The 56,753-nt window shown below is 64.2% G+C and carries 56 protein-coding genes and 1 tRNA gene (2 of these 57 running past the window's edge); 28 read left to right on the forward strand and 29 right to left on the reverse strand.

Going from position 1 to position 56,753, the window contains the following annotated elements:
• Together cimA and QX124_RS15660 are read left to right on the forward strand one after the other, a co-directional pair.
• On the forward strand, positions 1–1,000 hold the 3' portion of the coding sequence (gene cimA / locus QX124_RS15655) for a citramalate synthase (RefSeq protein ID WP_315739656.1). It extends 614 nt beyond the left edge of the window; the window shows 1,000 of its 1,614 coding nt (coding positions 615–1,614); its start codon lies beyond the left edge, outside the window; the stop codon is at positions 998–1,000.
• 115 nt (positions 1,001–1,115) lie between these two features.
• Positions 1,116–1,493, forward strand: a complete 378-nt coding sequence (locus QX124_RS15660) for a VOC family protein (protein WP_315797636.1) — start codon at positions 1,116–1,118, stop codon at positions 1,491–1,493.
• Between the two features lie 3 nt (positions 1,494–1,496).
• On the opposite strand, the gene QX124_RS15665 is transcribed toward QX124_RS15660, so the two are convergent.
• Positions 1,497–2,099 carry a TIGR00730 family Rossman fold protein gene (locus QX124_RS15665; protein WP_315739659.1) on the reverse strand — a complete coding sequence of 201 codons (603 nt, stop codon included), beginning with the start codon at positions 2,097–2,099 and terminating at the stop codon, positions 1,497–1,499.
• 242 nt (positions 2,100–2,341) lie between these two features.
• Between QX124_RS15665 and QX124_RS15670 the strand changes: the two genes are divergently transcribed.
• The 13 genes from QX124_RS15670 to QX124_RS15730 all read left to right on the forward strand — a co-directional run bounded on the left by QX124_RS15670 (position 2,342) and on the right by QX124_RS15730 (position 18,583).
• Positions 2,342–4,312: an ABC transporter ATP-binding protein/permease gene (locus QX124_RS15670; protein ID WP_315797637.1), complete on the forward strand. Its 1,971-nt coding sequence runs from the start codon at positions 2,342–2,344 to the stop codon at positions 4,310–4,312.
• Between the two features lie 93 nt (positions 4,313–4,405).
• The gene (locus QX124_RS15675; RefSeq protein WP_315739724.1) at positions 4,406–5,140 is read left to right on the forward strand and encodes a phosphatidylserine decarboxylase; all 735 of its coding nucleotides are present in this window, start codon (positions 4,406–4,408) and stop codon (positions 5,138–5,140) included.
• Positions 5,141–5,226: 86 nt separating this feature from the next.
• Positions 5,227–6,117: a phosphatidylcholine/phosphatidylserine synthase gene (locus QX124_RS15680; protein WP_315739662.1), complete on the forward strand. Its 891-nt coding sequence runs from the start codon at positions 5,227–5,229 to the stop codon at positions 6,115–6,117.
• 110 nt (positions 6,118–6,227) lie between these two features.
• Positions 6,228–6,947 (forward strand): RraA family protein, encoded by a 720-nt coding sequence (locus QX124_RS15685; RefSeq protein ID WP_315739663.1) that lies wholly within the window; start codon positions 6,228–6,230, stop codon positions 6,945–6,947.
• Positions 6,948–7,246: 299 nt separating this feature from the next.
• A complete protein-coding gene (locus tag QX124_RS15690; protein ID WP_315797638.1) occupies positions 7,247–9,436 on the forward strand; it encodes a hybrid sensor histidine kinase/response regulator in 2,190 nt (729 codons plus the stop codon).
• Entirely contained in the window at positions 9,433–9,795 is a 363-nt protein-coding gene (locus tag QX124_RS15695) for an Hpt domain-containing protein (RefSeq protein WP_315770895.1), read from the forward strand. Before QX124_RS15690 ends, QX124_RS15695 begins: the two co-directional genes overlap by 4 nt.
• Before the next feature lie 165 nt (positions 9,796–9,960).
• Complete coding sequence (locus QX124_RS15700; RefSeq protein WP_315714499.1) at positions 9,961–10,734, forward strand: motility protein A; 774 nt, start codon at positions 9,961–9,963, stop codon at positions 10,732–10,734.
• A 36-nt stretch (positions 10,735–10,770) separates the two neighbouring features.
• Positions 10,771–11,601: a flagellar motor protein MotB gene (locus QX124_RS15705; RefSeq protein ID WP_315739667.1), complete on the forward strand. Its 831-nt coding sequence runs from the start codon at positions 10,771–10,773 to the stop codon at positions 11,599–11,601.
• Between the two features lie 279 nt (positions 11,602–11,880).
• A complete protein-coding gene (locus tag QX124_RS15710) occupies positions 11,881–13,779 on the forward strand; it encodes a potassium transporter Kup (RefSeq protein WP_315770897.1) in 1,899 nt (632 codons plus the stop codon).
• A 151-nt stretch (positions 13,780–13,930) separates the two neighbouring features.
• Positions 13,931–15,853 carry a potassium transporter Kup gene (locus tag QX124_RS15715; RefSeq protein WP_315770898.1) on the forward strand — a complete coding sequence of 641 codons (1,923 nt, stop codon included), beginning with the start codon at positions 13,931–13,933 and terminating at the stop codon, positions 15,851–15,853.
• Between the two features lie 108 nt (positions 15,854–15,961).
• Positions 15,962–16,291, forward strand: a complete 330-nt coding sequence (locus QX124_RS15720) for a rhodanese-like domain-containing protein (protein WP_315739670.1) — start codon at positions 15,962–15,964, stop codon at positions 16,289–16,291.
• Positions 16,292–16,300: 9 nt separating this feature from the next.
• Positions 16,301–17,464, forward strand: a complete 1,164-nt coding sequence (locus QX124_RS15725) for an aminotransferase (protein ID WP_315797639.1) — start codon at positions 16,301–16,303, stop codon at positions 17,462–17,464.
• 12 nt (positions 17,465–17,476) lie between these two features.
• Entirely contained in the window at positions 17,477–18,583 is a 1,107-nt protein-coding gene (locus tag QX124_RS15730; RefSeq protein WP_315797640.1) for a polyamine ABC transporter substrate-binding protein, read from the forward strand.
• Between the two features lie 148 nt (positions 18,584–18,731).
• Here QX124_RS15730 and fabF read toward each other — a convergent pair whose 3' ends face one another.
• The 9 genes from fabF to QX124_RS15775 all read right to left on the reverse strand — a co-directional run bounded on the left by fabF (position 18,732) and on the right by QX124_RS15775 (position 26,338).
• Positions 18,732–19,994 carry a beta-ketoacyl-ACP synthase II gene (gene fabF, locus QX124_RS15735; RefSeq protein WP_315797641.1) on the reverse strand — a complete coding sequence of 421 codons (1,263 nt, stop codon included), beginning with the start codon at positions 19,992–19,994 and terminating at the stop codon, positions 18,732–18,734.
• A gap of 13 nt (positions 19,995–20,007) precedes the next feature.
• On the reverse strand, positions 20,008–20,523 hold the full coding sequence (locus tag QX124_RS15740) for a helix-turn-helix domain-containing protein (RefSeq protein WP_315739674.1): 516 nt from the start codon (positions 20,521–20,523) through the stop codon (positions 20,008–20,010).
• A gap of 485 nt (positions 20,524–21,008) precedes the next feature.
• Positions 21,009–21,386: a VOC family protein gene (locus tag QX124_RS15745; RefSeq protein WP_315797642.1), complete on the reverse strand. Its 378-nt coding sequence runs from the start codon at positions 21,384–21,386 to the stop codon at positions 21,009–21,011.
• 159 nt (positions 21,387–21,545) lie between these two features.
• Complete coding sequence (locus QX124_RS15750; protein ID WP_315797643.1) at positions 21,546–22,478, reverse strand: lipid A biosynthesis lauroyl acyltransferase; 933 nt, start codon at positions 22,476–22,478, stop codon at positions 21,546–21,548.
• A gap of 16 nt (positions 22,479–22,494) precedes the next feature.
• Positions 22,495–23,769, reverse strand: a complete 1,275-nt coding sequence (locus tag QX124_RS15755; RefSeq protein WP_409997704.1) for a beta-ketoacyl-ACP synthase — start codon at positions 23,767–23,769, stop codon at positions 22,495–22,497.
• A 37-nt stretch (positions 23,770–23,806) separates the two neighbouring features.
• Positions 23,807–25,012: a beta-ketoacyl-ACP synthase gene (locus QX124_RS15760; RefSeq protein ID WP_315797644.1), complete on the reverse strand. Its 1,206-nt coding sequence runs from the start codon at positions 25,010–25,012 to the stop codon at positions 23,807–23,809.
• Positions 25,009–25,479 (reverse strand): 3-hydroxyacyl-ACP dehydratase FabZ family protein, encoded by a 471-nt coding sequence (locus tag QX124_RS15765; protein WP_315739678.1) that lies wholly within the window; start codon positions 25,477–25,479, stop codon positions 25,009–25,011. Before QX124_RS15765 ends, QX124_RS15760 begins: the two co-directional genes overlap by 4 nt.
• A 9-nt stretch (positions 25,480–25,488) precedes the next feature.
• On the reverse strand, positions 25,489–25,770 hold the full coding sequence (locus QX124_RS15770) for an acyl carrier protein (protein ID WP_006609130.1): 282 nt from the start codon (positions 25,768–25,770) through the stop codon (positions 25,489–25,491).
• 217 nt (positions 25,771–25,987) lie between these two features.
• Complete coding sequence (locus QX124_RS15775; RefSeq protein ID WP_315739679.1) at positions 25,988–26,338, reverse strand: hypothetical protein; 351 nt, start codon at positions 26,336–26,338, stop codon at positions 25,988–25,990.
• 239 nt (positions 26,339–26,577) lie between these two features.
• On the opposite strand from QX124_RS15775, the gene QX124_RS15780 reads away from it, so the two are divergent.
• Positions 26,578–27,204, forward strand: a complete 627-nt coding sequence (locus tag QX124_RS15780; protein WP_315739680.1) for a ParB-like protein — start codon at positions 26,578–26,580, stop codon at positions 27,202–27,204.
• 5 nt (positions 27,205–27,209) lie between these two features.
• On the opposite strand, the gene QX124_RS15785 is transcribed toward QX124_RS15780, so the two are convergent.
• Both QX124_RS15785 and QX124_RS15790 read right to left on the reverse strand, forming a co-directional pair.
• Positions 27,210–27,794: a peroxidase-related enzyme gene (locus QX124_RS15785; protein WP_315797645.1), complete on the reverse strand. Its 585-nt coding sequence runs from the start codon at positions 27,792–27,794 to the stop codon at positions 27,210–27,212.
• Between the two features lie 161 nt (positions 27,795–27,955).
• Complete coding sequence (locus QX124_RS15790; RefSeq protein WP_315739682.1) at positions 27,956–29,710, reverse strand: ATP-binding protein; 1,755 nt, start codon at positions 29,708–29,710, stop codon at positions 27,956–27,958.
• Between the two features lie 505 nt (positions 29,711–30,215).
• Between QX124_RS15790 and QX124_RS15795 the strand changes: the two genes are divergently transcribed.
• Both QX124_RS15795 and hpaD read left to right on the forward strand, forming a co-directional pair.
• Positions 30,216–30,734 (forward strand): Hsp20/alpha crystallin family protein, encoded by a 519-nt coding sequence (locus QX124_RS15795; RefSeq protein WP_315797646.1) that lies wholly within the window; start codon positions 30,216–30,218, stop codon positions 30,732–30,734.
• Positions 30,735–30,917: 183 nt separating this feature from the next.
• Positions 30,918–31,835 (forward strand): 3,4-dihydroxyphenylacetate 2,3-dioxygenase, encoded by a 918-nt coding sequence (gene hpaD / locus QX124_RS15800; RefSeq protein ID WP_315797647.1) that lies wholly within the window; start codon positions 30,918–30,920, stop codon positions 31,833–31,835.
• Positions 31,836–31,846: 11 nt separating this feature from the next.
• Here the strand turns inward: hpaD and QX124_RS15805 are convergent, their stop codons facing one another.
• Positions 31,847–32,296, reverse strand: a complete 450-nt coding sequence (locus tag QX124_RS15805; RefSeq protein WP_315797648.1) for an NUDIX hydrolase — start codon at positions 32,294–32,296, stop codon at positions 31,847–31,849.
• A gap of 209 nt (positions 32,297–32,505) precedes the next feature.
• Here QX124_RS15805 and QX124_RS15810 point away from each other — a divergent pair, with 209 nt between their 5' ends.
• Complete coding sequence (locus tag QX124_RS15810) at positions 32,506–33,027, forward strand: hypothetical protein (RefSeq protein WP_315797649.1); 522 nt, start codon at positions 32,506–32,508, stop codon at positions 33,025–33,027.
• A 39-nt stretch (positions 33,028–33,066) separates the two neighbouring features.
• Here QX124_RS15810 and QX124_RS15815 read toward each other — a convergent pair whose 3' ends face one another.
• From QX124_RS15815 to QX124_RS15870, 12 genes are all read right to left on the reverse strand, one after another.
• Positions 33,067–33,225, reverse strand: coding sequence for a hypothetical protein (locus QX124_RS15815; protein WP_315781062.1), 159 nt, complete (start codon positions 33,223–33,225; stop codon positions 33,067–33,069).
• Positions 33,226–33,455: 230 nt separating this feature from the next.
• On the reverse strand, positions 33,456–35,684 hold the full coding sequence (locus QX124_RS15820) for a tetratricopeptide repeat protein (RefSeq protein WP_315797650.1): 2,229 nt from the start codon (positions 35,682–35,684) through the stop codon (positions 33,456–33,458).
• Positions 35,685–35,993: 309 nt separating this feature from the next.
• Positions 35,994–36,067 (reverse strand) — tRNA-Gln (locus QX124_RS15825).
• A 171-nt stretch (positions 36,068–36,238) separates the two neighbouring features.
• A complete protein-coding gene (locus QX124_RS15830; protein ID WP_315797651.1) occupies positions 36,239–36,505 on the reverse strand; it encodes a hypothetical protein in 267 nt (88 codons plus the stop codon).
• Positions 36,506–36,527: 22 nt separating this feature from the next.
• Positions 36,528–37,700, reverse strand: coding sequence for a hypothetical protein (locus QX124_RS15835; protein WP_315797652.1), 1,173 nt, complete (start codon positions 37,698–37,700; stop codon positions 36,528–36,530).
• Positions 37,687–37,977 (reverse strand): hypothetical protein, encoded by a 291-nt coding sequence (locus QX124_RS15840; RefSeq protein ID WP_315797653.1) that lies wholly within the window; start codon positions 37,975–37,977, stop codon positions 37,687–37,689. The genes QX124_RS15835 and QX124_RS15840 overlap by 14 nt, the downstream gene beginning before the upstream one ends.
• A gap of 109 nt (positions 37,978–38,086) precedes the next feature.
• Entirely contained in the window at positions 38,087–39,319 is a 1,233-nt protein-coding gene (locus tag QX124_RS15845) for an AAA family ATPase (RefSeq protein WP_315797654.1), read from the reverse strand.
• Positions 39,316–40,086, reverse strand: coding sequence for a bifunctional DNA primase/polymerase (locus QX124_RS15850; protein WP_315797655.1), 771 nt, complete (start codon positions 40,084–40,086; stop codon positions 39,316–39,318). The genes QX124_RS15845 and QX124_RS15850 overlap by 4 nt, the downstream gene beginning before the upstream one ends.
• Entirely contained in the window at positions 40,083–41,174 is a 1,092-nt protein-coding gene (locus QX124_RS15855; protein ID WP_315797656.1) for a hypothetical protein, read from the reverse strand. Before QX124_RS15855 ends, QX124_RS15850 begins: the two co-directional genes overlap by 4 nt.
• Positions 41,171–41,386, reverse strand: coding sequence for a hypothetical protein (locus QX124_RS15860; protein ID WP_315797657.1), 216 nt, complete (start codon positions 41,384–41,386; stop codon positions 41,171–41,173). The genes QX124_RS15855 and QX124_RS15860 overlap by 4 nt, the downstream gene beginning before the upstream one ends.
• An 80-nt stretch (positions 41,387–41,466) precedes the next feature.
• Positions 41,467–41,655 (reverse strand): hypothetical protein, encoded by a 189-nt coding sequence (locus QX124_RS15865; protein ID WP_315797658.1) that lies wholly within the window; start codon positions 41,653–41,655, stop codon positions 41,467–41,469.
• Positions 41,656–41,732: 77 nt separating this feature from the next.
• Positions 41,733–42,200, reverse strand: a complete 468-nt coding sequence (locus QX124_RS15870) for a hypothetical protein (protein ID WP_315797659.1) — start codon at positions 42,198–42,200, stop codon at positions 41,733–41,735.
• Between the two features lie 309 nt (positions 42,201–42,509).
• On the opposite strand from QX124_RS15870, the gene QX124_RS15875 reads away from it, so the two are divergent.
• The 5 genes from QX124_RS15875 to QX124_RS15895 all read left to right on the forward strand — a co-directional run bounded on the left by QX124_RS15875 (position 42,510) and on the right by QX124_RS15895 (position 47,109).
• Positions 42,510–43,070 carry a hypothetical protein gene (locus QX124_RS15875; RefSeq protein ID WP_315797660.1) on the forward strand — a complete coding sequence of 187 codons (561 nt, stop codon included), beginning with the start codon at positions 42,510–42,512 and terminating at the stop codon, positions 43,068–43,070.
• A gap of 157 nt (positions 43,071–43,227) precedes the next feature.
• Positions 43,228–43,902 carry a recombinase family protein gene (locus tag QX124_RS15880; RefSeq protein ID WP_315797661.1) on the forward strand — a complete coding sequence of 225 codons (675 nt, stop codon included), beginning with the start codon at positions 43,228–43,230 and terminating at the stop codon, positions 43,900–43,902.
• A gap of 834 nt (positions 43,903–44,736) precedes the next feature.
• Positions 44,737–45,249, forward strand: coding sequence for a hypothetical protein (locus QX124_RS15885; protein WP_315797662.1), 513 nt, complete (start codon positions 44,737–44,739; stop codon positions 45,247–45,249).
• On the forward strand, positions 45,246–46,145 hold the full coding sequence (locus QX124_RS15890; protein ID WP_315797663.1) for a hypothetical protein: 900 nt from the start codon (positions 45,246–45,248) through the stop codon (positions 46,143–46,145). The genes QX124_RS15885 and QX124_RS15890 overlap by 4 nt, the downstream gene beginning before the upstream one ends.
• A 175-nt stretch (positions 46,146–46,320) precedes the next feature.
• On the forward strand, positions 46,321–47,109 hold the full coding sequence (locus tag QX124_RS15895; protein WP_315797664.1) for a hypothetical protein: 789 nt from the start codon (positions 46,321–46,323) through the stop codon (positions 47,107–47,109).
• Positions 47,110–47,205: 96 nt separating this feature from the next.
• Here the strand turns inward: QX124_RS15895 and QX124_RS15900 are convergent, their stop codons facing one another.
• Complete coding sequence (locus QX124_RS15900) at positions 47,206–47,685, reverse strand: hypothetical protein (RefSeq protein WP_315797665.1); 480 nt, start codon at positions 47,683–47,685, stop codon at positions 47,206–47,208.
• A gap of 833 nt (positions 47,686–48,518) precedes the next feature.
• On the opposite strand from QX124_RS15900, the gene QX124_RS15905 reads away from it, so the two are divergent.
• Entirely contained in the window at positions 48,519–49,439 is a 921-nt protein-coding gene (locus tag QX124_RS15905) for a hypothetical protein (RefSeq protein WP_315797666.1), read from the forward strand.
• Here the strand turns inward: QX124_RS15905 and QX124_RS15910 are convergent.
• From QX124_RS15910 to QX124_RS15920, 3 genes are all read right to left on the reverse strand, one after another.
• Entirely contained in the window at positions 49,436–49,783 is a 348-nt protein-coding gene (locus tag QX124_RS15910) for a hypothetical protein (protein ID WP_315797667.1), read from the reverse strand. The genes QX124_RS15905 and QX124_RS15910 overlap by 4 nt on opposite strands.
• A 585-nt stretch (positions 49,784–50,368) precedes the next feature.
• Positions 50,369–53,515 carry a multidrug efflux RND transporter permease subunit gene (locus tag QX124_RS15915; RefSeq protein ID WP_315781059.1) on the reverse strand — a complete coding sequence of 1,049 codons (3,147 nt, stop codon included), beginning with the start codon at positions 53,513–53,515 and terminating at the stop codon, positions 50,369–50,371.
• On the reverse strand, positions 53,512–54,681 hold the full coding sequence (locus QX124_RS15920; RefSeq protein ID WP_315739691.1) for an efflux RND transporter periplasmic adaptor subunit: 1,170 nt from the start codon (positions 54,679–54,681) through the stop codon (positions 53,512–53,514). The genes QX124_RS15915 and QX124_RS15920 overlap by 4 nt, the downstream gene beginning before the upstream one ends.
• 158 nt (positions 54,682–54,839) lie before the next feature.
• Between QX124_RS15920 and QX124_RS15925 the strand changes: the two genes are divergently transcribed.
• The 3 genes from QX124_RS15925 to QX124_RS15935 form a co-directional block, all read left to right on the forward strand.
• Positions 54,840–55,301, forward strand: coding sequence for a MarR family transcriptional regulator (locus QX124_RS15925; protein WP_315739692.1), 462 nt, complete (start codon positions 54,840–54,842; stop codon positions 55,299–55,301).
• A gap of 378 nt (positions 55,302–55,679) precedes the next feature.
• Entirely contained in the window at positions 55,680–55,940 is a 261-nt protein-coding gene (locus QX124_RS15930; RefSeq protein ID WP_315739693.1) for a hypothetical protein, read from the forward strand.
• 239 nt (positions 55,941–56,179) lie between these two features.
• Positions 56,180–56,753, forward strand: the 5' end (the start) of a protein-coding gene (locus QX124_RS15935; RefSeq protein ID WP_315776875.1) for a TonB-dependent receptor. Its footprint extends 1,847 nt past the window's final position; 574 of the gene's 2,421 nt are visible here — the first part of the coding sequence; it begins with the start codon at positions 56,180–56,182; the stop codon falls past the right edge of the window.

Consider the following 56,753-nt stretch of genomic DNA (forward strand, 5'->3'; position numbering starts at 1 on the left):
CGATCACCTCGGCATCCACGCCCACAACGACACCGAACAGGCGGTGGCGAATTCGCTGGCTGCGGTGCGTGCCGGCGTGCGCCAGATCCAGGGCACGCTGAACGGGCTCGGCGAGCGCTGCGGCAACGCCAATCTGTGCTCGCTGATCCCGACCTTGAAGCTGAAGACGGAGTTCTCGGATCGCTTCGAGATTGGCGTCTCCGACCGGCAGCTCGCCGGGCTGATGAAGGTCTCGCGGACGCTCGACGACATGCTGAACCGCGCGCCGAACCGCCACGCGCCCTATGTGGGCGAGAGCGCCTTCGTGACCAAGACCGGCATTCATGCCTCGGCCGTGCTCAAGGATCCACAAACCTATGAGCACATTCTGCCCGAGAGCGTCGGCAATCGTCGCAAGGTGCTGGTATCGGACCAGGCGGGCCGTTCCAACGTGATCGCGGCGCTGGAGCGTGGTGGCATTCCCTTCACCAAGAGCGATCCGAAGCTGACGCGGCTGGTCGAGGAGCTGAAGGAGCGCGAGGCCGCGGGCTATGCCTACGAGTCCGCCAACGCCTCGTTCGAGCTGTTGGCGCGGCGCACGCTGGGCTCGGTGCCCGAGTACTTCCGGGTCGAGCAGTTCGACGTCAATGTCGAGCAGCGCTACAACGCGCTCGGCGAGCGCGTCACGGTGGCGCTGGCCGTGGTCAAGGTCGACGTCGCCGGCGAGCGGCTGATCTCGGCGGCCGAGGGCAACGGTCCGGTCAATGCGCTCGACGTCGCGCTGCGCAAGGATCTCGGCAAGTACCAGGGCTATATCGATGGTCTGAAGCTGATCGACTATCGCGTCCGCATCCTCAATGGCGGCACCGAGGCGGTCACGCGCGTGCTGATCGAGAGCGAGGACGAAAAGGGCGAGCGCTGGACCACGGTCGGCGTGTCGCCGAACATCATCGATGCCTCGTTCCAGGCGCTGATGGATTCGGTATTCTACAAGCTGGTGAAATCCGGCGCGCCGGGGTGAGATGGTGTATCCGTCATTGCGAGCGAAGCGAAGCAATCCAGGGCTGAATGCGCGATTCTGGATTGCTTCGTCGCTTCGCTCCTCGCAATGACGTGGAGAGGCCAGGAGCAAACGCATGATCGACCACATCTCAGTCGGCGTCAGCGATCTCGCCCGCAGTGCGCAGTTCTATGAACGCGCGCTGGCGCCGCTCGGTTTGACGCGCCTGGTCGAACGTCCCAGCACGGTCGGCTACGGCAAGACGTATCCGGAATTCTGGATCAATCTGCGCCCCGCGATGGCGCGGGTGCCGGCCGACACCGGCTCGCATCTGTGCTTCCGTGCCAGGAGCACCGCCGAGGTCGATGCATTCCATGCGGCGGCGCTGGAGGCGGGCGGTGTTTCAGACGGCTTGCCCGGGCTGCGACCGCATGATCGCGTACGCTACTACGCCGCCTTCGTGCTCGATCCCGACGGCAACCGGATCGAAGCCGTCACATTTCCCGCGGAGTAGGGATCAGAGCCGCTTGGCGATCTCCGGCGCCATTTCGGTCTCTTCCCTGGCGATGCCGGCGGCAGCCGCGCGCAGGCGCGGCAGGATGTCCTCGACGCGCTCGGCCTTCAAGAGCTCGATCGAGAAGCCGGGGCGGATGAACTCGGTCTCGCGCATATGGGCGAGCAGCGAGAACAGCGGCTCCCAGAAGCCGTCGATGTTGGCCATCAGCACCGGCTTGGCGTGGCGTCCGAGCTGTTTCCAGGTCAACTGCTCGACCAGCTCCTCGAGCGTGCCGATGCCGCCGGGCAGCGCCACGAACGCATCGGAATGCTCGAACATCAGCCGCTTGCGTTCATGCATGTCGGGCGTGACGATGAGATCCTTCAGCGGCATCATGACTTCCTTCTTCACAAGGAAGTCCGGAATGATGCCGGTGACGTCGCCGCCATGGTCGAGCACCGCCTTGGCAACCGCGCCCATCATGCCGATGGAGCCGCCGCCATAGACGAGCCTGACGCCGTTCTCGGCGAGCGCCTTGCCGAGCGCTTTCGCTGATTCGATGAAGCTGGGATTGGTCCCGGGGCCGGAGCCGCAATAGACACAGACGGTGCGGATTTCAGTCATTGGACGGATGTGACACTGCAGTTGAAAGGCGTCAAGACGAGGGCGGAGGGCGTGGATTCGCGGGCTTTCACGGAATGATGCGGACTGGATGGATCCATTTGCCTGGGAATGGAGTATGCAAATACTGCGCCGCGGCAACGGAATCCGCCGACGCACGGGTGCATCCGGCGCCCGGACACTCTATATGACCAGCAACGCCGGCATCACAACATGCCGAGACACTCGCTGTTCCAGAACATTCGATGCCGCCCGATTCCTCCTCCGAACCAGCCGCCAGCCAGCCATCGTCCCTCGAGCAGGGAACGCTGGCCGGCACGCTGCGCCATTTGTGGCCCTTCATCTGGCCGAGCGATCGCGCCGACCTGAAGATGCGCGTGCTATGGTCGGTGGTGCTGCTGATTGTGGCGAAGGTCGCGACGCTGGTCCTGCCCTTCACCTTCAAATGGGCGACCGACGCGCTGACCGGCGCCAACACCGCGCCGATTGCGCCCGCCAACTGGGCGTTCTGGCTGGTGGCCTCGCCGCTCGTCATGACGGCAAGCTACGGCGGGATGCGCGTCCTGATGGCGGTGCTGACGCAGTGGCGAGATGGTATTTTTGCCCGCGTCGCCATGCATGCGGTGCGCAAGCTCGCGACCATCACCTTCGTCCACATGCACGAATTGTCGCTGCGTTTTCACCTGGAGCGCAAGACCGGCGGCCTGACCCGCGTGCTCGAGCGCGGCCGCAACGCGATCGAGACCATCGTGCGCATGGTGATCCTGCAGCTGATCCCGACCATCGTCGAGGTCTCGCTGCTGACGGCGGTGCTGCTCTGGCAGTTCGACTGGCGCTACGTGCTGGTCACGCTCACCATGGTCGCAGCCTATCTCTATTACACCTACATCGCGACCGAATGGCGCATCGAGATCCGGCGCCGTATGAACGACTCGGACACCGACGCCAACACCAAGGCGATCGACTCGCTGCTCAACTACGAGACAGTGAAGTATTTCGGCGCCGAGGCACGCGAGGCCGAGCGCTATGACCGTTCCATGGAGCGCTACGAGCGCGCCAGCGTGAAGACCTATACCTCGCTCGCAGTGCTCAACGCCGGGCAGGCCGTGATTTTCACGATCGGGCTGACGGTGGCGATGCTGATGTGCGCCCAGGGCGTGCGCCAGGGCCGCAACACGGTCGGCGACTTCGTCATGATCAACAGCATGATGATCCAGCTCTACCAGCCGCTGAACTTCATGGGCATGGTCTACCGCGAGATCAAGCAGGCGATCATCGACATCGAGAAGATGTTCGGCGTGCTCACGCGCGATGCCGAGGTGAAGGATTCACCCGGGGCGACGCCTTTGGTGGTGACCTCCGGCCATGTCCGCTTCGAGGACGTCCGCTTCGCCTATGAGCCGGAGCGGCCGATCCTGCAGGGCCTGAGCTTCGAGGTGCCGGCCGGCAAGACGGTCGCGATCGTGGGTCCGTCAGGTGCCGGCAAGTCGACCATCTCGCGGCTGCTGTTTCGCCTCTACGACGTCTCCGGCGGCCGCATCCTGATCGATGGGCAGGATATCCGCGACGTCACCCAGGTGTCGCTGCGCGCCCAGATCGGCATGGTGCCGCAGGACACCGTGCTGTTCAACGACACCATCCGCTACAACATCCGCTACGGACGCTGGGATGCCGACGACGCCGCGGTCGAGGAGGCGGCCCGCCTCGCGCAGATCGACGGTCTGATCCGGATGGCGCCGAAGGGGTACGAGACGCAGGTGGGCGAGCGCGGCCTCAAGCTCTCCGGTGGGGAGAAGCAGCGCGTTGCGATTGCCCGCACCATCCTGAAGGGGCCGCCGATCCTCGTGCTGGACGAGGCGACCTCGGCGCTGGACAGCCATACCGAGCACGAGATCCAGGAGGCGCTCGATGGCGTGTCGCGCAATCGCACCTCGCTCGTGATCGCGCATCGGCTTTCGACCATCGTGGCGGCCGACGAGATCATCGTGCTCGACCGGGGGCGAATTGCCGAGCGTGGCACCCATGCCGAGCTGCTGGGCAAAGGCGGGCTGTATGCCGGCATGTGGAACCGGCAGCGCGAGGCCGAGGAGGCGCGCGAAAAACTGGCGCAGATCGGCGACGATGCGGCGGCGCCGAACCGCAATCCGCCGGATCGGAGCGAGCCGGACGCGGTCGGGCCCGAACGGACCGGCCAGGTGGCGAGTGCCGCCGAATGATGCCGCGGACCGCCCTGATCTGAACTCAAGAATGCATTAAGGATTCATTTTGACCTTCGCCGGCCATCGACCTAGTCAAGGCGGCGGTCCGCTCTGAGGTCAGAGCGACAACACTCAACGAAGCAGGCCATGTCGATCAGCAATTCCATCCGCGCTCAGATCCCGCCGATCCACCCGGAAGGCTATCCCTTCATCGGGGGATTTGCCCTCGTCAGCCTGATCCTGTTCTGGATATTCACCCCGCTCGGCTGGATCGGCACGCTGCTCACCGTCTGGTGTGCGCTGTTCTTTCGCGACCCGATCCGGGTCACGCCGCAGCGGGAAGGGCTGGTGGTGGCGCCGGCCGACGGGCGCATCTCCATGATCACGCGCGCCCTGCCGCCGGCCGAGCTCGGCCTCGGCGACCGGCCGCTGCTGCGGGTCTCGATCTTCATGAGCGTGTTCAACGTGCATGTGAACCGCAGCCCGGTGGCCGGCCGGATCGAGAAGATCTCCTACCGTCCGGGGGCCTTCATCAACGCCGAGCTCGACAAGGCGAGCGAGGACAACGAGCGCAACTCGCTCGCGATCTCGACGCCGCATGGCCGCATCGGCGTGGTCCAGATCGCCGGCCTCGTGGCGCGCCGGATCGTGTCGTTCGTGCGCGAGGGGCAGACCATCGGGGCTGGCGAGCGCTTCGGCCTGATCCGCTTCGGCTCGCGGCTCGACGTCTATCTGCCTGACGGCACGGAAGTTCTGGTCTCGGAGGGGCAGACGGCCATTGCCGGCGAGACGATCCTGGCCGATTTCGACGTGCCCGTGCCTGGCCTGACCTTCCGGAGCCAGTGAACCGTCGTCGGCCGATGATGACTCATTAAAGGTCCTTGAGGCACCTTCCGACACAAGGTTTCGACCAACCCACACGTGGTGTGATCATGAGCTTCGATCCGAACTCTCCCGAACTGCGCCGGCGCCGTTTCCGCCCGATCCCGGTGCGGCTGCTGGTGCCGAACATGATCACCCTGTTGGCGATCTGCGCCGGCCTGACCGCAATCCGGCTGTCGACCGAGGGGCGGATGGAGCTCGCCGTCGGCGCCATCGTCTTCGCTGCCTTCCTGGACGGCATCGACGGCCGCATCGCCCGCATGATCAAGGGCCAGTCGAAGTTCGGCGCCGAGCTCGACAGCCTGGCCGATTTCGTCAATTTCGGCGTGGCGCCGGGCCTGATCCTGTATTTCTGGCAGCTCCATGAGCTGCGCGACGGCGGCTGGATCGCCGCCATGATGTACGCCATCAGCGGCGGCCTGCGGCTGGCGCGCTTCAATGCCAGCATTGACGATCCCAATAAGCCGCCCTTCGCCGCCAATTTCTTCACCGGCGTGCCGGCCCCGCTTGGCGCCATCACGGTGCTGCTGCCGGTCTATCTGGCGTTCCTGGATCTGCCGAGACCGCCGGCGCTGGTGACGGCTTTCTACACGCTGCTGATCGCCTTCCTGATGGTGTCGCGGCTGCCGGTGTTCTCCGGCAAGACCACGCGGATGCGCGTCTCGCCCGAACTCGTGCTGCCAGTGTTCGCCTCGGTGGTGTTCTTCGTGGCGCTGCTGGTGGTCTATCCCTGGCACATCCTGTCGGCAGGATCGATCCTCTACATCCTGAGCCTTCCGTTCGGCTGGCGGCTGTATCGGCAGCAGGCGGCGCGGCACTCTGCGGTCCTTGGTGCCGCGGCTGCAGCGCCGCACGCTTCTTCTTCGTCCGCGACGGCTTTTGCGCCGACCGGCGCGCCAGCGGCGGAGCAGGGGCAGCGGCCGCCGGAACGGCTGCACTGAGCGCAGGGCCCCAAGACCCAGCGCGCGCTTTGCCGGCTTCGGCGCCTCAGTTATACCGGATGGCCAAGGACGGCCGCGAATGCCGTCCGCATCATCCGGAGAAATCGCCCGTGACAAGCACTGCCGCCGCGCCCCTCGCTGCTTCCGTTCTCGAGGCGCTCGCGCGCTACGATACGCCGACCATCTGCAACGCGATGGAGATCGTGGCGCCCGAACGCCGCCTGGTCGGCTACACGACCAAGCCGCTGGTGTGTCCGTTCCCCGATCTGCCGCCCATGGTCGGCTACGCGCGGACGGCGACGATCCGGTCCGTCGTCAAATCGGGATTGCCGGCGGACGAGCAGGCGAGGCGGCGCACAGACTACTACGAATATGTCGGCACCGGTCATGGTCCCCGCATCGTCGTGATCCAGGACATCGATGGTCCCGACATCGGCTACGGCGCGTTCTGGGGCGAGGTGCAGAGCAATGTCCACAAGGCGCTCGGCTGCCTCGGCGTGATCACGGATGGATCGATCCGCGACATTCCGCAATGGGCTGCCGGCTTCCAGGCTCTGGCGGGCTCGATCGGTCCGTCGCATGCATGGGTGCATGCCGAGAGCTTCGGCGGCGAGGTCCGCGTCGCCGGGATGACCGTGCGCTCGGACGATCTGATCCACTCCGATCGCCATGGTGCGATCGTCATCCCGGCCGACATCGCGGCGAAGCTTCCCGAGGCGGCCGAGCTGTGCGCGCGCCGCGAAACGCCGATCCTGGAGATCGCGCGGTCAGCGGATTTCTCGCTCGAGAAGCTCAAGGCCGCCTTGAAGCGGTCGGCGGAGATTCATTGAGCTTCGCTTCGCTCCGGTCCCAATGAGCGAGAGCCGTACCGCTCGGCGGTGTGGCCCGGCCGGTTCGGGCCTTGCGCAGGGCCGCTCGCCGAACTGCGACGCTGCAACCGCATCCGGATGACTACGGGGTGACGGCCGAGCTTCCGCCGAAAGTATCGAACGTGGTGGCGAATGACCCGCAAACAGGCCGGGATTCGCCGAAGGTTAAGCGGCCGTCGCTCGTTGAGAAGATTTTATCCATCAAGCTTTACCTGATGGCCAGCCTGTCCCGATAGGCATGTCGCCCGAGGGCGAAGGACATGCGCAGGCTGATATCGAAATCGAGGCCGTTGTTCGGGCGGCTCGACCGGACCGTCGACAAGATGGTTCGGCTGATCGGACATTTCGGCAGCGCCGCGATCGGCCTCTCGGCGATCGCCCTGGTGTGGGCCGGCATCTTCTACACGATCTCCGAAGAGTATACTCGCACCGAGCAGTCGGCGCTGAAGAACGGCGCCAACCTGGCCCGCGCGTTCGAGGAGCAGATCATCCGCTCGATCCGCGCGGCGGATCAGACCTTGCTCTACGTCCGCGACTCCTATGCCAGGGATCCGCACAACTTCGACATGTCGCTATGGTCGAAGAACAGCCAGTTCCTGTCCGACTTCTCGTTTCAGGTCGTCGTGATCGGAAAGGACGGCATCATGCTGTCCAGCAACATCGATCCAAAGATGCGCGGCCTCGACCTGCGCGACCGCGAGCACTTCCGCGTCCATGCCGACGGCAAGGATGATCTTATCTTCATCAGCAAGCCGATCTTCGGCCGCGTCTCCAACAAATGGTCGATCCAGCTGACCCGCCGCATCATCATGCCGGACGGTTCGTTCGGCGGCGTCGTCGTGGTCTCGCTCGATCCCGAATATCTGTCGAGCTTCTATAATTCGGTCGATCTCGGCAAGAAGGGCAATGTCACGCTCCTCGGTCTCGACGGCATCGTGCGCGCACGGGCCTCGGCCGGCCCGGGGGGCGTGGGATCCTCGCTCGCCGGCAGCCCGGTGATGAGCGCCATTCAGCACAGAAGCAGCGGCTTCTACACCTTCAAGAGTCTGATCGACGGCGTCACGCGCATCTACTCGTTCCAGCGCATCAAGGATCTGCCGCTGGTGGTCATCGTCGGTCAGGCCTCCGAGGAGATCTTCAGCGCCTTCAAGCTCAACCGCGATCGTGATCTGCTGGTCGGGGCGTTGCTGACGGTGGTCATCGGCATCATCACGATCCTGATTGCGCGCTATCAGGCGGGGCTTGCCGCCTCACGCGACGCCGCCGAAGCCGGCACGCGGGCGCGCTCCGAATTCCTGGCGATGATGAGCCATGAGATCCGCACGCCGATGAACGGCGTCATCGGCCTTGCCGATCTCTTGCTGTCGGCGGACCTCGGGCCGGAGCAGCGCAAGATCGCGACGACCTTGCGCGAGTCGGCCGACTACCTGCTGCAGCTGCTCAACGACGTCCTCGACTTCTCCAAGCTCGATGCCGATCGTCTGGAGATCGAGCACATCGAGTTCGACCTGCACCGGTCGGTGACGGCGACCGCCGAACTGCTGGTGTCCCGCGCCAAGGAAAAGGGTCTGCAGCTGACCACCTCGATCGCACCGGAAGTGCCGAGCTACGTGGTCGGCGATCCCGCGCGATTGCGCCAGGTGCTGTTCAACCTGGTCGGCAATGCGCTCAAATTCACCGAATCGGGCGGCGTCCATGTCGATGTCCGTGCCGAGAACCTTGCCGGGCCGAACCTGACGCTGGTGTTCTCGGTGGCCGATACCGGCGTCGGCATTCCCGCAGACGCCGTCAGCCGGCTGTTCAAGCAGTTCTCGCAGGTCGACAATTCCATCTCGCGCCGCTTCGGCGGCACCGGTCTGGGGCTCGCGATCTGCAAGCGCCTCGTCACCTGCATGGGCGGCGACATCAAGGTGCAGAGCAAGGTGGGCGTGGGCAGCACCTTCACCTTCTCGATCCAGGTCCAGCCGCAGCCGGACGTCGAGCAGGTGAGCGCGCCCGAAGCGACCATCGCGCCGGTCGGCGAGGTGATCGCCGAGGAACGTCCGGCCAGCGTCGAGCCACTGAAGATTCTCGTTGCCGAGGACAATCTGACCAATCAGTTCGTCGTCAAGAAGCTCCTGGACAAGCTCGGTCACCGCTACGACATCGTCGAGAACGGAACGCAGGCGATCGCGGCCGTGCAGAGGCAGAGCTACGATCTCGTGCTGATGGACATGATGATGCCCGAGATGGACGGGCTCACGGCGACGCGGATGATCCGCTCGCTGCCGCCGCCCGCCCAGGACATCTACGTTATTGCCCTGACGGCCAACGCCACCAACCAGGATCATCTGGCGTGCACGGAGGCCGGCATGAACGACTTCGTGACCAAGCCGGTCACGCGCGATCGACTGAATGCCGCTCTGCTTCGCGCGGTCGCTGCTACACACAAGGAAAGGCTCTTCGCATGACCGACTTGGTGCAATTCGACGAATCCGTCTATCAGACCCTGGTCTCCGAGCTCGGCGAGGAGGATGCGCTGGAAGTCCTGCGCACGTTCCTCGACGATACCTCGGGAAAGTTCGGCACGCTTGCCGCCAAGTTCGAGGATCGCCTCGAACTGAGGCGCGAGGCGCATTCGATCAAGAGTTCGTCGGCGACGTTCGGTTTTTCGGCGCTGTCGCGCCTGTCGCGCGAACTCGAGGTCGGATCGTCGACGATGGAGCCGGCGCAGATGCTGGAGATGATCCACAAGATGCAGCGATCATTCGATCAGTCAGCCGTCTTCGCCGCGGCTAACCTGCTCAAGTCCGGAGCGTCAGCCGCTTGAGCGAGGTCGGCGTGGTCTGCGGCGCTGCTGTTTACCTTTCATTATGCCTACCGAATTCAGTAACTCGTCCTTAATGGCGGACATTTAGGGTCGTGACACGCGGTCCAGAAGCACCGCGTCGGTCCGGCAGGGTCCGTGGTTTGCGTACGCGGGTGGAGTTGACTCATGGATATTATGACGAGTGCGGGGCTCGTGGCTGGCGTGATCGTCATCGCGACGATGATGCTGCTGGGCGGCGATCTCGAGATGTTCGTCAGCGAGCACGCCGCAATCATCATCTTCGGCGGTTCGATCGCAGCCACCATGATTCGCTTCCCGCTGGGCGTCATGCTGCACGGCGTTCCGCTTGGAATGAAGTACGCTTTCACCATGAGCCGCCTGTCGGCCCGCGAGCTCGTCGACGAGCTCGCCCGCATTGCCGAGATCGCGCGCAAGCAGGGCCCGGTCGGCCTGGAAAAGGTCGAGACCGACGAGCCGTTCCTCGCCAAGGGAATCCGCTACGTGGCCGACGGCTACGATCTCGAATTCATCCGCGACAATCTCGAGCGCGACCGCGACAATTTCCTGATGCACCTGGACGAAGGCAGCAAGATCTATCGCGCCATCGGCGACTGCGCCCCGGCGTTCGGCATGGTCGGCACGCTGATCGGCATGGTGCAGATGTTCGCCAACATGACCGACCCCTCGAAGCTCGGCCCGTTCATGGCGACCGCGCTGCTCGCGACCCTGTACGGCGCGTTGGTGTCGAACCTGATCTGTCTGCCGATCGCCGACAAGCTGCATGGCAAGCTGCTGGACGAGGAAACCAACCGGACGCTGATCATCGACGGAATCCTGATGATCCGTGACTCCAAGAGCCCGGCCCTGGTCCGCGAAATGCTCCTGGCCTATCTGCCCGAGAAGCATCGCCACGCCGAAGGCGAGCCCGTGCCGGCCTGATCGGCTGCGGCGGGGCGATCCGGGGTGGGGTAGGCAATGGCAAAGAAGAAGAGGGGCGATGCGCATGGCGGCGGTCACGGCTGGTTCGTGACCTTTGCCGACCTGATGGGACTTCTGGTCAGCTTCTTCGTGATGCTGGTCGCGTTCTCCACCATGGACAACAACAAGCTGAAAGTCGTCGCAGGCTCGATGCGCGACGCCTTCGGCGTGCAGTCCGAGTCGCGCTATTCGGGCATCGTGGAATCCGACGGCCTGCCGACCCGGCCGAAGCTCAAGAACGCCGCCCACATCTCGCCGGAGGAGACCGCGCGCGAGCCGAGCCCCGAGCAGGAGGAGCGCCAGCATACCAATGGCGCCAAGCTGAAGATCGATCGCCAGTTCGCGCTGGCGTCCGCCTCGCTGCGTCAGGCGCTGCAGGACATGCCGGAGATGACCGAGATCTCCAAGCACATCATGTTCGAAGAGACCAAGCAGGGGCTCAACTTGGAGATCGTCGACCAGGACGGGCGTTCGATGTTCGCGGATGGCTCGAAGGTGCCCTTCGACCGCACGCGACGACTGATCGAGAAGCTGGCCGCGCCGCTGAAGGCGACGCCGCTTCGGGTCCAGATCACCGGGCACACGGCCGCCGGCTTCGTTCCCGCCCGCAGCGATTATGGCGGTTTCGACCTGTCGGCGGATCGCGCCAACGCGGTGCGGCAGATCCTGGAGCGGGAAGGGCTGCCGGCGAGCCACATCTACGCGGTCTCCGGCAAGGCGGACACCCAGCCGCTGTTCCCGGACGACCCCTCGCTGGCCGCCAACCGCCGCGTGACGATCACCTTGATGCGGGAAGACCCGCCATTGCCGCCCGATCTGAAGCCCTAGCCGGGACGCTTCGCTTCCCGCATCATATTGCCGCATGGCGGCTTGCGAACGGCAACGAAGAGCATCGGCAGGCACTTGATTCGCCCGAGGCAGATCCGACATCTGCCTCAGGATGCTTGGGCTAAAGGCGCCTGCCGCGATGCGGCATGCGACATCGGCGTCAGCCGTGCCGTTTGGTTGCGGCCTGGGAACATCGGTCTGTTTACGGTAGAGGCTTGACCTGCGAACGGTCTGCGTTCACACGCGCCGGGCCAGACAGGAAGATGCGTTCCAAGCAACATGACGGCCAGCGCGACATCGACCGAAGGACAGGACACCGCGAGCACGTCGGGGTTCTGGGGACTGACGCTTGGCAGCATCGGCGTGGTGTTCGGCGACATCGGCACCTCGCCCCTCTACGCCTTTCGCGAGGCTGCGCACGGCGCTGCTCAGGGACAGCCGGTGTCGCGGATCATCGTGCTCGGCGTGCTTTCCCTGATCCTCTGGTCGCTGTTCATCGTGGTGACGGCCAAATACGTGCTGCTGCTGCTCCGTGCCGATAACAATGGCGAGGGCGGAACGCTGTCGCTGATGGCGCTGGGACAGCGCGCCCTGGGCCGGCGCAGCCTGTTCCTGATGTCACTGGGCGTGATTGGCGCGTCGATGTTCATCGGCGATTCGATGATCACGCCGGCGATCTCGGTGTTGTCCGCGGTCGAGGGCCTCAAGCTCGCGGCGCCCGCGCTCGAGCACTACGTCGTGCCGCTGACCGTGTTCATCCTGGTCGTGCTGTTCGCGGTCCAGAGCAAGGGGACGGCGCGCGTCGCCTCCGCCTTCGGCCCGGTCATGATCACATGGTTCACCAGCCTCGCCGTGATGGGAATCGTCCACATCAGCGACGACCCCTCCGTGCTTGCGGCCATCAATCCCTATTACGCGGTGCAGTTCCTGCTCTCGCATGGCACGATCGGCCTGATCACCCTGGGCGCGGTGTTCCTCGCGGTCACCGGCGGCGAGGCGCTCTATGCGGATCTCGGTCATTTCGGCCGCAGGCCGATCCAGTCGGCTTGGCTGTTCTTCGTGCTACCGGCGCTGCTGATCAACTATTTCGGGCAGGGCGCCCTGGTGCTGTCCGATCCCGCCGCGATCGAGAATTCGTTCTACCGGATGGTGCCTGAACTGTTGCTGCTGCCGCTGGTGGTGCTGGCGACCGCCGCGACCGTCATCGCGAGCCAGGCCGTGATCACCGGTGCCTATTCGCTGGTCGGCCAGGCGGTCCAGCTCGGCCTGCTGCCGCGTTTCGAGGTCCGCTATACGTCCGAGAGCCATGCCGGCCAGATCTATCTGCCGCGCGTCAACCGGTTGCTGCTGATCGGCGTGCTGCTACTGGTTCTGCTGTTCCGGACCTCGAGCAATCTGGCCTCCGCCTACGGCATCGCGGTGTCCACCACCATGGTGGCCGACGGCATCATGGGCTTCGTGGTGATCTGGAAGCTGTGGAACTTGCGTGCGGCCGTGGCGGCGGCCGTGATCGCTCCCTTCGTCATCGTCGACATGACCTTCTTCAGCGCCAATCTGCTGAAGCTCCTCGAAGGAGCCTGGGTTCCGCTGCTGTTCGGTGCGGCGATGGTCGTGACGATCTGGACTTGGCGGCGTGGCTCGGCGATTTTGGTGCTCAAGACGCGCAAGATCGAGGTTCCGCTGGACGACCTGATCACCAGCCTGGAGAAGAGGCCTCCTCACATCGTCAAGGGCACGGCGGTGTTTCTCACCAGCGATCCGACCTCCGTGCCGACGGCCCTGTTGCACAATCTCAAGCACAACAAGGTGCTGCACGAGCACAATGTGATCCTGACCATCGAGACCGCGCAGACGCCGCGGGTCGATGTGTCGGAGCGCGTGCGCATGGAGAAGATCAGCGAGAAGTTTTCCAAGGTGCGGCTGCGCTTCGGGTTCATGGAATCCCCGAACGTGCCGCGCGCGCTGGCGGTGGCGCGCAAGCTCGGCTGGCAGTTCGACATCATGTCGACGTCGTTCTTCGTCTCGCGCCGCTCGTTGAAGCCATCGTCCCAATCGGGCATGCCGACCTGGCAGGACCATCTCTTCATTGGCCTGAGCCGGTCGGCCAATGACGCTACGGACTACTTCCAGATTCCGACGGGCCGGGTCGTCGAGGTGGGTACCCAGGTAACGATTTAATCGATTGATCTTCCCTGGCGGCTCATGCATGCTTAATTGCATGGCTGAAGCGCATTCTCTTCAGGTCCATAGCAGCGCTCTGCCGCTATAAGCCGCGCGCTCTGCCGCGTTGTGCAGTGAAGCATTAACGAGTCCTCGAGGGGGCTACCCCATGACAGTCGACGTCGCAGCTACGCCCGCGGAAGCGCCGGCGACCAACGGGCATGGCAACGCCCATTCCACGGCCAGCTTCGCGGCGCTGACACTGGGAAGCATCGGTGTCGTCTATGGCGACATCGGCACCAGCCCGCTCTACGCGCTGCGTGAAGCGGTCATGGCTGCGAGCAGCGGCGGCGAACCTGCGCCTCACGCCGTGATGGGGGTGATCTCGCTCATCCTGTGGGCTCTCATCGTCGTCGTAACCCTCAAATACGTCGTGATCCTGCTGCGCGCCGACAACCACGGCGAGGGCGGAACGCTGGCGCTGATGGCGCTCGCCCAGCGCGCGGTCACGCGCGGCGCCAGCGTCATCGTTCTGCTCGGCATCATCTCGGGCGCGCTGTTCTATGGCGATGCGGTGATCACGCCGGCCCTGTCCGTGCTGTCGGCGATCGAGGGCATCAAGCTGGTGACGGCGGCGTTCGATCCCTACGTCGTGCCGCTCACGGTCATCATCCTGGTCATGCTGTTCGCGGTCCAGGTGCGCGGCACGGCCAAGGTGGCAGCGTTCTTCGGCCCGATCATGCTGATCTGGTTCGTGGTGATCGGGATCGCGGCGCTGCCGCCGATCCTGCACCATCCGGAGGTGCTGTGGGCGATCAATCCGCTGTATGCCGTGTCGTTCATGCTGCATCACGGCATCATTGGCTTCATCACGCTCGGCGCCGTCTTCCTGGCCGTGACCGGCGCCGAGGCGCTGTATGCCGACCTCGGCCATTTCGGCAAACGTCCGATCCAGACCGCCTGGCTGTTCATCGTGCTGCCGTCGCTGGCGCTCAATTATCTGGGGCAGGGGGCGCTGGTGATCGCCGATGCCAAGGCGATCGAGAATCCGTTCTTCCTGATGTTTCCGGACTGGGCGCTGATCCCGATGGTCGGGCTGGCCACCGCCGCGACCGTGATCGCGAGCCAAGCCGTCATCACCGGCGCCTATTCGCTGACGCGGCAGGCGATCCAGCTCGGCCTGCTGCCGCGCTTCGAGATCCGCCACACCTCCGAGGCGCATTCGGGTCAGATCTACATTCCGCGCATCAACAAGCTGCTGCTGATCTCGGTCATGCTGCTGGTGCTGATGTTCAAGTCGTCCAGCGCACTCGCCTCAGCCTACGGCATCTCGGTCACCGGCACCATGGTCGTCACCGCGATGATGGGCTTCGTCGTGATCTGGAAGGTCTGGCGCTGGTCGCCGTTCGCGGCGGCCGCGCTGATCGCGCCGTTCCTGTTCCTGGACCTGACCTTCCTGGCGGCGAACCTCCTGAAGGTGCTTGAAGGCGGCTGGGTGCCGCTGGCGCTGGGCGGCTTCGTGATGACGCTGATGTACACGTGGCGGCGCGGCAGCCGGCTCTTGTTCGACAAGTCGCGCAAGCTCGAATTCCCGCTCGCCGATCTCGTTGCGATGCTCGAGAAACGTCCGCCGCAGCGGGTGGCGGGAACGGCCGTGTTCCTGACCAGCGATCCCTTGAGCGCGCCGACCGCGCTGATGCACAGCCTCAAGCACTACAAGGTGCTGCACGAGAAGAACGTGATCCTGACCATCGAGACCGCGCCGACGCCGCGCATCGATCCGTCCGAACGTGTTCGCCTCGAGCAGATCAGTCCGACTTTCTCCAAGGTGACGTTGCGCTTCGGCTTCATGGAATCGCCCAACGTGCCCCGCGCGCTGGCGATCGCGCGCAAGCTCGGCTGGCAGTTCGACATCATGTCGACCTCGTTCTTCCTGTCGCGCCGTGCGCTGAAGCCGGCTGCGCATTCGGGCATGCCGCGCTGGCAGGATCACCTGTTCATCTCGATGAGCCGCTCCGCCAATGACGCGACCGACTATTTTCAGATCCCGAGCGGACGGGTGGTGGAGGTCGGCACCCAGGTCACGATCTGAGCTCTGGACCCGCCGCGCCAGTGTGCCGAAGCGCTTGATTTTCGTAGCGTCTAGGGTGAGTTTGGCGGCCGGATCAGGGTCGGTACGGCCCTGCTGAAGGCTTGGAGGATGGGCGTGGCTGTTGTGCACGATTTGACCCCGCAGGACGTGGCCCAGGGGATCGCGGAAGGGCGAATTCTTCTGGTTGACGTGCGAGAGCCGAACGAAGTTGCTGCGGAAGCCTATCCCCACGGCGTCGTCGTTCCGCTGTCGGGCTTCGACCCGAAGCTGATCCCGGATCCCCAAGGCAAGGATGTCGTGTTCGCCTGCCGCTCCGGCAAGCGCTCGGTGACGGCCTCGCTGGCGGCGCAGGCCGCCGGTCTGCCCTACGACAAGCATCTCCAGGGGGGCATGCTCGGCTGGAAGGCGGCCGGCCTGCCGACCAGGACCGGCGGCTGACAGGCGATCATGATCTCGCAGAACAAGGTCTTCGCCGACCTGCCCGTCACCATTTTCGAGCAGATGTCGCAGCTCGCGCGCGACAACAACGCGATCAATCTGGGGCAGGGCTTTCCCGACGATCCGGGCCCGGAGGATATCCGCCGCGCGGCGGCCGACGCCGTCCTCCACGGCTACAACCAGTATCCGTCGATGATGGGCCTGCCCGAGTTGCGCCAGGCCATCGCGGCCCACTACCGGCACTGGCACAAGCTCGATCTCGACCCGATGAGCGAGGTCATGGTCACCTCCGGCGGCACCGAGGCGCTGACGTCGGCGATCCTGTCGGTGGTGGAGCCGGGCGACGAGGTGATCTGCTTCCAGCCGGTCTATGATTCATACTTGCCGATCATCCGCCAGGCCGGCGGCATTCCGCGCCTCGTCCGGCTCGAGCCGCCGCATTGGCGGCTGTCGGAGGAGATGCTGCGGCAGGCGTTCTCGCCAAAGACCAAGGCGGTGCTGTTCAACAACCCGCTCAACCCGGCCGCCGTGGTCTATCCGCGCGAGGACCTCGAGCTGTTGGCGCGCTTCTGCCAGGAGTTCGATGCGGTCGCGATCTGCGACGAGGTCTGGGAGCACGTGGTGTTCGACGGCCGCGCGCACATTCCGCTGATCACCATTCCCGGCATGCGCGACCGCACCATCAAGGTCGGCTCGGCAGGAAAGATCTTCTCGTTGACGGGCTGGAAGATCGGATTCGTCTGCGCCGCGCCGCATCTGTTGCGCGTCGCCGCCAAGGTGCATCAATTCCTGACCTTCACGACCGCGCCGAACCTGCAGGTCGCGGTCGCCTACGGGCTCGGCAAGTCGGACGACTATTTCGTCAATATGCGCAGCGAGCTCGCGCGCAGCCGCGACCGGCTCACGGCCGGTCTCGAAAGCCTGGGCTTTCCCGTGCTGAAGGCGCAGGGGACCTACTTCCTGACCGTCGACCTTTCGCCGCTCGGCCTCAACGAGACCGACGAGCAGTTCTGCCGGCGCATCGTCCACGACTACAAGGTGGCGGCCATCCCGGTGTCGGCGTTCTACGAGACGGATGCCGTGACGTCCGTCGTGCGGTTCTGCTTCGCCAAGAAGGACGCAACCTTGGATACGGCGCTGGAGCGCCTTTCGGACGCCATCCACCGGCGCTAGGAGACAAGAGGGATGACGCGCGGCTGTATGGGTTCAGCTCTGGCGCTGGCTGTCGCGGCGCTGACGCTCACGGTGCCGGCGGGGCGCGCCGAGGAGCGCGTCGTCAACTTCTACAACTGGTCGAACTACATGGCGCCAGGTGTCCTTGACGACTTCACCAAGGAGACCGGCATCAAGGTCGTCTACGACACGTTCGACGCCAACGAGACCCTGGAGACGCGGCTGCTCGCCGGCAAATCCGGCTACGACGTCGTGGTTCCGACCGCGTATTTCCTGCAGCGCCAGATCAAGGCAAAGATCTTCCAGCCGCTCGATAAGTCGAAGCTGCCGAATCTCGCCAACGCGTGGCCTGTCGTGACCGAGCGTCTCGCCACCTACGACCCCGGCAATCAGTTCGCCGCCAACTACATGTGGGGCACGACCGGGATCGGCTACAACGTCAAGGCGGTCGAGAAGATCCTGGGTCCCGGCGCGCGGATCGACAGCTGGGACATGGTGTTCAAGCCGGAGAACCTCGCCAAGTTCAAGGATTGCGGCGTCCACATGCTGGATTCCGCCGACGACATCTTTCCGGCGGCGCTCAACTTCCTCGGTCTCGATCCGAACTCGACCAAGCAGGCCGACCTGGAGAAGGCGGGCGACGTGGTCGGCAAGGTTGCGTCGTCTGTCCGCAAGTTTCATTCGTCGGAGTATCTGAGCGCGCTCGCCACCGGCGAGATCTGCCTGGTGGTCGGCTGGTCCGGCGACATCATGCAGGCGCGCAGCCGCGCCGAGGAGGCCAAGAACGGCATCGAGATCGGCTACGCCATCCCGACGGAGGGCGCGCAGATGTTCTTCGACAATTTTGCGATTCCCGCCGACGCCCCGCACGTGGCTGAGGCGTATGCGCTGATCAACTACCTCTACCGCCCTGAGATCGCCGCCAAGAACTCGGACTTCCTGTCCTATGCCAATGGCAACCTGGCCAGCCAGAAGCTGATCGACCCGAAGATCCTCGGCGACAAGAACATCTATCCGGACGAGGCGATGCTGAAGAAGCTGTTCGTCATCACCGCCCGCGATCCGGCCACGCAGCGGACCATCAACCGGTTGTGGACCAAGGTGAAGACGGGGCGGTGACGCGACACCTGGTGTCCGAGACGATTGTCTCTGGATGACAACATCGCGCAACAGTCAGTAGCATGGCGAAGCGTAAAGGATGGCTCGAGCCCGTAGGCGCGTGGGCGCGTACGGGCTCGTCGATGCGGTTGAACCTGACTCGAAAGGGTCACGACCAGCGCTGGAAAACGATGCTGGCGTTGACTCCGCCGAAGCCAAAGCCGTTCGAGATCGCACGGTCCATTCTCATTGATCTCGGTTCACCGCGGACCAGGTCCACACTGTCGGCCGCGGCGTCGGGCGTGGTGATATTGCGGGTCGGCGGCGCGATCTGATCGCGCAGAGCCAGAACGGTGAAGATCGATTCAAGCCCACCGGCTGCTCCGAGCAGATGGCCGGTCGATGATTTTGTCGCGCTCACGGCAATGCGCCTGTCGCACCCGAACACCGCCTTGATCGCTTCGAGCTCGCTGCGATCGCCCGATGGCGTGGAGGTCGAGTGAGCGTTCAGATGCTGCACGTCGCCCGGTTCGAGCCCGGCCTGTCGCAGCGCAGCCTCCATTGCGCGACGCGCGCCTTCGCCGTCCTCGGGCCCGGACGTGATGTGAAAGGCGTCGCTGGTTGTGCCATAGCCAACGATCTCGGCAATTGGCGACGCCCCGCGTGCAAGCGCATGCTCCAACTCCTCGATCACCAGGACGCCGGCGCCTTCCCCCATGACGAAGCCGTCGCGGTCTCGATCGAACGGCCGGGACGCGCGGTCCGGCGTGTCATTGAAGCGGGTCGATAGCGCCCGAGCCGCGGCGAAACCTCCCAAGCTGACGAGGTCGATGCAGGCCTCCGTGCCGCCACACACCGCAATGTCAGCTTCGCCCGATCGGATCAGGCGTGCTCCATCGCCGATCGCCTGTACGCCCGCTGCGCATGCGGTAACCGGCGTTCCTACGGGCCCCTTGAAGCCAAACCGGATGCTGACATGACCCGCTGCGAGATTGGGCAGGAATGATGGTACTGTGAAAGGCGACAGCCGTTGCACGCCTCGCTGCTCGGTGGTCCTGACCGCCTCGACGATAGCCGGAAAACCGCCGATGCCGGACGCGATGATCGTGGCGGTTCGTCCGGCCGCGTGTGCATCAGCGGGCGCCCATCCGGCCTGGGCGATCGCCTCGGCGGCAGCCGCCAAGGCGAAAATGATGAACCGGTCCATCCTGCGCTGGTCCTTTGGCGATGCGGCAAGGTCGGCATCGAAGCCACCCTCGGCATCCTCGCTCTTGCTGGGCACGATCCCGGCGACTTTGGCCGGCAAGGCTGCAGCCCATTCGGGTAGCGCGCGGAGTCCCGACCGGCCGGACAGCAGACGCGCCCACGCAAGTTCAACGCCGCATCCCAAAGGGGACACGACACCCAATCCCGTCACGACAATCCGACGCATGCTGCTCTCCTAGCTAGTCTGGCGAGGAAGACGTCTCCGGGCGCATTGCTCGGATCGAGGCGAGACGCTTGCGCATGCCTGCGCTTGCTCGCGGACCAGGGAGAAGCACCGCGTTCGTCGGCGTGATCGGCGTCTTGCTGCAGGCATCCACCACGACCGGATCGAACGTGCGTGCGCTGTTGCGATCAGCCATGACAATCGATTTGCCCTCGGGGGCGAGGTGCCTGTTTCCCCACGCGAACATCGCCACCACGACCGGGAAGAAGTCTTGGCCCTTGGGGGTGAGAACATATTCGTATCGGGGCGGGTGTTCGTTATAGAGCCGCCGTTCGAACATGCCCGTATCGGTGAGATGCGCGAGGCGACGCGACAGGATGTTGGACGCGATACCCAGGCTGTCCTGAAATTCGTCGAAGCGAGTGAGTCCCTGGAACGCGTCGCGCAAGATCAGAATGCTCCACCACTCGCCGACGCACTCGACCGCCCGTGCGGCGGGACATTCCGCAGATTTGAATTTCTTCGGCTGCATACCGCCACCATGCCCGAGTAACTTGCTAATTGCAAGTCACAGGCCAGAGCCGTGCCCGCACGCTGGTGCCGGGCGCTTCACACGCGCGACCATGACGGTCGGACAGCGCGGCTGGTCGCTCCCGGCGACTGAGGGGGTCGTCTGCAGGAGGGGTGGACGGCACTTCAGCGAGCTGGCGGCGTCTCGCGCGAGTGATGCGCCGCTTTGATGGCGTCGGCGCGGCCAGACGACCGCGTAGCCGTCACCGGCCGCGCCGAGATCCATTTAGATCAGCGTTTGGAATGACGGGGGTCGTCGAGCTTGATCGAGGTTTGGACGAAAGCCCTCTTGGCGGTCCGCTGTCGCGCGGCGTCCATCTTTTGCGCTGACTGGTGCGCGACCTGACCAGGCCCAACGGGCGTGTCCCAGTCGATCGTCAGCTCCGCGCCTTCATCGACCGGGATCGCCCGGCAATGGGCGATCCCCGCCGTTGGCAACCTCTCGGATCACCCCAACCGATGCATGGCGCAGAGCTTGTTGCCGTCGAGGTCGCGCAAGTAGGCGAGGTAAAGCTTGCCCGTCGAACCTTCGCGGATGCCGGGCGGATTTTCGCAGGTGGTGCCGCCGGCTTCCAGGCCCGCTGCATGCCACGCGTCAGCCTGTTCGGGCGAGCTGCAGGCAAAGCCGATGGTGCCGCCATTGGCAGGGGTCGCGGGCTGGCCGTTGATCGGCTTTGACACCGAGAAGATGCCGGTCGGTGTGATGTAGAAGATGCGGTGGCCGTCGACCTTGGCGGGGCGCACGCCCAGCGTCCCCAGCAGCTTGTCGTAGAAGGCCTTGGCCTTGTCGAGGTCGTTGGTGCCGATCATCACATGCGAAAACATTCGCGCTTATCCTCCCTGGAGCTTCCGAACAGCTGTCGGATAGGTGGCCAAGGTAGCGGCCGTTGGTGCAAGAGGTAAGGGTTTTGTTCGGATGAGCCGATCGACGGAATGGGATGCTGCGGACCGGCTTCCTCGTGGTGGAATTTGGTGCGGCGCCGACTACCGCCAGCGCCGGTGCAACCAAAGCCACTGCTCCGGATATTCGCGGATCCAGCCCTCGACGACGTCGGTGACCGCCTGCGTCGTGCCCTGGATGTCGATCTGACCGTCGGCCGTCCGCACCGGCTTCACTTCCTCCGACACTTCGGCGCGGAAGCGATTGCCGGGAAGGCGGATGATGCGGACGCCGTGCACGGGGCATTCGACCTGGCGTAACAGGCGAGCCAGCATCGGATTGGCGCGGGTCTTGCGGCCGAAGAAGGTGACCTCGACGCCACCGGTCAGATACTGATCGACCAGCATGGCAACGTGCTGGCCGTTCTTGAGCGCCTGTGCCAGCCGCAGCGGCGCGTCGCGGCCGGCCGGGACCAGTGTGCCCATCTTGACCTGCCGAATCTCCTGGATGATGCGGTCGGCGGCGGCGATGTTGGGTCGGCGATATAGGATCGCCGTATCGAGCTTATGGGCGACCGCCGCCAGCGCCGGCATCTCCCAATTGGCGAGATGGCTGGCAAAGATCAGGGCCGGCTTGCCGTCGAGACGGAGCTGATGAAACAGCTCATGGGTGCGCGGCGACAGCTCGATCCGGCTGAGCTCGGGATGCGCCTCGTCGTAATCCCAGATCTTGTCGAGATGGGCGAACTCGGCGCCGACGCGGCCGAGATTGTCCCACACGCCGGCGAGGATCTTCTCGATCTCCGCGGGCGATTTCTCCGGGAAGGCCGCGGTGAGATTGTCGCGACCGATGCGCTGCTCGCGCAGGCGTGGCCCGATCATCTGCGCGAGGCGCGCGAAGCGGTCGGCCGTCTTCTGCGGGTCGAAATAGCGCGTGGTCCTGAGCATGCCGACCGTCAGCGCGCCGACGGCGGAAGCCCCGGCCGACTTCACGGCTCGGCGGATCACGAGCTTGGTCCGGAGTGGCAGGAGACTCATCGATAGCAGCGGCGGATCAGGCCGGTTCGCGCGTCAGGATCAGCGAGGCGTTCTGGCCGCCGAAGCCGAACGAATTCGACATCACGGTGGTGACCCGCGCGTCGCGGGCCTTGTTGCCGACCACGTCGAACAGGATCGCGGGATCCGGAATGTCGTAGTTGATGGTCGGCGGAATCCGCTGATGCTCGAGCGTCTGCAGCGAGAAGATCGCCTCGACCGCGCCGGCTGCCGAGATCGTATGCCCGACCATCGACTTGTTCGACGACACCGGGATCTTGCCGGTGTGCTCGCCGAACACGGCGGAGACGCCGACATATTCCATCTTGTCGTTCTCGGGCGTGGCGGTGCCGTGGGCGTTGATGTGGTCGATCTGCTCCGGCGCCATGCCGGCGTCGGCCAGCGCCTTGCGGATGCAGCCGATGATCGGCTTGCCGTCCGGCGAGGAGCGGGTGCGGTGGAAGGAGTCGGTCAGCTCGCCGCAGCCGGCGACGACGCCGAGGATCTTGGCGCCGCGCGCGACCGCCGCATCATAGCTCTCCAGCACCAGCGCCCCGGCGCCCTCGGCCATCACGAAGCCGTCGCGGTTCTTCGAGAACGGCTTCGAGGCGCCTTGCGGTGGGTCGTTCTGGGTCGACAGCGCCGACAGCAGCGAGAAGCGCACGAGCCCTTCCGGATTGACCGAGCCTTCGGTGGCGGCGCATAGCGCGACGTCGGTCTCACCGCGCCGGATCGCCTCGACGCCGAGCTGGATCGCGGTCGCGCCGGAGGCGCAGGCGGTCGACAGCGAGATCGGCGAGCCCTTGGTGCCGAATGTGTCGGACAGCGAATCCGCCACCGAGCCGAACAGGAAGCGGTGGTGATAGTTGACGAACTTGCCGCCGCCGCAGACCTTCAGTAGGTCGTCATAGGTGAACTGGGTGCCGCCGACCTCGTGCGCGAGCTCGAGCCGCTGCGGCCATTCGATCTCGACCGGGGCGACGGCGAGAAACAGCGGCCCCGGGAAGTCGCCCTTGGAGCCGATCCCGGCCTGCGCGATGGCTTCCTCAACGGCCATGTGGCCCAGCCGTTCGGACAGACCCGTCGACGTGAACGGGGCCACGGGAACGAAGTCGACCGTGCCGGCCATCGTCGTCTTCAGGCCGTCGATCGGGAAGCGCGTGATGGTGCGGATGCCGGACTCGCCCGCAACGAGCTTGTTCCAATTGTCCGACTTGCCGGCCCCGAGCGAGGTGACGATCCCCATCCCGGTCACGACCACGATGGGACGTCCAAACTTGTCGCGTACACTCATGATGTCCCCCGTCGTGAATCGATCGGCCGAGCCGCGTTCACTTGACTGCTTCGACCAAGGCCATGCCTTCGCCGCGGTAATGGCCGGCGCCGACCACTACGATCTGGGTCGGAGCCTCCTTCATGTCCGCCTCGACGCCCGAGGAGTCGCCCGGTGCGAACAGGGCACCGCGCGAGATCGACAGCGCCGCCAGCGCGAGATCGAGCGCGAAATGCGCCTCCATCGTGTGGCCGAAGCGGGTGCCGCTCGAGCGCACGGCGTAGGATTTGTGATGGTCGAGGAACGCGCGTTCCTCCGACGTCACGGGCTCGGCACCGGTCGCGCCGGTGATGATCGCGCCCGGCGCGTCATGCACGTCCAGCGCCGACCAAAGACGGTCGAGCGTCCCGGTGACGGCACCTGCCTCCTTGCGGCGGGCGCGGTCGGCGACGACCTTGCTGAGCCGCGCCAGCGGCTTGGCGCCGCGGGCCTCGGCATGCGGCTTGGATTCCAGCACCAGGAACGCGCCGGCCGATCCGAGCGCGAAGCCCGGATGGTCCTTGCGGGACCAGACCGGCTTGAACTCGTTCTTCAGATTGTAGTCGCCGAACTCGTACAGCACGAGCAGATCCTTGCGCTCGCCATTGTGCGAGCCGCCGACCAGCGCGATGTCGCTCTGGCCGCCGGCGATGCGGGCCAGCGCGATCTTGAAGGCGTCGACGCCCGCAACCTCCTCGCCCATGAAGGTGCGCGAGGTGCCGCAGACGCCGTGCGAGATCGCGATGTTGCCGGCGAGCAGGTTGGACAACTGCGCCAGGAACAGGGTCGGGCGCAGGTCGTTCATCAGCCGGTCGTTCAGGAAGCCGGGCGTGCAATTGCCCTGGGCTTCCGCGTTGAGGATCGCGATGTCGACGGAGATGTCGCGCTCGCCGCCGCCCGCGGCCACGATCATGTCCATCCGGGACAGGATGTCCTTGTTGCCCTTGAGGCCGGCGGAATCCAGCGCCAGCCCGGCGGCATAGGTGCCGATGCGCTGCCACGCCTCCATCTGGCGCTGCTCCTTCTTGGGGATCTGCGCTTCCAGATTCACCTTGGCCCAGGGATGCACGATGTAGGGCGCGAAACCCCGCTCGTCGATATTGATCTGGCCGGAGTTGAGGGCGTCCCAGTTCGCATCGAGTCCCTCGCCAAGCGAGGTCGCAAGACCGATACCGGTGATCCAGACTTCGACGGGATTGGAGGTCACGGCTGTCGTCTCACTCATCGCTGCAGGACCTGTTGCGGAAAGCCGACGCGCTCGGCGACGGCGTCCATGTGTCCGCGCAGCTCCGGATTGGGGAAGGGGACGTGGCTGAAAGTGATCGTCGCGTTCGAGCGCAGCTTGCCGCCGACCTTCACGCGCGCTTCGGTCACGGCGTAGCCGGAGCCCTCGTGCAGCACGTTGGCCTCGACGGTCAGCACCTCGCCCGGCGACACGAAGCCGCGCATCTTGGCTTCCTTCACGGCGGCGAGGAACGGCATCCGCTCGAACTTCATCAGCGCGAGCAGCAGCCAGCCGGACGTCTGGGCCATGGACTCGATCAAGAGAACACCGGGCATGATCGGATAGCCCGGAAAGTGTCCTTCGAAGATCGTGCTCTCGGTGGGAACCTTGGCTTCGACAGTGATGGCCTTCTCGTCCAGTCGGAGGTCAAGAATGCGGTCGATGAGCAGGAAATATTCGATTTGCATGGCGGGCGCTCAGGCGCCCTTGGCGGCGACCAGCTCGTCGATGCGGGCGCACAGGTTCTTCAGCACGAAATACTGCTCGGTGCTGGCTTTGCCGTCGTTGACTTCCTGCGTCCACTTCTCGAGCGGCAGCTTGATCCCGAAGGCCTTGTCGATCGCAAACGCGATGTCGAGGAAATCGAGGCTGTCGATGCCCAGATCGTCGATGGCGTGGCTATCCGGCGTGATCGTGTCGCGCGGGATGTCGCAGGTTTCAGCGATGATCGTGGCGACCTGATCGAATGTTGAGGACATCACTAAGCCTTTGATATTTTGGAGCTAATCCGGTAGGTGGCGACGGGAGGACACCGCGCCCCCGGGGCCGTCTGATGCGAGCCCTTCTACCCCCGCCGCCCGGGAGTCGTGTGCCCGTATATCGGAGCGACGCGGTGAGTTCAATGGAGCCGGACACGGCGGTTGTGGCGGGATTGTGATGCTCCGCCGCTGGCGGCCGAGCGGCGTCCAGCAGGGATCAGGGCGTGTAGGTCTCGGTGATGATGCGGGCGCAGTCGCGCCGTCCGGTCAGCAGGCAGTCCTGGGTCTTGCGCAGGTCGGCGATGCTCATCGCCAGCCAGATGCCGATCGCGGTCAACGCGACCGTAAAGGCGATCGCCGCGATGTTGGCCAGGATGCGGTGACGGAAATCGTCGGGCTCTTCGCGCGGCTGCTCATACCGGGAGAGATCGAGTGTCGGGCGCTCGCGCCGATGCAGCTGAATCGGCGGGCTGCCGCCCTCGGTCACGCGCCGCACCGGACTGCTGCGCGGCCGGAACGGCACCACGCGATGCTCTTCCTCCGCTGCAATGGGGCGCTGGGACTTCATGCCTCGACTCCGATGGTCCTTTTTAGCACGCGGGCCCAACCTCTCACAAAGAAACTTTGCCACAATTGAGCTGCATCAGCAAAACATCTCCCTCCTCGGATCCATCCAATCGGCGCCCGCTCCGCGGGTGATTGGAACCTGCCGCGGCCGGTCCGAACGGCGTCGCAGCTACGGGCAGATGCACTGGAACGGCTCGGCAGGCGTGGCATAATGCTGATCATCCCCCGGGAGCCCAGGCCATGGCCAATACCCGCGAGCCGCTGCTTCATCCCGTGCCGATCCTGTCGCTGCGCCCGACGCAGATGACCGTCGGCATGCGCGAAGTGAAGGAGAAGCGCGAGCGCTGGCGCGAGCACAAGTCGAAGAAGAAGCAGGCCGAGCTGCTCGGCAAGCACATGATCCCGGTGGTGCTCGGTCCCGACCAGCGGCACTACGTCGTCGACCACCATCACCTCGCCCGCGCGCTCCATGACGAGGGCGTCAAGGACGTGCTGGTCACGGTGATCGGCGATCTGTCGATGGTCGATCGCGAGGCGTTCTGGGGCGTGATGGACAACAAGCGTTGGGCCTATCCTTACGACGCCAAGGGCGAGCGGCGGCATTTCAAGGACCTGCCGAAGACCGTCGCGGATATGAAGGACGATCCGTTCCGCAGCCTGGCCGGCGAGTTGCGCCGCGCCGGCGGCTTTGCCAAGGACACGACGCCGTTCAGCGAGTTCCTATGGGCCGACTTCCTGCGCCGCAAGGTCAAGCGCAAGACGGTCGAGACCCATTTCGCCGCCGCCATGGAGCACGCGCTGGCGGCCGCAAAGAGCCACGACGCCGTCTATCTGCCCGGCTGGTGCGGACCCGCGTCGGACGACTGACTGGCTCACTTCGCCTTGGGCAGCCGCCCCATCAGATAGAACTCGTCGTTGGGCCGCATGCCCGTGACATTTGCCATCCGGTTCGACAACGCGAAGAACGCCGCGATTGCGGCGATGTCCCAGATGTCGTCGTCGCTGAAACCGTGGCCGGCCAGCGCCTTGAAATCGGCGTCCCCGACCGTCTGCGCCTCCAGCGCCACCTTCATTGCGAAATCGAGCATCGCCCGCTGCCGCGGCGTGATGTCCGCTTTCCGGTAGTTGATCGCGATCTGGTCGGCGAGCAGGGGATTCTTGGCGCGGATGCGCAGGATCGCGCCGTGCGCGATCACGCAATACTGGCACTGGTTGGCGCTCGACGTCGCGACAACGATCATCTCGCGCTCGGCTTTGGTCAGCCCGCCGTCCTTCTCCATCAGCGCGTCGTGATACGCAAAGAACGCGCGGAACTCGTCCGGCCGGTGCGCGAGCGTCAGGAACACGTTGGGCACGAAGCCGCTCTTCTCCTGCACGCCGAGCAGCCGGGTGCGGATGTCGTCCGGCAGGGCGTCGATTGCGGGAACGGGAAAGCGGCTGATGGCGGGCTGGGTCATGGCAACGGGTCCGGCATGTGTGGCAGGGGGCGAACCTTAGTGGATCGCGGCGCAGGCGCAACGGTCCAGCTCAGCCCATCACCTCGCCCCGTGGCGGAATGCCCGCAACGCCTTCTCGAAGGCGTCGTCGATCGAGATTTGGGAGGGGGGCGCCGCCGTATTTAGCGCAGCGGCTTCTTCAGCAGCGAGAAGCGGTCCGGATCGAGGCCCATCGAGGGCTGCAGCATCGGCGCGTCCAGCGAGGCCGACAGATTGCCGCGATCTCCGAGGCTGCCGGCGCCGCTGTCGCCGCTCGCAGCGTCGCGGCTCGAGGTCGCTCCGCGCCAGCGCTCCAGCACGGCACTGACGAAATGCATGTCGTGTCCGGCATTGACCGAGCGGACAGTCGCGATCGTCGCTTCGCTGCGCGGCAACTGATGCAGCGGCACCTCCTTGAAGCGCAGCCGGGTCGGCAGCGCGACGCCTTCGCCGAACGCCAGCACCTCGCGGGTGCCGAGCGACGGGACGAAGGAGAGCAGGTTGGCGGCGGCGTCCGACACCGCGGAGCGCAGCAGCGACTGGTCGCGCTCGTTGGCGAGGCGCATCGTGAACAGCGTGTTGCACTGGGAGATGATGGTGGCGTCGAGCTCGGCCGGCCGCTGGGTGATGAGGCCGAGATAGACGCCGTATTTGCGGCCTTCCTTGGCGATGCGCGAGATCGCCTTGCGGGTCGGACCGAAGCCGATCGAACGGTCTGCGGAGGCGTAGCGGTGCGCTTCCTCGCAGACGAACAACAGCGGCGAGACGCCGTCGCTCCACAGGCCGAAATCGAACGCCATGCGGCACACGACCGAGACGACGGAATCGACGACCTCGGCCGGGAAGCCGGCGAGCTGCATCACCGTCATCGGGCGGCCGTTGGCCGGCAGGCGGAACAGATGGCTGATGACCTCGGCCATGGTGTCGCCGCCGACATTGGCGTTGTCGAACATGAAGGCGTAGCGCGGGTCGTTGCGCACGGTCTCGATGCGCGAGATCAGCTTGTGATAGATGATGCGCGAGGAGCGGTTCTCCAGCTTGCCCATGCGCTCGTCGATCAGGTTGATCAGGTCGACAAGGCGGTAGGGCACCGGCGTATCGACGGTGTAGCCGACCATCTTGGGATCGACGCGCTTGAGCCCGATGCGGTCCGTATTCTGGTATTGGGTGTAGATGCCCTTCGCCAGCGGGATCACCTCGGCGAGGATGTCGAGCTCCTCCGGCACGCCGGGCCGGCCGCCGAACAGGACGTCGACGATCTCCTCGAAATTGAACAGCCAGAACGGCAGCTTCAGATTGCGCGGGTTCAGCACCAGCGCGCGCTCGCCGAAGCAGCGGCCATATTCGTTGTGGACGTCGAGCAGGAAGATGCGCAGGTTCGGCCGCGCCTTGAGGATCTCGTTGAGCAAGAGCGACACGCCCGTCGATTTGCCGACGCCGGTCGAACCGAGCACGGCGAAGTGTTTCGACAGCATTTCCTCGACATTGACACAGGCGCGCACGGAGGTGTCCTGCTGCAGCGCGCCGATGTCGATGTGGTCGCCGGCGGTCGGCGTGTAGATCGTGCGCAGCTCCTCGCTCGTGATCATGTCGACGGCGTCGCCGATGGTCGGGTAGTGGGTGACGCCGCGCTGGAACTTGGGCCGTTCGGCCGGTCCGAGGATCTCGCCCAGCAGGTCCACCGACGCCGTCGCGACGTATTCGCTGGCATGCGACAGGTCTTCGCTGGTCACCTCGGTGATGATCGCAATGATCGTGGCGCTCGGGCAGCGAATGCTGATGAAACGGCCGACTGTGGCGCGGATATCGGAAACGGTCATCTGCTGGGTCGACAGAATGCCGACGCGGGCCTGGGAGCCCCGCACCGAGATCACGCGTCCGAAGGATGTCACGGTCATGAAACCTGTGGTGAATTGTTGAGCTGACACCTTCTCTGCTGGGACTGGAAAATTTGTTAAGCGGGCAATGTTTGTGAACGTGCTGCCGCCCAGCCCGGCGGTCGGAGGGGCGCGCGGAGCGTTGCGAATGCACCTTCTCAATGGCGCCTAACACCTTGCGGCATAAGGCTTTCTGCATCCTTCCCTAAAGCGTCGCTCGAGCCGCTCGGATTAACGTCCGGTTCACCATCTCCAAGGCTCTTCCTGGAGGCTCTTCCTGTAAGGCTCTTCAGCTCTGGGCGCGCGGTGCCGAAAGATTGCCGAAAGCCAAGTGGATGGTCCCACGCCGATCCGAACCCGTCCAGCCGCTCAGCGATTTGATCGCAGCAATCTGGAACCCGGGCGTGCCTGCTATATTTTGCCCGTCAAGCGCGAGGGAGCGGATGCCGCCGATCTCGTCGAACGAAATCGGTCGCGCCCATGCCGTTGCGGACCTGATCCTCGCGTGAAGCAGGAGGATGATGTCATGGCTGAACCTACCAAGCTGCCCGTCAACACCGAGAAGGCAGGTGCGCCATCCATGCAGGGATGGCGGCCGTTCGAGAACCTGCGCCGCGAGATCGATCGCGTGTTCGAGGACTTCCATGGCGGGATCTGGCGCACGCCGTCGCTGTTCGACCAACTGCCGGATCTGGCCCGCGCACGGTCCTTTGCCGTGGCGCCGGCGGTCGACGTCGCCGAGCACGACAATGCCTATGAGGTCACGGCTGAGCTGCCGGGCCTCGACGAGAAGAACGTCGAGGTGAAAGTTGCGAGCGGCGTGCTCTCGATCAAGGGCGAGAAGCAGGAGGAAAAGGAGGAGAAGAAGGACTATTACGTCCGTGAGCGCAGCTTCGGATCCTTCGAACGTTCCTTCCAGATCCCTGACGGCGTCGACACCGACAAGATCGAGGCCGTGTTCAAGCAGGGCGTGCTCAAGGTCACCCTGCCGAAGAAGCCCGAGGTGCAGAAGGCCGCCAAGACCATCGACATCAAGGCTGCCTGACCGGGCGCGGAGTCGCGCAAGCGCGCCGCGCTGTCCCATGATCATGGGACAGACGATGGATTGGACGCCGAGGAAGGGCCGCGCGCGCGGCCCTTTTTTTCGCGGAGCTGCAGGGGTAATCTGCCTCCCAAGCAAACGGTCGGCGATGCCGGACCGGGGAACGACCGGAAGGGAGACGAGAGGATGGGCAAGCTCGCACTGGCGGCCAAGATCACGCATGTGCCGTCGATGTATCTCAGCGAGCTGGATGGTCCGGCCAAGGGCAAGCGACAGTCGGCGATCGACGGTCATATCGAGATCGGCCGGCGCTGCCGCGAGGCCGGCGTCGACACCATCGTCGTGTTCGACACCCATTGGCTGGTCAATGCCGGCTATCACATCAATTGCGCGCCGCATTTCGAGGGGCTCTACACCTCCAACGAGCTGCCGCACTTCATCGCCAACATGACGTATGAATACGACGGCAATCCAGAGCTCGGCCACATCCTGGCCGAGGGCGCCAACGCCCATGGCGTTGCCACCATGGCCCACGATGCGACGTCGCTGGCGCTGGAATACGGCACCTTGGTGCCGATGCGCTACATGAACCCCGACCGCCACTTCAAGGTCGTATCCGTCTCGGCGCTGTGCACCTCGCATTATCTCGCCGACAGCGCCAAGCTCGGCTGGGCGTTCCGCCGCGCGGTCGAGGATCATTACGACGGCACGGTGGCCTTCTTCGCCTCGGGCTCGCTGAGCCATCGCTTTGCCCAGAACGGCACCGCCGACGAGTATCGCGACCGCATGTTCAGCCCGTTCCTGGAGCGGCTCGACCACGAGGTGATCCAGATGTGGGAGCACGGCGAGTGGCCGGATTTCTGCGACATGCTGCCGGAATATGCCAGCAAGGGCCATGGCGAGGGCTTCATGCACGATACAGCCATGCTGCTCGGCGCGCTCGGCTGGAACCACTACGACCGCGGCGTCGAGGTCGTGACCCCGTTCTTCCCGTCGTCGGGGACGGGCCAGATCAACGCGGTCTTCCCGGTGACCCCGATGCCGCATGTGCTCGACGACATCGGCCGTCCGCGCGCTGCGGCGCTTGCGGGCGGACGGCTGTAGCAGGCGAGCCGTCACCACACGCGTGCACGCGTCAATATGTCGATGATGTCCTCGGGGTGGACGGTGTCGGCCGCTTCCGCGAGCTCGGCCTGCCGCCACCAGTGCTGTCCTGCGATGGCGGCGCGCTCGAGTTCGGTCCAGTGCATCGACGACAGGTCGGCGCGCGCAACTCTGACGAGGAAATAGCGCTCGTCCGAGCTGACCTCCTCGCCATCGACCATCGTGAAGGTGACCAAGCGCTGCGCGATCTGCGGCCCAGGGTCGTCGATGCAAATGCCTGTCTCCTCGAACATCTCGCGGCAGGCTGCGGCCTCGTAGCTCTCGCCTGGATGGACGCCGCCGCCCGGCGTGGCCCAGAACTGCGTCCCAGTCAGCGCGCCGGCAAGGTGGACGAACTTGAACAGCAGAAGCCTGTCGTGGGGATCGAGCACCAGCAGGCGGGCGGAGGGGCGTTCACCCATCTGACGACTTTTTTCGGGTCAGCTTCGTGCAAGCATAACACCTTCTCGAATGAAGCAGGCAGTCTTGCGTGAGGGCCGCACCCATGGCCCGGCTCCATCAAGGCAGCCGATGCGCATGGCGGGCCCGGCGCAGTCGCCTATCGCGCGGCGTTGAACTGCGGCGCTCGCGGCACGACCAATCCGTGAGGAATCCGAGGCCGGTTGACCGCATGACGCTGACGAAAATTCTGTTGCTGACGGCGCTGCTCGCGGCGCCGAGCGTGGCCGCTGCGCAGGCGCCTCATCGCGAAGCCTGCAACGTCGAGGTCGACATCGCCGACCGCGATCCGAACGGCGCCAATGTCCGCGCGGAGCCGGGCGGCAGCATCATCAAGGGGCTGAAGAATCCGACCAGCGACGGCTGGATCGTCGTGCATCTCACCGCGCAGCAGGGCGACTGGTTCGAGATCGACCGGGCCGTGCTGAACGACGTCGATCAGGGCAAGGAGAGCGTGATCTTTCAGGGCAGGGGCTTCGTGCATCGGAGCGTGGTGGGCGTCGGCGGCCTGCAGAACGGTGCGGTGATCTATCGCGACCATGCCGCCTCGAGCCCGAAGCTCGATCCGCATGCGAACGGCGACCAGGCTGTCGAACTGCTCGGCTGCTTCGGCGATTTCGCCAAGATCCGCATGAAGAAAGGCATCGGCTGGACCCGGCAGCTCTGCACCAACATGGTGACGACCTGCTCGTGAGTGGCCGCGTCCGCCGCCGACGAAAGCGGATCAAACCCCTCAGGCCGCGTGCTGCCGGTGCTGCGACAGCCGCTCGCGCTCGCGCCGGCACTTGGCCGCGAATTGGCGCAGCCGCTCGATCGTCAGCGTGTCCGTGATGCTCCGCTCGAGCCGCTCGGCCCGCTCAATCTGGTCGTCGAGGTCCGTCAGCTTGGTCATGTCACGTCTCCCTGGCCAGACAATTTGAAGCAAATTGCATCGTTCCGGCTGGATGAGGATCGTGGTGAATGACGGGTTAATTCCGTGATCGGGCGCACGCTGGCAGGATCGTGCCGGCGAGCCGACGATGATCGGCGGGACTGCGTCGTCGATGCACCGCAAGCGTCGGCATGGGTCGAACGGCGCACGGGCGCGACGCTGTGCCGGCCGGACCAGATCTGATTCAAGCGCTAGCCGGTCGTCGCTCGTGCGCAATAGTCACGCCAGAACGTCCGGTATCCCTGTTCCACATGCTGCGTGTAGAGCGCGCCGTTTCCGGCGGCTGAATTCAACACCCTGGCGGGCAGCTCGGCACGGAGCGCGGCAAGCTCGCCGGGCCGCGAGCAGAATTTCAGCGCTGCCGCGAGATAGCCCTCGTCGTCATCGGCGACCCACGCGTCGAGGCCGACTGCCTTGACGATCGCGCCGCCCGCCCGTGCCGAGGGGGTGCTGCCGAGCTTGGTGACGACAGGCACGCCCATCTGCAGTGACTCCCACGTCGATATGCCGCCATTTTGCGGGAACGGATCGAGTGCGATGTCGATATCGGCGAACATCGCAAGATGCTCCTCGCGCGATGTCTTTCCGACGGAGCGGAGGCGTTCCGCGGCGATGCCGTGGGCGACGAAGCGGGCGATCAATCGGTCGCGCAGCAGGGGATCGCTCATCGCATGGTTCTTGACGACGATCATAGAGCCCGGCGTCGCAGCCATCAGCTTCGACCATAGAGCCAGAGTGGGCTCCGAAAACTTGTCGGCGCGATTGAATGAGCCGAAGGTGACGTGACCGTTGCGAAGCATGGGCAGCGGCGACGGTGGAATTGGAGGCGGCGGTTCGATCGTGATCAGCGACGGTAGGTCGTAGATCCTTTCGGCAAACAGATGCCGGACCGCGGCCGGGATCGTCACCGCATCGGCCAGCAGATAGTCCATCACTGGCAGCCCCGTGCCGGTGACGCTGCCGACGGCGGAGACCTGGATCGGGGCGGGCTTGCGCGCAAACAAGGTGAGCCGATGGCCGGCGGAATGCCCTGAGAGGTCGACGAGGATGTCGACCTTGTCGGCCCGGATCTGCTCGGCGAGCCTCTCGTCGGTCAACTGCCAGGCGTCGACCCAGCGATCGACCAGCGAACGGCACAACTCCGTCTTGGCGTCCTTTGCCGGCGAACAGGAATAGGCGATGATTTCGAACTTGGCGCGATCGTGATGGCGCAGGATCGGCAGGAAGCCGAGAGCCGCCGAATGCTCGCGGAAATCGGAGGAGACGTAGCCCACGACAAGCTGCCGATCGGGGTCGAGATCTCGCCCACCGAGTTGGACACGGGGTAATCGCGAGCCGATCGCTTCCCACCAATATCTCCGTTCTGCCTGGAGACGTTCGACTCCGATCTCGGGCAGGAAATCCAGCGTGAAGATCTTCTTGGTGATCGCGTCCTCGTAGTTCGGGTTGATCGCGAGCGCGCGGTCGTAATCTGAGATCGCCGTGGCGATGTCGCCTTGCATCGCAGAGCAGACCCCGAGCAGGGTCCAGGCGCTCTCCTGCTTCGGGTTCTGCGCCAGGATCTTGTCGACGAACGACATCGCCAGGGCGATGTTGCCGCGCACGAGCGAAACCGTGGCCTTGCCGCGCAGGGCGTCTTCCAGCAACGGTTCGAGGACCAATGCCGCGTCAAAATCGGCTTCTGCCTCGTCGAACTTGCCCTGCTCCTGATAGGCCCGCCCGCGCTGGGCGAGGGCAGGGGCCGCATTCGGATTGATGGCCAGCGCCGCAGTCAGCGCCGCCAGTGCAGCATCGAAATTCCGCAGGTTCATGCTGACCAGGCCCTTGCCGAACAGGGCCGTCAGCAACCGCGGCTGCAGTGCAAGCGCGCGATCGAAGCTCTGGCCGGCGTCCTCGTACCGGCCCGTGAGCAGCAGCGCCATCCCGCGATTGGCGTGGGCGTCGCCATAGCCGGGGTTCAGCGCGATGGCGCGGTCATGCGCAGCAATCGCCTCCTCGAAACGCGAGAGGCTCATCAGCGTAGTGCCGAGATTGGTGAGCGCGGCCGGGAAGTTCGGCTGGAGTTCGACGGCGCGTTCGTAACGAGCGCGGGCCTCCTGATAGCGGCCGAGCCGGAACAGCGACAGACCGAGATCGGACTGGGCTCCGGCCGAGCGCGGGTCGATCTCGACCGCGCGTGTCAGGACGAGCACCGCCTGGTCGAAACGGCCGCAATCCCGCTCGGATACGCCGAGCAGATGCAGGGCGCCGAAATGATGCGGCAGGTCCTGCAGGATCTGCTGGCACAGTGCCTGAGCTTCCGGATGTCGGCCTTCGCGGTAGGCCTTGACCGCCGCTGGCAACAGCACGTCCGCCTGTTTCTTGGCGCGCTTCTGCAGCCTTGCGTTTTGAAAGGCGCGGGAGCCAACGCTGCTCTGCAAGTGCAATCCTCCGGGGAGCGCTTCATTGCTCGCAATGGTTGTTTTGTTTTCGCCGATTCGCAATCGGGAGGACTGTGTTCCTGGCAATTCGGCGCCGGGTCAGGCGGTGTCGACCATCCGCCATCGCAAGCATCGCGCTGGAGGATCTGGAAGAACAGGGCACCGCTGCGATCGAGAAAGCTCTCCGAGGACGAAGTGCGCGGAGACGCCGAGGTGCAGTGACGGGACGAAGTGTGCGCGACAACGGGGTGACGTTTCGTTCGCGAGTCGAAACCGGCTGACCTCAAAAATAGTGGGTCAGCGCCGAAATGGCTGGGGAACCTGGATTCGAACCAAGACAAACAGAGTCAGAGTCTGTTGTGCTACCGTTACACCATTCCCCACCGAAGCAACTGATTTCACAGCGCTTTTTTCGGAAGTTTTGCAATCGAGGCCAGAAGTTTTGCAAATCGGCCGCTGACGCAGCGCCCATATAGCCGCGTCGGCGTTCGCGGTCTAGTCCTTTCAGAGATCGCGGGCCCGCGAACGCACGGACAGGTGTGGGCAATGAGCGGCTATCGCGGCGGCCAAATAACCGTCGCTGCCGACAATGCGACTATGACGGAAATGGCGACGACCATAAGGGTCTGCCGGCGGGCCTTAAGCAGGCTGACCACATAAACAAGGCCGGCGACCGCCCAGGAGGCGCCGAGCAGAAAAAGAAGACCAGAGATGGCCTCGAAAACCGCCATCTCTCGATCTTTTCCGATCTCGATCGTTACGAACAGTGAGCAGATGGCAGCGGCAACGGCAGTCCAAACGAAGGTTTTCCATCGCGTCATTGGTCGTCCGCTCCGGACCACTTCATTCTTGTGAATTGATCACACGCAGGCGTTTTTGACCATCCGCCGCGATCTTCATCTGGTCCTTGAACCGCATGTAATGCTCGACGTTCTGCCGCGACATGCCGATGTCGTTGGCGATCTGGTCGACCTCGTAGCCCTGCTTGGCGCGGGCCAGGATGCCGGTGCCGCGAAGGCCGTGGATCGTCGGGTGGTCGGCATCCTCGGGGTCGATGTCCCACTCGTATTTCTTGACCTGGCCGGCGACCCAGTCCTTCCACCGGCGGCATAGCTGTTTTCCTTCCGATGTGCCTTCCAGCCAGCGGCCCCAGCGCGCGCGCAGGCCGTCGGTGGTGTATTGGGCGCCCTTCGGGGAATAGAGGTACAGGTCTTCCCGGAAGCGCTCGATTGGCTTCAGCCACCGGGTGTTCGTGAACGTCACGGGAGTCTCCGCCCAGCGGTCGAGTTCGAGTGCATCGGCGGTCGCGAGAGGGATGTGGAAGGCGCGGCGCCTCTTGCGCGTCTTCTTCGGCCGACACCACAGGCCGTTGCGGTCGCGGTGCTCCGGTCCCATGCGGATGAGATCGCTGCCGCGTTGGCAAGTCATGACGCCGAGCCGGACCATTCGTACCAGATCGGGCCATGCATGGGCGCGGACGTGTTCGACCGCCCACGCTGGCCACGGCACGTGACCGCGATCGGGAATGTCGAAGTCTTTCACCTTGTCGAACGGGCTGGCCATGGCGAGGCCCAGCGGGATCGCCCAATCCCAGATCGTGCGGCCAACCGAGAGCATCTGGTTCGCCATCACCGGCGTTTCTTTCATCGCGTCGCGCGCGGTCTGGACGACAAGCGGCGTCAGATCCTTAACGCGCGCCAGACCCTGCGCTTCCATGCGGCGCATCGTCACTTCATAGTTTGACTGCGTGCCTTCGGAGAGCCGCTTGAACTCGTCACTCGCGCGATAGCGCGCGATCAGATCGCCGACCGATCCAGCAGGGTAAGCGGTCGGAGCCGATGTCTGCCTGCGCTCCACTTCGGTCCAGAACGCTTTCGGTTCGGTCTCGGCGTTCGGGAGCTTAATGCGGTCGCCCTCGCGATCGGTGTTCCGGCCGGGGTTCCAATAGTAATACGTGTAGACCCTGCCGTTCTTCTTGCGAACGACGACCTTCTCGACACCTTCAGGGAGCTTCAATCCGTTTCCCCTTTTTCTTGCCAAAGCTCGCCGCCCACTGCATGGGATCAACCGGCGCCGATCCCTTCTTGTCAGCCAGCTTACGATCGACGTCCTCCCAGCGCCAGCGGGGTGTGCCGGATGGGAAGGTGTCGCAGGGTCGGGGCAAGCGGCCTTCCTTCACCCATTGGTCCCATGTATCTGGTGAGATTAGCAATTCGGCTGCGCCGGTCTCCCGATCGACATAGGCCGGAGTCCGATCGCCACGAAGCAAGTTGTCGGCTTTGCGCACCGTCATTGGGGGGATCCCCACCAGCGCGTGCCGCGAGAGCGAGCTCGGACACGGGGCACAATGCGCGTGCGCCAGTCTTTCGGATAGCGTGCTCTGTTCGCGGCGCGGATCGGCATCAGTCCCCCTTTGACGGCCGCTTTTCGTTGTCGACCACGAGACCCTTGACCCGCTTGTGCGTCACCGGGTTGGTGTAGTCGCGCCGGAACAGCAGGCCGGATCTGAGCCAAGTTTTGATGATCTCGCGACAGGTGCCCTCGCTCTTGGTCGGGCAATGCTTTTCGACGACGCGCCACGCCGCACGATCGCGGACGTTCGGCGCATCCGTAAATCGGTTGCCGTCCGGAAGGCCGGTATCGATCTCGCTCAGGATCTCATTGAGCGTCCCGTTGCTGATGCCGGAGAAGGTCTGCGGCGGTGTCCACGGCTCAACCGTCTGCACCTGATCGCCGCTCGGGTAGAGATCCGTGCCGTTGTCGAGGCTGACACTGACCAGCCGAAACCACTTCGCTTCCGTCATTGGTGGGGCGATGTTGACTTTGCCGCTGTCCAGTCGCACCAGAAATTGCCGCTGCGCCTCGCTGACGCCGAAGGCCTGCGCCTCCTCTGGGCTCATCCGCGTGAGCGTGAAGACCAAGCGTGCGGCGTCTTTCATGCTCGATGCGCCACGGCCGCGATTGGCGTTGCCAGGGTCCGCTGGTCCCTTGCTGATGTGATGCGGCGTATCCACCGCGACGTTGAGCGCGATAGCCATGTCGGCGAGCACCTGCATCACCTGATCGATTGCGCTGTTGTCGCTCTCGCCGACACTGTGGACCTTGACGAAGGGATCGAGCGCGACCAGGGCGATGCCGCGCTCGCGGATTGCCCGCTCGATCTTTCCCGCCAGCTTGCCGAGCATGAGCGCGCCTTTAGCAGGATCGACCATCATGATCTTTCCGAGGTCGGCGCTCGCAGTCCTTACAAACAGGCGCCCCTTCAGTTCGGATTGCGCGATGCCATAATGCAGGCATGCGGCTCTGAGGCGGCGGCGCAGCTCATCCCTGCTGTCTTCGAGCGACAGCAGCATGACCTTGCTGCGGGTGAAGACGTACTCTTCGCTCAGGGGGCGTCCCGTGACGACAGCGAGATATTGCACAAGGCGCAGCGCCGTCTTGCCGCTGCCGCCTTCGCCGAGCAGCGAGCTGACGAAGCCGCGACAAAAGGCATTGCCGAGCAACCACTCGCGCGGCGGGATCACGCCTTCATCATCGCCCGCATCCCATTCACCGAGCGGCGTGTCGTCATCACGCTGCGGCGGGTCGCGCGGGATGTCTTCCACAAAATGTGTGAAGCGACCGTTGCGGCTCATTGCGACCTCTTCATCGCGGACTTGATGGTCGCGTCGATCGCGCGTTCGGGAAGGCCGGTGTAGCGGCTCACGGTCGCCAACGCCTCGAAAGCATTATTTCCGTCTTCGCAACTAAGTTCACCGCTCTCGATCATGTCGGTGATCCGGCAGGCGCCCCAGTATGTCAGCGCATTGCGCTCACCTTCGCGCGCGGCGCCGACGCGCCTGAGAACGCCGTGGACGCGATCATCGGCAGAGCCGTTCCGGCGGCAGCGCGGGATGATCTGGATGACCTGCGGCGGCTTCGGCGGCCGCAATGCGGCGACGAGCCACTGTGGCGTCTCTTGCACGGGCGCCGGCACCTCCCGCGCCCACAGAATGACATAACCGCCGTCGCCCCGCGTATCGACGCCGCGACAGAGGCGACCGGCGGTGGTCTTCAGCTCGGGATGATGCCGAAAAAAGATATGCGTGCCGCCGCTGCGCGTGGTGCACTGGTAGGTCTCGCCGAGATACGGCGCGTGCCGCTCAAGCCAAGCCTCGGCCTCCGGATGCCTCGGCGCGTCAACATCGACCACGAACAAGCCGCTGACCGCGCCGCACGGCATGCCGATCAATGGGCCGCGCCAGTGCCGCCAGAGACGGCGCACCTCGGTCGGATCGCATGTCGCATCCCTGAAACCGTTGCCGCCGTCGTCTTTTGATCGCGCGGGCGCCTTGTTCGATGCGCAGGGAAACACCGGGATGTTGCGCGCCGCCAGCGCAAGTGCGTCGTCAACTACGCTCATGCGGCTTCCCGCTTTTTAAAATGCCATGAGCAGTCCACCAAACACGCCAACTTATGCCGCTGCCGGATCTGCAACCCGCCGTCGGTGGCCTCGAGCGCGATGACGTCGTCATCGAACTCGGAGACCAGTGTCACGAATTGCGCCAACATCAGCGCCTTCCGCGCCGCGCCGCTGCTTTGGCTAGAAACGCTGTCATCAACCGCGCCGGGCTGGCGCAACAGGGTGAGCTTGAGCGGGGCGCCATCGGTCCATGACAGCCCCAGCAGCGAAGGCCCAGCCAGCGCCATGGCAGCGATCCGGCACAACGCGGCGGCAAGCGATGCCCTCTGCACCAGTGCGATGGCGCCGGTGCGGGGCAGGATGACCTTGTCGTAGGCTGGAAAGGGGCCGATCTGCAGGGCAGTGATGATCGAAATGCCCGGCCACGACGCCTCGAAGGCGACGCGCGATCTCCGTAGCGACACCGCTTCCGGTTTCGTCTGTCGCAGCAGTCGAGCAACCAGGGCTGCGGCCGGTGTCGGCAAGATCAATGTGCGATCGTCGGAAAGGGGACCGCCTGCGACGTCGACGCGCAGCAGCACGTGACCATTGGTGCTGACACCAACGAGCCTGCCGTCGCTGTGGTGTAGGAAAACACCATGAAGATAAGGCCGCGTTTGCGCGGTGTCCGCCGCCGGCAGGACTGACAAGAGCACCAGGACATCGTCGGCGGCCAGCTCAGCGCTGCCGGTCACCGGATCAAGCTGGAGCCCGTCCTGCGCATCGGTCAGCGACAGGCAATAGCGGCTTGCATCTGCGGCGACGATCGCGGCGTTCTCGGCCGTGGTGATGCTGACGGTGGTGTCCAGCGCAAAGCCAGCGAGCAGGCGCGACAACTTCGTCGCCGACAACGCGGCGTTGCCGGGCTCGCTGACGTTGGCCGCAGCGCTGGCGCTGATCGAGATGAAGGAGCGCTCATTGGTGACGCGGAAGGCGATGGTGCCACGATCGGCGGTGATGCAAACCGGCGTGTCGAGCTTCTGATCGGCGGCCAGCGCGGCCATCGACAGGGCGGCATGCAGGCAGCCGGCAGGGGCGCTGATTTTCATCGCACTGGCTCATAGTGCAGCACGACGCGATGGCACGCGCGGCAGATGATACGGAAGCCGCAGCCGATTGCCTCGGCATCGATGGGGCGGATATCGCAGCAGCAAGGCGGCGGGCATGTCAGGCCGTCGCTGATGCCGATTTCGATGCCGTTGCAGAGAACGAGGAACGGCGGACGCGGATTGACTTTCGAGACGGCTGATCTATGTCTCATGCGCGTTTTCCTTTGATGCCTCGCTGGCACGCGAGAATGTCAAGAGAGATGAGGTCGCCGGCACCCAGCCGGCGACACTCTCACTCAGCAGGGATCGCCTCAGCGTCCAAAGCGATATTGATCAGCTCTTCGGTCGCCTTCGTGCGCGAGAGGATCGTGGCCTGCTGCCGCCGCCAGATGTCGATGCGATCAACGGTCGGCTGCTCGGTGCGCCAATAGAGAGGCCTGCGCTTTTTGGCTGGCGGCTTCGGCTGCTGATGCTTCTGCATCGCGTGATCCTCATGCTGGGTGTGCAGCGAGGATGCGCCTGCAGCTCGTTGGGCATAAGTAGAGAAAATTGGGGGGGCTATTTTCTACGCTTTTTCAGGTCGAGGAACCGGAAGGACGGCGGCTGACCCCGGCGCAGCGGTGGAGAGGTCGGCGCAAACTTGGCCTCGATGGCAGGACGGCGTTTTTTCCAATCCCGGATCTTCGCGACCAGCGCCGCGTGCTTGTTCGCAAACTTGGCATCGCCTTTGTGGATGCCGTCTGCCGCGAGCAGCTCGCGCGCCAGCTTGGCGACATTCGGTCGCGGCGTCATGGCGGCCAGACGATTGAGCAGTTCGAGCTGATCAAGGGCCTCGTACTGCTTGTCCGTTGGCTCCCGGACGAAGTTTGCAAACACCTCGCGCGCAGTCTTGAGGCCATCGCGGTGCACGATCCGGGCAAAGATCGGGATCAGATCCAACACATCCTGGTGCAGCGGCGGGATGGCTGGGCGACGACGGGGCGGCGGCTTCCAATCCGAATTATCCCAGTCGGGGCGCTTGATCATGGATCGCGACTTCCTGTCCGCGCACGCGCAGCACATTAGGCTGTCGCAGCAGATGCCATTACCCTATTTCCAACGGCAGGTTAATGGCACAGCAGCTCAACTGCCGTTATTATGATCCGCCTATAGGGAAAAGGGTAATGGCAACGGCATTGCCGTTACCCCTTTTCCCAACGGCGGATCAACGGCAATGGCGGCGGGTGTGGAAGCAGAGGAGGAACCCGATGCGACAAACCCAATGCCGCACATCTCGGATGGTTGGACTTGGCGCTGAGGCTGGCACAGATGCTCGACACGACGTAGGCTGCGGCCATGCCTACATTGCGTCCCAAGCAAGAAGCCTTCGCCCAAGCTTTGGCCAAGTCCGTTCGAAACGGCATGAGCGTAGCTGACTGCTACCTCAGCTCGGGCTATCGTTGCCGTGATCGCCATAGTGCCGAAACCGCAGGATCGCGTTTGTCGAAAAATGTTGAGGTCAAGGCGAGGGTGGATGAGATCGTGAGGCCGGCCGTCAAGCGAGCGGGGTTGAGCCTTGAAAATCTCATCCCCAAGATCGAGGCTGCGATCGCGGACGCAAAGCGCGATGGTGCGCACGGCTCGGTCATGAGCGGCCACACCCTGCTGCTGAAAATCGCCGAGTTGGCCGAGGAGCGGAACGCGAGCGAAGCCGCCCAGTACGGCGGTGCGACGACGTCCGAGGAGGTCTTGGACATGATCCGCGACCTGATCGGCGATGCGCCTGCTGCTGTCGTCGCGGCGGCTATCACCAGCGATGTCTACGCCAAAGACGTCGACAAGGCGTTGGAACTCATCGACCAGATCCACGCCGATCTCCTCGCGAGGGTTTCGGGCAAGGCAATCCTCGTTTCCTGATTTTTGGCGTCGTGATCGAGCGCGCGGTGGCCCCGACCTGAGGCCGCGCCCTGGTCGCGCCTGATTTTTTTCTCCGAAACTGCGACCCGATCTTGCTCCCTCAGGCTCAAAACTGTACTGTTTCCTCAGGGTAGCAGAACAAAACGCGGCTAAGGCTATGGCGCGCAAGGAAAAATTGATTAAAGCGGTTGGTTACATGCGCACCAGCAGCGCGACCAACGTCGGGCAGGACAAGGACAGCGAGAAGCGCCAGCGCGCGGCGATCGAGGCCTACGCCAAGGCCGCCGGCTATCAGATCGTCGATTGGTTCTACGACGCGGCTGTGCGGGGCGCGGATGCGGTTACGGAGCGTCCTGGCTTCTCGGCCATGCTGGAGCGCCTGCTTTCGAATGGCGTCCGTTGCATCGTTTGTGAGTCACCTGACCGCTTCGCGAGAGACTTGGTCGTGCAGCTCACCGGGCACGACTACCTGAAGCGACTTGGCGTGTCGCTCATCCCAGCCAGCGCGCCGGACTTCTTTCTGCAGGACACGCCGACGGCCGTCATGGTGCGTTCGATCTTGGGCGCGGTCGCGCAATTCAACAAGGCCGACTTGGTCGCCAAGCTCAAGGCGGCTCGCGACCGCAAGCTGCAGGCGACGGGCAAGTGCGGCGGGCGCAAGTCCTATGCTGAGGCCAACCCCGAAATGGTGCAGGCTGCGCGCGAGCTGAGCGGTCAACGCCCCCGTCTCTCGTTGCGCGACATCTCGGCCGCGCTTGCCGAGCGGGGCTTCAAGACGTCAAGCGGTGCGAGCTACTCGGCCTCTGCCGTGAAATCGATGCTCGGCGCCTGACGGCGCCGGCGCCCAGGTCGAGCGTCTTGGCCTTGGCCTTTGCCCCAAGGGGAGCCGTACTGTCCCCCGGCAGGGCTGTCGGGACAGCTCGATCGATCGAGACACAGATCCAAGCTCCACATCCCGTCCCGCAACTTCCGCTATCCGAGCCTCTGCCAAAGGGGGCCAGTTCCTGGCGCGATCATCTCTGTGGGCCCATCCATGCCGCGCCCAGATGGGACTCACCCAAGGGGACCCGCCTTGCAGCGCTCCAGGACCCGCAGCGGGACTCGTCCATGCGGCCGTTCGTGCCGGGCACAAGTTGATCATCTGCGTCGATCGCCTCTGTGCGGGCTTCCCTGAGCCATACTCGCACGTCATTGGCACGCGCACGTACACGGGGCCGGACGGGCAGTTTCACGTACTCGACTGACCGCACACTCTGGGGCGGGCGGAAAAGCGTTCGGCGCGTGCGTCGTCAGTTCACGATTATGGGGGCCATCCAGAACGCCCCGCGCTGACTCAGCCGAGTCCGCCCATGCGTTCTGCCGGGGTGGCCGGTGTCGTAGTCGTAAGACCGGGCCGGTCGGAAGGCGGCTCCTGGGGCTTCTCTGCGGGCTGAGCGGCAGACCAGCTTTTGCAAATTGGTCTCCGTTGGTCTCCCGTGGTGGGGCGCTCCATTCCGGCGGAAGCCGGCCGCGTCTCCGATGGGAGCCGTCACTCGATCCAGCCGCTGTCCGGCGCGGTCAGATTGGCTCCGTTTCCATCATTTACCAGCGCAAAAGGCGTAGAACTCCGTTGCGAGGGATCATTGGTTGCGCAAAGGTGCGACAATATTGTCCTGGGGGAACGCGGGTGGCGGGACTGGCTTTTTATTCAGCGAACCCGTGGTTCGCGACGGAAGTGAGCTGCAAGTACCTGAACGGGAACCATTTCGCTTGGATCTCCGACTATTTCGACACCGAGCGAGAGGCACCTGCCGGCTCTGCGGGCACATTGATCGCGCCGAGTTCCAACCCACGGAAGATCTACGACGACCTATTGCACGAGTATCATGCCCAGGAAGAGCACAGTCGAATTATCCGGGACCACCGTAAGACCTTCAAACGGCTTGCGAAAGAATGGCTTGCTGCCAAGACCATCACGAAGCCAGAATATGATGAAATCGTAGCTGCCGCGACTGCCCATTCATGGAGAATTTGGAAACCTGTTCTATACGTCATACCTAAGGCTGGGATCGACCCCGGTCGTGTCTTCGAAGTGCCCCGGCGCGATCGGGCCGGTTACGGCCCAGAGAAGCAGATAAGGGACTTACAACCGCACGAATTCGATATCCTTGACCTCAGCGTATTGGTCCGTCGGCCATGATCACCGCACTCGAAAAACTTGATAGTTTGACCGCAGCCGGGGTTCTCGCGCGCGCCGCCCTCTCGCTCGGCTATGCCAGCTTGCCGGAGGCAACCATCGCTGGTGAGGATACCCTTCGCGCGCAGGTGATCGACGAGGCGCGCCATAAGCTTGGGATCGCGGCCGGCGATGAGAATGCCGAGACGATCGAGAAAATCGCTGATTTGCTCGACGAGGAGGCGGATCGATTACTCCCAGAGCCAGACATCAAGTCAGCGCTGCAGAGGATGGCTGCTCGCGGCGATCTTCCTTCCGACCTTTACACGGTCGAGATCGTTCCTAACATCAGCACATTGCACGGCAGACAATTTGCTCTTGAGGAGAAGCTTATTCGCCTCACGGTCGCGTCGCCTGATATGGAGCAGCACTTCGAGGAGGGGGATAAACCCGAGGAGCCAGCGATGGCCTCCCTGTTTGGGAAGTACATTCGGACCCGCTGGCCGGGAAAGGACTTCTTCATGCTCGTGGTTGGCCAAAGGACCGGAACGCGATTTGTCGTGATACAGGCGTGGCGCGTCTATAAAGGCCGGGTCGATGTGACGGGTGCTCATGATCTCGTCGACTGGCTCAAGCGCTTCTCTGAAGTCTACGGCGCGGAGATCGAGCTTAATGGGAGGAAAGGCAAGTTCTTCGACTACGCGGCTGTCGCCGGCAGTTCGATAGATGCGCGTCTTAACGTCGGCGGAAAGGGGCAACCGAGAGAAGTTATCATAAGTCATCTTACTCGGTGGATCGGAAACCGTCCTGCGTCAAGCTTGATCAACGCGATCGATAGCGACAAGTATATGAGTATGCTCAAGTCGCAGGCGGTCGCTGAAGGCGACATCTACGATCTCTCGGTGCCGAAGGCTGCTTAGACTGTTTGATCTCCTGCGACGGGGGCGAAGGATTGGGGTCGGGAGCTGGAGGCAAACCTGCCGCCGCATTCCAGGACTGGTCGCAGCTTGGGGGTAGGCGCTCCGCCGGGCAAGCATCTACCCGTGCGTAGGCCGAAAGGTCTGAGGTGACGCGGATCGGCTCGCGAGGTTCTAGATGCACAGTGAGATTGCGGATGCAACGCTCGACAAGGTGAAGCTCTTCACGGTTGGTTTCGGGAGAGCGGGCGACGAAACGCCGGTGAAAGGCAGTGGGGTGTTGATCAAGTATGGTCCGCTAAAAGGCATCTTGACGTGTGCTCATGTCGTCGACCTTCTGAGCAAGCAAAAGCAGCCGATCGGCCTCGTTCGATTTTGGCGCGAAGCGAACGAACAGTTCGGTACTCTCGATCTGTCCGAGGTTGTGTCATATGAGTTCGGCGAAGAACCGTGGACCTCGGAGACCGGCGATCTCGCGTTTCTCTGTTTGCCACCGCATCTTGTTGGGAATGTCGAGAAGGACGGTGTGTTTCTCGATGCGGAGAAAAACTTTGCAAAGGCGTGGCCCGACGATCGCTCGTTAATAGTCGTAGATGCCGTCTTCGGACTCGTCCAGGAGTTCACGGGCGAGACAACGCGCCGTGGTAGCACAGCAACTACTAGGCTTCGTGGCGTGCTAACGCCCGGTAATCTGCGCGAGGCCAACGACCATGGTGTCACGTTGGCCTGCTTCGAGGAAAATCTTGCCGATCTGCCTTCTAGCTTTGGTGGCACAAGCGGTGGAGGTCTTTGGCGCGTCCACGTTCGCAAACGGGACGATGGGGTGTTCGAAGCTGTGCACCATAGATTAATTGGCATTGCGTCGCGCGAAGTGCTGGAGACGCCGCCACTCATCAAGTGCCAAGGGTTAGGCCCGATCAAGATGCTTCTTGAGGATGCAGTTCATCAACAGCGTGGAACGTCGTGAGCCCGTCGCCGGCCTCAAGCTCGCGATCGAGCGGGGCGGCCATTCGACGCCGAGCACGATCGCCCCGCCACTATCAACTGATGTTGATCCATACGGCTACCCCTCGAAAAGCGAACAGAAAATCCGGTGGACCGCTTGGTCGACGTCCCATCTCAATTGCGAGCAACGGTCGGCCTCCCCCTCCAGCACGCCCGGCTTCTCGAAGAAGACGTCGCTCTTCATCGAATGCCGCGAGGTGTGGATCACCCGATTGTTGCCGACGCCGATCACCCATAGCCCGTGCACGACCCTCAGACGGATGGTGTTAATCTCATGGCAACGCGCGATTGGTTCCTTGAGGGCGTGGTCTTTGCGGCCAGCTCTCCGATCGGCGAGCGCAAGGAGCGCGCTGCAGAGCTTCGCGAAATCGAGTCCGGAGGTCGCTATCTCGAAGTTCTCGTCGGGTATCCTGCAAAGCTCGGCGACGTGGTATCGAAGCGTGTATTCCAGCTGCGAGAACTCGAACACGAACCTGCCGATCTCGCGATAAGCACGATCCCTGTCGGGCGTTTCGATGGCTGATCCGGCCGCGCTCAATGGAATGGGTTCCGAACTTTGACGTGGAAAGCGTAGCGGATCGTAGATGGAGATCCCGGCGTTGGCACGCGAAAAGGGTATTCGAAATTAGTCAGTCGGTCGCGTCCTGGATTAATTCTCATGAAGCCCGAGGGCGGCGCCAGTTTGGACAGGGCGGCGCCGTTGCAGGTGCCGTCGAGCAGCCGCAGCAACCCGTTGCTAGGCCCGCCGTCTCTCGCCGAGACGACCACCTATAGTCGGTTCGTAATGACGCTGAGGCTGAGGATGCCTCAATGCCGGCTTCTCCCCCATGGCGCCAGACGTTCGGGCGGCTGCAGTCGCTCCATCTGCTGCGGCGCCTGTCGCTCGACGGCGTGCACCGTCTTGCCGAGCGAGGCGGGGCATGATTGCGAGGCGCACTGCGGCGTCACGGGCGCGAGGCCAGCGACCTCAGGATGGTACCGCTGGGAAGGGAGCCGTACTGTACCACGGCAGGCTGCTGGGGATAGCTCGACCGATCGAAGCAGAGGATCAGGCACCGATGTTACCGCTCTCCCGGCCACCAAGTCGACGGCGGATTGGCGGCCGAGATCTTCGTGGTGCGCAGCGCGACCAGATGGCTGCGCTTGTAGGGGTAGACGGAGTTAAGCGCGCGCGGCCACCCGAGTCGGTGCCGTGAACCGGACGACGGCGGCGCGCGCCTGAAATGGCAGGTCGTGCCCCCGTGGCGGCCCCCTGAGCGACGGGCTAGAACCTTCGGACGATTGACGACGGCGTCGCGATGAGCGACGCGGCGGAGGAGTTGTCGGTAATCAATGGTGCTGACAACCTGCCTCGGACATGGGGGACAACCAGTGGATTTTCACCTGGAGCATGGGCTCCGGCTCCAGACCGAGCCAGAGTACAAGAACCTCTACCTCTGGGCGATCCAGGAGTTCGACGCTCAGGGTAAGCAGATCGGCCACGATCATATTCCGTGGGTATATACTTTGAACTTCACGGGAACCTCGTTTGCGCTTCTTGATAGCATCGAAATCGAGTCCCAGAGGGACGAAGCCACGACGGCGCCCCCCGAGGTTGCGCAGCGTCAGCACATTCGCATACGACTTCGTCCGGGTCACCCGTCGGACGACGGGGATTTCTCTCGCGAGACGACGTTCTCGATGTTCGGTACTGACCGCGCCATCAAGAGCTTCGAGCTGAACATCTATCCAATCGCAGACCCCGCCGAGGAGGAGAAGTGCACCGCGTGGGGCTCGGTATCCTACACGACCGAGATCGACTTCAGGCCCGAGACTATGGACGATTGCATCGTCTTCTACCTTTATGTGAAGCCCGATACGTTCGCTCGCTATGGGGCCAAGATCGCTCATGGCCTGGTGGACGAAGTGATCTTCAGTGTTCGATGGGTGTCCGGCTTCTATTCAGAGTGGAGCCCTTCGATCTCGACATCCAATGTGAAGGTCCTGACTGGAGGCGGCGAGCAGAAGATCGCTTTGTCGTCCAGCCACAAGGTTGAACCGCCACAGCTTGGTCACGTCGGAAAGGCTGAGCTGCACATCAATCGACGGCTCGAGTGTCGCAAACGGGAGGCGGAGCCCGAGGCTGACGGGGAGATGCCCGATTTCGGACCGGAGCGGGTCGTCGTAGGGACGCAAGTTCCGGCGGGGGTGGACCCCCGGATATTTCAGACGCTGGGCTCGTTGAAACGGGCGGCGTGGTTCATCGTGTGCCTTTTGGCACTCATCTTCGTCGTGACGCTATCAAAGCATTAGGGCACAGCGCTCGCCCCTGAGTCCGCTCCCGTCAATATCGGCGTGTCTCCATTCGCGCCGCTTTTGAGGGCTCGCTTGCGGCGCGGCACCGCCGGCTCCATTGGCTCGGCAGTATTCAAGGCCCGCATGATGCCGATGCGCGTCAACATCGGATCGCCATTGCATTCGACCACCAGCAGCAGCGCCCCGACCGCAGCCGGCCATTCCGGCCGGTTCTGCGTCCTTTTCGGCAGCTCTTGGATGACGTGGCCCGCGTCGCGCAGTGAGCGGAGCATCCGGCCATCAGACAGCTCGATCGGATCGTAGAAGGTCTGTTCCCAGCTCGTTTCGGCCCCGCATCCCATGCCGCACGGAATGCCGCCTTGGCCTCTTCAAGGTTTGCCGCCCTGCTGGGTTGCGGGCGGCACGCGAGTTTTGCAAACGACTCAGAAGTGCCTGGAAATGGGCGGATCAAAATGAAGAGGAGTTGCAAAACCGGGTTAAAGATTTCAACGGCTTAGCCCGAAATCTGAAAGGCTACCGTTACACCATTCCCCAACGGAATGCCCTGCAGTTTCAAGCAATTGCCGGACTGTCTGGCACCGTTCTGCGCGCCGGCCGGCAAAGCAGGGCGGCGACGACGGGTCCTTCTACCCGCATGTCTCAGGCTTTGGCAAGCCGCTGGATGACGGATTTCCAACGTGCTCTGGCCGCCGCCGCGCCACGGGCCGGCAGGGGCCTAGCGCCCGCCTCTCGCGGCCTGCGGCTTTCGCAGCCCGTCCGGGCCGGCGCCCAGCAGCGGGACCAGGCAGGCGCCGAGCCGTTCCGCGATCTCGTTCACCGGACGGCTCTCGCACGTGACCGTGACGATGCAGGACGAGCAAAGCCTGGACGGCGAGGGCGTGTCCAACGCGGAGATGGCGCGGCAGTAGGCGACAAGAAGCGGCGGATTATTCCGCCGCTTCCTTGACCGGACCTGCCGCTGCGGTCTCGGGCTCGTGGTCGATATGCGTGCGGCCCCAGCGCGCGAAGGCGTTGTTGACCTTGTCGAGATAGAGATAGACCACCGGCGTCGTGAACAGCGTCAGCATCTGGCTGACGATGAGGCCGCCGACCATCGCATAGCCGAGCGGCTGGCGGATCTCCGAGCCGGTGCCGTTGCCGAGCATCAGCGGCACACCGCCGAGCAGCGCGGCCATGGTCGTCATCATGATCGGACGGAAGCGCAGCAGGGCGGCCTGGCGGATCGACTGCTCCGGCGGCAGATGCTGGTCGCGTTCGGCGGCGATGGCGAAGTCGACCATCATGATGCCGTTCTTCTTCACGATGCCGATCAGCAGAATGACCCCGATCAGCGCAATCAGGCTGAAATCGTAGCCGAACGCCATCAGGATCGCGAGCGCGCCGACGCCGGCCGAGGGCAGCGTCGAGAGAATCGTGATCGGGTGGATGTAGCTCTCGTAGAGGATGCCGAGGATCAGATAGACCACGACGAGGGCGGCGAGGATCAAGAGCGGCACGGTCGACAGCGACTGCTGGAACGCCTGCGCAGTGCCCTGAAAGCTCGAGTTCAAGGTTGCCGGCGCGCCGAGCTCGACCATCGCGCGCTGCACCGCATCGGTGGCCTGGCCGAGCGCGACGCCCTGGGCGAGGTTGAAGCTGATCGTGATCGACGGGAACTGGCCCTGGTGGCTGATCGACAGCGGCCGCACCGGCACGTTGGTCCAACTGGCGAAGGTCGAGAGCGGCACCTGGTCGCCGGTGGTCGGCGATTTCACGTAGAGCTTGTTGAGCGTGTCGATGTTGCCCTGCAGCTCAGGCAGGATCTCCAGGATCACGCGGTAGGAGTTGAGCTGGGTGAAGTACTGCGCGACCTGGCGCTGGCCGAACGCGTCATACAGCGTGTCATCGATCAGCTGCGGCGAGATGCCGTACCGCGAGGCGGTGTCGCGGTTGATCGTGAGCTGCACGGTGGTGCCGTCGGCCTGCTGGTCGGTGGCGACGTCGCGCAGCTGCGGCAGCGAGCGCATCTTCTCAAGGATCTTCGGCGCCCATTCGTTCAGCTCTGCGACGTTGGGATCCTGCAAGGTGAACTCGAACTGGGTGCGGGACGGGCGGCCGCCGAGCCGGATGTCCTGCGCTGCCTGCATGTAGAGCCGCGCACCCTCGACCTTCTCGAGCTGCGGCCGCAGGCGGGTGATGATCTGCTGCGCCGTCGCGTTGCGCTCCTCGCGCGGCTTCAGCGTGATGAACATGTTGCCGTTGTTGCCGGCGCGGCCGGAGCCGCCGATTGCCATGGCCACGCTGGCGACGTCGTGATCGGCCATTACGATGTTGGCGAGCGCCTCCTGGCGCGACTGCATCGCCTTGAACGAGATGTCCTGGGAGGCCTCCGAGGTCGCGGTGATCAGGCCGACGTCCTGCTGCGGGAAGAAGCCCTTCGGGATCAGGATGAACAGATAGACCGACAATCCGAGCGTGGCGAAGAACACCATCAAGGTGGCGAAGCGCCAGCGCAGCGCCAGATCGAGCCCCTTCTCATAGGCGCGCAGCATCGCGTCGAACGCGGCCTCGCTCCATTGATAGAACTTGCCGTGCTGCGCGGCGTGCTCGTTGCGCAGGAAGCGCGAGGCCATCATCGGCGTCAGCGTCAGCGACACGATCATCGAGACGAAGATGGTCATCGCCAGGGTGACCGCGAATTCGCGGAACAGCCGGCCGATGATGCCGCCCATCAGCAGCAGCGGGATCAGCACCGCGACCAGCGAGATCGAGATCGACACGATGGTGAAGCCGATCTCCTTGGCGCCCTTGTAGGCGGCGGCCATCGGCGATTCGCCTTCCTCGACATAACGCGAGATGTTCTCGAGCATGACGATGGCGTCGTCGACCACGAAGCCCACCGCGATCGTCAGTGCCATCAGCGACAGGTTGTCGAGCGTGTAGCCAACCCCCCACATCATCGCGCAGGCGCCGAGCAACGCCAGCGGCACTGTGATGGTCGGGATCACCGTCGCCCAGAAGCTGCGCAGGAAGATGAAGATGACCATCACCACCAGGAAGATGGTCAGGATCAGCGTGAACTGAACGTCCTCAACGGCGGCGCGGATGGTGGTGGTGCGGTCGGAGATGAGATCGATCTTGATCGCCGGTGGGATCGCCGCGACCAGCCGCGGCAACAGCCCCTTGATGCGGTCAACGGTCTCGATGACGTTGGCGCCGGGCTGCTTGAAGATCACCAGGAACACGCCGCGCTTGCCATTGGCCCAAGCCGCCTGCTTGGCGTCCTCGGCTCCGGTCACAGCCTTGCCGATGTCGCGGATGCGCAGCGGGCCGCCATTGCGGTAGGCGATGATGACGTCGTTCCAGTCCTTCGACTCGGTGAGCTGGTCGTTGGCGTAGATCGTATAGGCCCGCCGCTCGCCGTCGATGTTGCCCTTGGGCGCGTCGACCGTGGTGATCGCGATCTGGCTGCGCACATCCTCCATCGACAGCCCCTTGGCGACGAGCTTGGCCGGGTCGATCTGGATGCGGATGGATGGTTTCTGCTGGCCGCCGATGATCACCTGGGCGACGCCCGAGATCTGGCTGATCTGCTGGGCGAGACCGGCGTCGACCGCGTCGCTGACGGTGGTCAGCGGCAGCGTCTCGGAGGTCGCCGACAGCAGCAGGATCGGCGAGTCCGCCGGGTTGACCTTGCGGTAGGTCGGCGGCGACGGCAGATTCTTCGGCAGCTGGCCGGAGGCGGCATTGATTGCGCCTTGGACGTCGTTGGCGGCGCCGTCGATGCTGCGATTGAGGTCGAACTGGATCGTGACCGATGCGGTGCCCAGGTAGCTGGTCGAGGTCATCTGGGCGATGCCCGGGATCTGGGCGAACTGCCGTTCCAGCGGCTGGGCGACCGAGGTTGCCATGGTCTCGGGGCTGCCGCCCGGCAGGTTGGCCGTCACCTGGATCGTCGGGAAGTCGACCTGCGGCAGCGGCGCGACCGGCAGCAGGGGGTAGGCGACGAGGCCGATGAACAGGATGCCCGCCATCAGCAGCGAGGTGCCGATGGGGTATTTGATGAAGGGTGCCGAGATGCCGCCGCCGTTCATTCCTGCCGGACCTTAGCTGGCGCCGGCTCCGAGCTGGCCACCGCGGTGGTCACGACCGAGCCTGGCTGCACTTTGAATTGACCGCCCGTAATCACCTGCTGGCCGGGGGTCAGCCCCTCTTCGACCACGGTACGGCCATCGATCGAAACGCCGACCTTCACCTTGCGCAGCTCGGCCTTGTTGTCCGGGCTCACCGTGTAGGAATAGAGCCCGTTGGTCGAATGCTGGACGGCGTCGTCGGGAACCACCGTGGCGTCCTTCAGCGTCCGCACCAGGAGCCGCGTCGACACCGACTGTCCAGGCCACAGCACGTGGTCCTTGTTGTCGAACACCGCCTTCAGCCGGATCGTTCCACTCGACGTGTCGACCTGGTTGTTCACGACCATCAGCTTGCCTTCGGCGAGCTGTTTCTTGCCGTCGGTGGTGAGCGCAATCACCTTCAGGGCAGCAACCTTCTGCGCCTCGTTGATATAGGGCAACTGCTCCTCCGGCGCGGTGAAGATCACCGCAATCGGCTCGATCTGCGCGATCGAAACGATGCCGGTCTGGGTCGAGGCATTGACGATGTTGCCGATGTCGACCTGGCGCAGGCCGGCGACGCCGGAGATCGGCGCCTTGACCTGCGTGTAGCTGAGCTGGGTCTGGGCATTGGCGATCGCGGCGTCGTCGGCTGCGATCTGAGCGGTGAGCTGCGCGACGGTGGCGCGCTGCGTGTCCTGCTGCTGCCGGGTCGCGAACTCGCCGAGCTTGGTGGTGCGCTGCAGGTCGAGATTGGCGTTGTTGAGATTGGCCTCGTCCTGCGCCCGCTTGGCCTTGGCCTGATCGAGCGCCGCCTGGAACGGCCTCGGGTCGATCTCGACCAGCAGGTCGCCCTCGTTCACGAGCTGGCCTTCGGTGAAGGCGATCTTGTCGATCTGGCCGTCGACGCGGGTGCGGACCTGGACCGTATTGAAGCCTTGCACGGTCCCCAGGCCGGTGAGGAAGACCGGGAAGTCCGTCTTCTGGACCAGCACGGTCGAGACTCGAACGGCCTGCGGCCCGGCCGATTTCTGCGCAGCCGTCTTCTTCGCTGCCTCAGCGCCCTGATAGCGCTGCCAGCCGTAATAGCCGGCGCCGCCGAGAGCCGCCAGCAGCAGGATCCAACCTATGGTTCGCGATGTCTTCATGCTGGCCCACATGCTGAGACGAACAGGATAACCGGTCTTTAAAACCATTCCCAGCACGCCAGATATAGTACGCACGCAATTAATGTGTAAACACACGAGCGCGTGGACAAACCTAAACAATCGGCAAGCTTCGAGGGATCGCAAGGGAGTTCACAGCCATGTCGCTGGATATGAGACGTCAGCTCGTTGCGCAGCTTGTCGAAAGCTCGCGCATCCTGCGCAACTATATTGATCATCGTGCCAAACAGCGCGGCACGACCCGCGCACAATGGGTGGTGCTGTTTCGGCTGCGCGCGCATGAGGGGATGTCACAGGTCGATCTCGCAGAAGTGCTGGAACTGCAGCCCATTTCGCTGGTGCGTCTGCTCGACAGGCTGGTCGAGCAGGGGCTGCTGGAGCGCCGGCACGATCCGAGGGATCGCCGCGCGAACCGTCTCCATCTCACCGCCGCGGGACGAAAGCTCGTCGATGATCTCGACGAGCTGCGCGATGCGATTGCCGGCGAGGTTCTGCACGACATTCCGGACGAGGCCGTCGCGACCAGCCTGTCCACGCTCAGGGACCTGAAGGATCGGATCAAGACGCTATCCGATCCGAAAGCCGAGGTCGCGCTCAAATAGCCGAGCCGCAGCGCGGACCGTCTTGATCCCATCTTGAGTTGCGTCGTTCTACTAAAACATCTTGAGTGCGAAAAGTGGCGCAGAAGCTTGCCATTGCCGCCGTGCGGCCTGCGCGAGAGCAGGGCGGTCTGCGGCATTCCTCTGTCGCCATCGTCGGCCAGCGCGCCGCGCCGGATCTGTCGCCGACCGCGCGGGTCTCTCGTGCGAAAGCGGCACTCCGACCTATTCTCGCCGTCTTGTCGCGCCCGATGGGTGCTGATTAGAAGCCGATGAGTCCGGCCGCCGTCATGGTGCCGTCGGGCAGGGCAGGATTCAACCGGAGCGAGGCTGCGTCGCCCGACGATGCGCCGTGCGACGATAGCGAATGGGGAGCTCACGATGGAAGAACTGAATGGAAAGATGCTCGCGTGCCAGATCCTGGTCACCGGCCTGATCGCGCGCGTCGCCAACGAGCAGCGCGATCCCTTGCGCTTCCTGACCGATTTTCGCGATGAGATCAGGGCCGTCGTCAAGGGCGTGCGGATCGCGGGGGTCGATGATTCCGATCGCGTGCGCCAGATCGCGGTGCAGACCGTGGACGAGCTGTTCTCGCTGATGAAGCCGCCGAGCAGCGACGAGCCGGCTGGCTCGTCGAACTGACAAGCGCAGCGATTCGACGGCAGCGCGAGTCAATTCGCGCTGTTTAGAACGATTTCAAGTTCCGCATGTTGTTAGTTGAGCGTTTTAGAATTGTTTTGATCTGGAACTATTCAAGGCCAAATTAGGGCTCCTCAAATTGACCCCCTGAAACGCGCCCGATACCAACGACACATCGTTGCAACGCAAATGATCCGCGTTCGCGATGTGGAATGAAAAAATCTGGGGCGCGTGAAGATAAAATGGGACAGGTGAGAGCACCGCGTTCGCTGCGTGGGGTCGCAGCGATGAAGGTCAATGACGGACGAGGAGAGGGGCCCTCCGTCACCAAGGTGTCGGCGGTGGCCGGGCTGATGGCGGTGGCATCGATGTCCTCGGCCGAGGCGCAGCCGGCTTCCGACCTGCCCCCGGTCAACGTCGACGCGCCGATCGCGCGCGCCAAGCCGACGTCCTCCAAGCCGACCGCCGAGCAGGTCCGCGCGCGCAATGCCCTGCGCCGCGCGGCGGCCCGTCAACAGGCGGCGCAGCAGGCCGCGGTGGCGTTCCCGAACGCGGGCGGGCTGTCTGCGCCGGACGCCAACCCTTACGCGGACGCAGCCGAGCCCTACAAGGTCAACCGCGTGCAGGCGTCGGGCAAGTTTCCTGAGCCGCTCCTGAATACGCCCAAGACCATCACGGTGATGAGCAAGGAGGTGCTGCAGGACAAGCACATCACGGCGCTCAAGGAGATCGGTCGCTCGACCGCCGGCGTCACGCTCGGATCGGGCGAAGGCGGCAATGCGTTCGGTGACCGCTTCTTCATCCGCGGCTTCGACG

It is taken from the genome of Bradyrhizobium sp. SZCCHNRI3043 (genome assembly GCF_032377735.1).
Lineage (GTDB): Bacteria > Pseudomonadota > Alphaproteobacteria > Rhizobiales > Xanthobacteraceae > Bradyrhizobium.

Coding starts and splice junctions, on each gene's coding strand:
- QX124_RS15770 (WP_006609130.1), bottom strand. CDS start 25,770: ATGTCCTCAACATTCGATCAGGTCGCCACGATCATCGCTGAAACCTGC.
- QX124_RS15705 (WP_315739667.1), top strand. CDS start 10,771: ATGGCAAAGAAGAAGAGGGGCGATGCGCATGGCGGCGGTCACGGCTGG.
- QX124_RS15790 (WP_315739682.1), bottom strand. CDS start 29,710: ATGACCGTGACATCCTTCGGACGCGTGATCTCGGTGCGGGGCTCCCAG.
- QX124_RS15715 (WP_315770898.1), top strand. CDS start 13,931: ATGACAGTCGACGTCGCAGCTACGCCCGCGGAAGCGCCGGCGACCAAC.
- QX124_RS15890 (WP_315797663.1), top strand. CDS start 45,246: ATGATCACCGCACTCGAAAAACTTGATAGTTTGACCGCAGCCGGGGTT.
- QX124_RS15895 (WP_315797664.1), top strand. CDS start 46,321: ATGCACAGTGAGATTGCGGATGCAACGCTCGACAAGGTGAAGCTCTTC.
- QX124_RS15830 (WP_315797651.1), bottom strand. CDS start 36,505: ATGACGCGATGGAAAACCTTCGTTTGGACTGCCGTTGCCGCTGCCATC.
- QX124_RS15760 (WP_315797644.1), bottom strand. CDS start 25,012: ATGAGTGAGACGACAGCCGTGACCTCCAATCCCGTCGAAGTCTGGATC.
- hpaD (WP_315797647.1), top strand. CDS start 30,918: ATGGGCAAGCTCGCACTGGCGGCCAAGATCACGCATGTGCCGTCGATG.
- QX124_RS15910 (WP_315797667.1), bottom strand. CDS start 49,783: ATGGGATGCGGGGCCGAAACGAGCTGGGAACAGACCTTCTACGATCCG.
- fabF (WP_315797641.1), bottom strand. CDS start 19,994: ATGCGTCGGATTGTCGTGACGGGATTGGGTGTCGTGTCCCCTTTGGGA.
- QX124_RS15840 (WP_315797653.1), bottom strand. CDS start 37,977: ATGACGGTGCGCAAAGCCGACAACTTGCTTCGTGGCGATCGGACTCCG.
- QX124_RS15670 (WP_315797637.1), top strand. CDS start 2,342: ATGCCGCCCGATTCCTCCTCCGAACCAGCCGCCAGCCAGCCATCGTCC.
- QX124_RS15725 (WP_315797639.1), top strand. CDS start 16,301: ATGATCTCGCAGAACAAGGTCTTCGCCGACCTGCCCGTCACCATTTTC.
- QX124_RS15665 (WP_315739659.1), bottom strand. CDS start 2,099: ATGACTGAAATCCGCACCGTCTGTGTCTATTGCGGCTCCGGCCCCGGG.
- QX124_RS15780 (WP_315739680.1), top strand. CDS start 26,578: ATGGCCAATACCCGCGAGCCGCTGCTTCATCCCGTGCCGATCCTGTCG.
- QX124_RS15925 (WP_315739692.1), top strand. CDS start 54,840: ATGTCGCTGGATATGAGACGTCAGCTCGTTGCGCAGCTTGTCGAAAGC.
- QX124_RS15775 (WP_315739679.1), bottom strand. CDS start 26,338: ATGAAGTCCCAGCGCCCCATTGCAGCGGAGGAAGAGCATCGCGTGGTG.
- QX124_RS15695 (WP_315770895.1), top strand. CDS start 9,433: ATGACCGACTTGGTGCAATTCGACGAATCCGTCTATCAGACCCTGGTC.
- QX124_RS15860 (WP_315797657.1), bottom strand. CDS start 41,386: ATGAGACATAGATCAGCCGTCTCGAAAGTCAATCCGCGTCCGCCGTTC.
- QX124_RS15855 (WP_315797656.1), bottom strand. CDS start 41,174: ATGAAAATCAGCGCCCCTGCCGGCTGCCTGCATGCCGCCCTGTCGATG.
- QX124_RS15680 (WP_315739662.1), top strand. CDS start 5,227: ATGAGCTTCGATCCGAACTCTCCCGAACTGCGCCGGCGCCGTTTCCGC.
- QX124_RS15795 (WP_315797646.1), top strand. CDS start 30,216: ATGGCTGAACCTACCAAGCTGCCCGTCAACACCGAGAAGGCAGGTGCG.
- QX124_RS15750 (WP_315797643.1), bottom strand. CDS start 22,478: ATGAGTCTCCTGCCACTCCGGACCAAGCTCGTGATCCGCCGAGCCGTG.
- QX124_RS15930 (WP_315739693.1), top strand. CDS start 55,680: ATGGAAGAACTGAATGGAAAGATGCTCGCGTGCCAGATCCTGGTCACC.
- QX124_RS15920 (WP_315739691.1), bottom strand. CDS start 54,681: ATGAAGACATCGCGAACCATAGGTTGGATCCTGCTGCTGGCGGCTCTC.
- QX124_RS15865 (WP_315797658.1), bottom strand. CDS start 41,655: ATGCAGAAGCATCAGCAGCCGAAGCCGCCAGCCAAAAAGCGCAGGCCT.
- QX124_RS15710 (WP_315770897.1), top strand. CDS start 11,881: ATGACGGCCAGCGCGACATCGACCGAAGGACAGGACACCGCGAGCACG.
- QX124_RS15785 (WP_315797645.1), bottom strand. CDS start 27,794: ATGACCCAGCCCGCCATCAGCCGCTTTCCCGTTCCCGCAATCGACGCC.
- QX124_RS15880 (WP_315797661.1), top strand. CDS start 43,228: ATGGCGCGCAAGGAAAAATTGATTAAAGCGGTTGGTTACATGCGCACC.
- QX124_RS15915 (WP_315781059.1), bottom strand. CDS start 53,515: ATGAACGGCGGCGGCATCTCGGCACCCTTCATCAAATACCCCATCGGC.
- QX124_RS15850 (WP_315797655.1), bottom strand. CDS start 40,086: ATGAGCGTAGTTGACGACGCACTTGCGCTGGCGGCGCGCAACATCCCG.
- QX124_RS15815 (WP_315781062.1), bottom strand. CDS start 33,225: ATGACCAAGCTGACGGACCTCGACGACCAGATTGAGCGGGCCGAGCGG.
- QX124_RS15730 (WP_315797640.1), top strand. CDS start 17,477: ATGACGCGCGGCTGTATGGGTTCAGCTCTGGCGCTGGCTGTCGCGGCG.
- QX124_RS15755 (WP_409997704.1), bottom strand. CDS start 23,769: ATGAGTGTACGCGACAAGTTTGGACGTCCCATCGTGGTCGTGACCGGG.
- QX124_RS15875 (WP_315797660.1), top strand. CDS start 42,510: ATGCCTACATTGCGTCCCAAGCAAGAAGCCTTCGCCCAAGCTTTGGCC.
- QX124_RS15870 (WP_315797659.1), bottom strand. CDS start 42,200: ATGATCAAGCGCCCCGACTGGGATAATTCGGATTGGAAGCCGCCGCCC.
- QX124_RS15845 (WP_315797654.1), bottom strand. CDS start 39,319: ATGAGCCGCAACGGTCGCTTCACACATTTTGTGGAAGACATCCCGCGC.
- QX124_RS15660 (WP_315797636.1), top strand. CDS start 1,116: ATGATCGACCACATCTCAGTCGGCGTCAGCGATCTCGCCCGCAGTGCG.
- QX124_RS15740 (WP_315739674.1), bottom strand. CDS start 20,523: ATGCAGCCGAAGAAATTCAAATCTGCGGAATGTCCCGCCGCACGGGCG.
- QX124_RS15745 (WP_315797642.1), bottom strand. CDS start 21,386: ATGTTTTCGCATGTGATGATCGGCACCAACGACCTCGACAAGGCCAAG.
- QX124_RS15690 (WP_315797638.1), top strand. CDS start 7,247: ATGCGCAGGCTGATATCGAAATCGAGGCCGTTGTTCGGGCGGCTCGAC.
- QX124_RS15810 (WP_315797649.1), top strand. CDS start 32,506: ATGACGCTGACGAAAATTCTGTTGCTGACGGCGCTGCTCGCGGCGCCG.
- QX124_RS15805 (WP_315797648.1), bottom strand. CDS start 32,296: ATGGGTGAACGCCCCTCCGCCCGCCTGCTGGTGCTCGATCCCCACGAC.
- QX124_RS15765 (WP_315739678.1), bottom strand. CDS start 25,479: ATGCAAATCGAATATTTCCTGCTCATCGACCGCATTCTTGACCTCCGA.
- QX124_RS15700 (WP_315714499.1), top strand. CDS start 9,961: ATGGATATTATGACGAGTGCGGGGCTCGTGGCTGGCGTGATCGTCATC.
- QX124_RS15720 (WP_315739670.1), top strand. CDS start 15,962: ATGGGCGTGGCTGTTGTGCACGATTTGACCCCGCAGGACGTGGCCCAG.